Genomic DNA, 56,475 nt, shown 5'->3' on the forward strand with positions numbered 1-56,475 from the left:
CGGCCAGGGCGTCTACCTGGACTTCGCCGACGCCATCAAGCGGATGGGCCGGGCCCAGGTCGAGGAGAAGTACGGCAACCTCTTCGACATGTACGCCCGGATCACCGCCGAGGACCCGTACAGCGTGCCCATGCGGATCTACCCCGCCGTGCACTACACGATGGGCGGACTGTGGGTCGACTACGACCTCCGGACCACCGTCCCGGGTCTCTTCGCGATCGGCGAGGCCAACTTCTCCGACCACGGCGCCAACCGGCTCGGCGCCTCGGCCCTGATGCAGGGTCTCGCCGACGGCTACTTCGTCCTGCCCTCGACGATCAACGACTACCTCGCACGCAACCCCCACAGCGACGCGGTGACCGACGAACACCCCGCCGTCCAGGAGGTCCTGGCCGACACCGAGGACCGGCTGCGGCTCCTGCTCGCCGTCGACGGCGACCGCACCCCCGACTCCTTCCACCGCGAACTCGGCGAACTCATGTGGGAGTTCTGCGGCATGGCCCGCACCGAGACGGGACTGCGCAAGGCCCTGGAACGCATCCCGCAGATCCGCGAGGAGTTCTGGCGGCGCATCAAGGTCCCCGGTGTGGGTGAGGAGTTCAACCAGTCGCTGGAGAAGGCCAACCGGATCGTCGACTACCTGGAGCTCGCCGAGCTGATGTGCCTCGACGCGCTGCACCGCGCCGAGTCCTGCGGAGGCCACTTCCGCGAGGAGTCGCAGACCCCGGACGGCGAAGCGGCCCGCAGGGACGAGGAGTTCTCCTACGTCGCCGCCTGGGAGTTCACCGACACCGGCACCGCGCCCGTCCTGCACAAGGAAGACCTCGTCTTCGAGTACGTCCACCCCACCCAGCGGAGCTACGCATGAAGCTCACCCTGCGCGTCTGGCGACAGAAGAACGCCGACGCCGACGGAGCGATGTCCACGTACGAGGTGGACGGCATCTCGGCCGACATGTCCTTCCTGGAGATGCTCGACACCCTCAACGAGGAGCTCATCCTCACCGGCGACGACCCCGTCGCCTTCGACCACGACTGCCGCGAGGGCATCTGCGGCGCGTGCAGCCTCGTCATCAACGGCGACGCGCACGGACCCGAGCGCACCACCACCTGCCAGCTGCACATGCGGTCCTTCCGGGACGGCGACACCATCGACATCGAGCCCTGGCGGGCCGCCGCGTTCCCCGTCGTGAAGGACCTCGTCGTCGACCGGTCCGCCTTCGACCGCATCATCCAGGCCGGCGGCTACGTCACCGCCCCCACCGGTGCCGCACCGGAGGCGCACGCCACGGCGGTGCCCAAGCCCGACGCCGACTTCGCCTTCGAGCACGCCGAGTGCATCGGCTGCGGCGCCTGTGTCGCGGCCTGCCCGAACGGCGCCGCGATGCTGTTCACCTCCGCCAAGGTCAACCACCTCAACGTGCTGCCGCAGGGCGCCCCCGAACGGGAGACCCGGGTGCTCGACATGGTGGCGCAGATGGACGAGGAGGGCTTCGGCGGCTGCACCCTGGCCGGTGAGTGCGCCACCGCGTGCCCCAAGGGCATCCCGCTGTTCTCCATCACCGGAATGAACAAGGAGTGGCTGCGCGCCACCCGCAGATCGGGCAGGCGTTAGCCGAAAAATCGTTCGCCGTAGGGTGCGGACGGGCGGGACCGGGGGTGGTGCTCACACCCCGGTCCCGTCTCGCTCTCCCCGGACACCCGCGCCCCCACCGCGCGGCACCCCTGCCATTCAGCATCCTCACATCCGCCCTCCTGGCACAGGTCACGCGCACGCCAACCGGCATCGGAAGAACAGGAGCGCGCAGGCCGTACGGATCCGGTCTGCCCCCCTCGAACGCTCGGCTCCGTCCGAGCAGGGGACCCCTCCGCCGAACGGCCCGTGACCAGGAGAGTGCCATGACCGGCGTTTCCACCCTCGACAGCCCCGCCCAGCCCGTCACTCCCACCCGCTACACCGTCACCCTCGCCCGTGACGAGGCCGACGTCCGGGCCGCGCAGCGGCTGCGCCACGACGTCTTCGCCGGGGAGCTGGGCGCTCTCCTGAACACCCCGCAGCCCGGCCTCGACATCGACGCCTTCGACGCGTACTGCGACCACCTGCTGGTCCGTGACACCGTGACCGGGCAGGTCGTGGGCACCTACCGGCTGCTGCCGCCCGAGCGCGCGGCGATCGCCGGACGCCTCTACTCCGAGAGCGAGTTCGACCTCGGACCGCTGGCCGCGATCCGCTCCGGCCTGGTCGAGGTCGGCCGCTCCTGCGTCCACCCCGACCACCGCGACGGCGCCGTCATCGGCCTGATCTGGGCCGGCATAGCCCGCTACATGGTCGACGGCGGCCACGAGTGGCTCGCGGGCTGCTGCTCCGTGCCGCTCGCCGACGGCGGCACCCTCGCCGCGGGCACCTGGGACCGGGTGCGGCACAAGCACCTCGCCCCCGAGGAGTTCCGGATCCGCCCGCTGCGGCCCTGGAACCCCGAGGGCGTCGCCCGGCCCGCCCGCACCGAACTGCCCCCGCTGCTGCGCGGCTATCTGCGCCTCGGCGCGTGGGTGTGCGGCGAGCCCGCCCTCGACGCGGACTTCGGGGTCGCCGACCTGTACGTCCTGCTGTCGATGCGCCGGGTCAACCCGCGCTACCTCCGCCACTTCCTCTCCCTCGTCCCCGCGTGATGGCCACACCCCGCACGACCGCGACGCCCGCCGTGGTGGCTCCGCGCACGACCTCCCCGGCCGCCACCACGGTGCCCCAGGCCGTCGCACCGGTCCCGGTGACGCTCCGCACCGCCGCACCGGACACGGCCCCCGTGCGCCCGGCCGCGCCCGGCGGCCCCTGCGTCGAGGGGTCCCGAGTGGCGGCCGCGGACGCCTCGACGTCCCCCGCCGCGACACCCGGCGGCGAGCTGTCGCGCACGATGGCGTCGGGTGGGGCGGTGGTGGGCACGGCGGCGGCGCCCCGAACCGCCGCACCGGTCGCGGTGACGCTCCGCACCGCCCTGCCTGACACGGCCGCCGTCCGCTCCGCCGCACCCCGTCCCGTGGCGCACGGTGGCCCCGGCGTCGCCTCCCGAGCGGTGGCTCCGGGCACCCCGGTGTCCCGTCCTCCCGCACCGGGAGGACGGGCATCCCGCAGCGCCACGCTCCACGTCTCGTCGCCGCGCCTGCCGGGGGTCCGCCGGCCCCGGCCCGTCGGGGGCCCGGGAGGGGCCGTGCTGCCCGACGGGCTCGACGGCGTTCCGGCGCCCCGGCGGCCGGTCGACGTCCGGTCCGCGCCGGCCGGCGCCTGGCTGCCCACCGCGCCCTGCTCCCCGCGCGGCTGCGTGGAGTCCGCGCGGCCCTGGGCGGGCGTGCCGCGGTCCGCGATGCGGCTCGGCGCGCTCCTCGTAGTGGTCCTCGGAGGAGTGCTCGTGACTCCGCTCGTCGGCCGCCTGCGCCCGGCCCGGCGCGACCGGTGGATCCGCCGCTGGTGCCTCGTCGTGGTGCGCGCGGCCGGAGTCCGTACGCGGATCACCGGGGCCGCGCCGCCCACCGGTGGGCTGCTGATCGTGGCCAACCACGTCTCGTGGCTCGACATCCCGCTGCTCGCCGCCGTCCGGCCGGCCCGGATGCTGGCCAAGACCGAGGTGCGCCGCTGGCCCGGCGTGGGCGCGATCGCGGCACGGGGCGGCACCCTCTTCATCGACCGCGACCGGCTGCGCGCGCTGCCCGGCACCGTGGGGCGGATCGCGGAGGCCCTGCGGGGCGGCGCCGCGGTCGTCGCGTTCCCCGAGGGCAGCACGTGGTGCGGCCGCGCCCAGGGCCGCTACCGCCGGGCGGTCTTCCAGGCCGCGCTGGACGCCGGAACGCCGGTCCAGCCGGTGCGCGTGCGCTACCGGTCCGCCGACGGGACGGCGAGCACCGCGCCCGCGTTCGTCGGCGAGGACGCGCTGCTCACCTCGCTGTGGCGGGTGGTGTCGGCCCGCGGACTGGTGGCCGAGGTCGACCTGCGCCCCACACTCGCCCCCGACGGTCACGCGGACCGGCGCACCCTGGCCGCCGCGGCCCAGGGAAGCCCATCACCTTCGGGGGCCCATCCCTGAGGGAGGCGCCGACGCCCCGCCTGGCGGCGGGGGTTGGTGAGCCGAGCCGCAACGCACCGGCTCACCGGCCGGTCCCGTCCCCGACGGCGGGCCAGGCGACCGTCCTCGGTCCGGGTGTCCAGCGCGGGCCGGTGCTCGCTCCGCAACACCGCCCCGCCGGACGGGTGTTGGTGTCCTGCCGGTCCGTCCGGAGTGGGAGTCGGCGGTCGTCGTGGAGGCGGGTTGTGACTCGTCGGTTCAGCGGTCGGTCCGGTGGCCGACGGCGGTCCGGGCGGCCGTCCCCGGTCCCGGGTGTCCAGCGCGGGCCGGGGTTCGGGTGCTCACTCCGCAACTCGGCCCGGTTGGGCGGGTGTTGGTGTCCTGTCGGTCCGCTTGTCGGTCCGCTCGGGGCGGGAGGCGGCGGCCGTCGTGTCCTGGTCGTCCTGGCCGAGCGCTCGGGTGAGGTACGGCGCCGTTCTGCTGTCCGCGGTGTGGGCCACCTGGGCGGGTGGGCCGGCGGACACGATCCGACCGCCTTCCTCGCCTCCGCCCGGGCCCAGGTCGATCACCCAGTCCGCGCCCGCCACGACGGCCATGTCGTGTTCGACGACCACCACGGTGTGCCCCGCGTCCACCAGTCCGTGCAACTGCCGCATCAGCAACTCGACATCGGCGGGGTGCAGCCCTGTCGTCGGCTCGTCGAGGAGGTAGAAGGTGTGCCCGCGACGCATCCGCTGCAACTCGCTCGCCAGCTTGATGCGTTGTGCCTCGCCGCCCGACAACTCCGTCGCGGGCTGTCCGAGTCGCAGATACCCGAGTCCCACGTCGAGCAGGGTTTCGAGGCTGCGCCCCACGGCCGGGGTGTCGGTGTCGGCGAAGAACGCGGCCGCGGCCTCGACGGTGAGGTCGAGGATCTGCGCGATGTTCCGTCCCCGGTACGTCACTTCGAGGGTCTCGGGGTTGTAGCGGGCGCCGCCGCAGTCCGGACAGGGGGTGTAGGTGCTGGGCAGGAAGAGCAGCTCCACGCTGACGAAGCCCTCGCCCTGGCAGGTCTCGCAGCGGCCGCCGGCCACGTTGAAGGAGAAGCGCCCCACGCCGTAGCCGCGCGCCCGCGCGTCCTCCGTCGCGGCGAACACCTTGCGGACGACGTCGAACAGCCCCGTATAGGTGGCCAGGTTGGAGCGGGGCGTACGGCCGATGGGCCTCTGGTCGACGCTGACCAGGCGGCCGACACCCGCCAGTTCCTCCGTCACCTCGCCGATCAGCGTGGACTTCCCCGAGCCGGAGACGCCGGTGACGGCGGTGAGCACCCCGAGCGGGAACTCGGCGGTGACGTCCCGCAGGTTGTGCCGGGTGACGGGGCCCACCTTCACCTGGCCACGGGGTGCCCGCACCGGACGGGCCGGGGTGGGGGAGCGGTCGAAGAGGAAGCGTCCGGTCGCCGACTCCGCCACGGACTCCAGCCCGGCCACCGGACCGCTGTGCAGGACGCGCCCGCCGTGCTCACCCGCCTGCGGTCCCACGTCGACCAGCCAGTCCGCGCCCCGCACCACGTCGAGGTTGTGCTCCACGACGAACACCGAGTTGCCCGCCGCCTTCAGCCGGTCCAGCACGGTGAGCAGCGCCTCCGTGTCCGCCGGGTGCAGACCGGCGGACGGCTCGTCGAGCACGTACACCACACCGAACAGCCCGGACCGCAACTGCGTCGCCAGGCGCAGTCGTTGGAGTTCACCGGCCGAGAGGGTCGGGGTGGAGCGGTCCAGGCTGAGGTAGCCGAGGCCGAGTTCGACCACCGGGTCGATCCGGGAGACGAGGTCCTCGGTGAGGACACGGGCGGTCTCCGAGTCGGCCGTGAGGGACTGTGCGAGTTCGGTCAGCGGCAGCGCCGCCAGCTCGGCGATGGTCCGCCCCGCGACCGTCACCGCCAGCGACTCGGCGCGCAGCCTCCTGCCCCCGCACACGGGACAGGGCGCGGCGGACAGGAAGCGCTCGGCCTTGGCCCGGAGCGTGGGGCTCTTCGTGTCGGAGAAGGTCTTCAGGACATAGCGCCGGGCGCTCATGTACGTGCCCTGGTAGGGCCGTTGGATGCGCTCCGCGTCGCGTACCGGGTGCACGGTGACGACCGGCTGCTCGTCCGTGAAGAGGATCCACTGCCGCTCCGCGGCGGGCAGCTCGCGCCAGGGCCGGTCCACGTCGTACCCGAGGGCGTCGAGGACGTCCCGCAGGTTCTTGCCCTGCCAGGCGCCCGGCCAGGCGGCGATGGCGCCCTCGCGGATCGACAGCGCCGGATCCGGGACCAGCAACTCCTCGCTCGTCCGGTGGACTTGACCCAGACCGTGACACTCGGGGCAGGCGCCGGCCGCCGTGTTCGGTGAGAACGCGTCCGAGTCGAGCCGTTCGGCGCCCGCCGGATAGTCGCCGGCCCGGGAGAAGAGCATCCGCAGCGAGTTCGAGAGGTTGGTGACCGTGCCCACCGAAGAACGCGAGGTCGGCGCCGACCTGCGCTGCTGGAGCGACACCGCGGGCGGCAGCCCCGTGATCTCCCCGACCTTCGGCGCCCCCACCTGGTGGATCAGCCGCCGCGCGTACGGGGCCACCGACTCGAAGTAGCGGCGCTGCGCCTCCGCGTACACCGTCCCGAACGCCAGCGACGACTTCCCGGACCCGGACACACCGGTGAACACCGCGAGCACGTCCCGCGGGATGTCGACGTCCACGCCCCGGAGGTTGTGCTCCCGGGCGCCGCGGACGCGGACGTAGGGGTCGTGCGGGCTGCCGTCGGGAAGGGGCATCGGCGGGACTCCTGGAGCTGCCCGGTACCGGGGACCTGAGGACCTTCGATACGGGCGTCGATCGGGGCGGGCGGGCAAACCCCACGATTCTAGGCGGGGGCGAGTCCTGCGACCCGGGCCAGCCGGCGGTAGGAGTCCAGGAGCGCCTCCCGGTCGTACGTGCTCGTGGTGACCAGCACCTCCTGGGCGCCGGTCTCCTTCAGGACCGTACGGAGCTCGTCGGCCACCTGGTCCTCGGTGCCGGCGATGTGGCCGGTCAGGCCGGACTCGTAGAAGCCGCGTTCCCTCGCCGTCATGGTGAGCGCCTCGACCCGCTCGGCGGGCGGCAGCGGCGGGAACGTGCCGTGGGTCCGGGCGTGTGCCATCGACCAGGCCTCCGGCAGCAGCAGCCGCCGGGCCTCCTCGGGGCTCGCGGCCACGGCGACCGTGCCGGAGATCACGACGTAGGGCCGCTCCGCCCACGCCGAGGGGCGGAAGGTCTCGCGGTACTCGTCGATACCGCGCCGCATCCTGTCCCGGTTCCGCAGGTCCCCGATGACCAGGGGGAGGCCGGCCCGGGCGGCGATCGCGGCGCCCTCGCCGAGGGCCAGCACGAACGCCGGTACGGTCAGTCCCTCCGTGGGGCGGGCGTGCACCCCCGTCGGTGAGGTGCCGCGGAACCAGCCGAGGAGTTCGTCGAGCTGGGCCGCGTAGTCCTCGGACCCGGCGGCGTCCTTGTCGCGGCCGAGCGCCCTGCGCACCCCGTCGGTGAAGCCGACGGAACGGCCGACGCCCATGTCGATCCGCCCCGGGAACAGCGACTCCAGAACTCCGAACTGTTCCGCGACGACCAGCGGCCGGTGGTTGGGGAGCATCACGCCCCCGGTGCCGACCCGCAGGGTGCGGGTGGCGGCGGCGACCGCGGCGGCGAGTACGGTCGGCGCGGACCCGGCGACACCGGGCACGCCGTGATGCTCGGCGACCCAGAACCGGTGGTATCCGAGCCGCTCCAGCTCACGCGCCAGCTCCACGCTGTCCCGCAGGGCTTCGGCCGGTTCGTGCCCCTCGCGGACGCGTGAGCGGTCGAGCACGGAGAAGCGCACGTCGTCGCCGCGCGGCTCCGCCGCCGAGAGGGAGGCGTGGTGTGGCTCGCTCCGCATGGCCGCTCCGGTCGCTCGTCACCCGTCGTCCCGGCGTGGCTCCGCCGGTTCCCAGCGCCGTCCATGATCCGCCCGGGCTCCCGGGCCGGGCAAGGCGGTACCGGGAGCCGCGCGTCACACCGGCACGTTCTCCAGGTCCAGCAGCTGCCGCTTGCGCTCCAGGCCCGCCGCGTATCCGGTGAGCGCCCCGTTCGCGCCGATCACCCGGTGGCAGGGGCGGACGACCAGCAGCGGGTTCGCACCGATCGCCGTACCGACGGCCCGGACGGCGGCCCTGGACGCGCCGATCCGCGCGGTGATCTCCCCGTAGCTGAGCGTCGTGCCGTACGGGATGTCCTCCAGGGCCTTCCAGACGCGCTGCCGGAAGTCGGTGCCGCCGGGCACGTACTCGATGTCGAAGGCGGTCAGCCGGCCCTCGAAGTACGAACGGAGCTGTGAGCCGATCTCCCGGAAGGCGTCCGGGTCCTCGCGCCAGCCGTCCTGGACGACCGCGCCGTTCTTCTGGTCGGGCAACGACAGCGCGGCGAGCGCGGTCCCGCCCTTGGCGGTGGGGGACTCCCGGCCCACCAGCAGCAGCCGGCCGAGCGGGCTGTCCATCGTCGTGTAGACCGTCATCGGTCCGGTTCCTTTCCGAGGTGCCAAGCTGTGTTCACCCTCAACAGTGCGCCTTGTCCGGCGCCGCGTCCGGCGGGATTCGGACATCGCCCTGCGCCCGGCGAGGGCCCGTGCCCGCGGGCACACCCCGGGCACGCCACCGGTTCCACGCGCTGAGGTCGCGCCCCGGCCCGTACGGGACCACGATCGAAGACGACCGCCCCGCGATCGAGGACGACCGCGGGGATCACCGCACGACCACTCGGCACCGCCCAGGAGTCCCCATGGTCTGGATCCCGCAGATCGCCGATCTCGTCGACCGGATCGGCGCCGCCGACCTCGCCGACGCGCTGCGCGACCCCGCGTCGGCCACCGTACCCGTCGCCCTGGACGACCCGGAGGCGGGCCGGATCAGCGGTGTGGGCGTCCTGGCCGCCTGGCTGGAGGTGCAGGACACCTGGCGGTCCGAGCACAAGGTGGACATCGAGGAGGTCGCCACCACGATCGGCGCGCGGCGGGCCGTCGGCGAGTGGATCGTGCACCTGGAAGGGCCCGACGGCGAGCGCGCCGGAGTGCCCGTGGCGGTCGCCGTCGATCCCGCCTCCAAACTCCCGGTGCGCATCCACCACTCCCGTCGGCCGCTGCTCGGCCGGCACGTCGTGCGCCGCCCGATGCTGAAGCCGGACCCAGCCGTACACGCCTCCGACGTGGTGGGCGCCTACACGGCGGCCCTGGACGCGGGCGACACCGCCGCCGTCGTCGCCGCGTTCGCGCAGGACGGCACCTTTCGCGGGCCTTCCGAGGAGACGTACCGGCACGCCGGGCCCGAGGAACTGACCGAGCTGTACGACGCCCTCTTCGCCGCCGGCGGCGGGATCCCGCTCAAGCTGTGCACCGTGACCGAGGACGGCACCCGGAGCGCCTTCGAGTACATCTGCGACCGCTGGGGCGACGCCGACCTGCCACCGCAGCCCGGGCTCGCGGTCTGCGCGCGGGGCGGCGACGGCCTCATCGTGTCGGCCCGGATGTACGACGACGTGGAAGGCCCGGTCGAGTAGGCCTGCGATGCGCCTTCGGCGGGCAGGGAACAGTCCTCCGCTCTCCCCACCCCACCGCCAGTGAAAGCAGGAATGAGCATGCAGTACGTGAAGCTCGGTTCGACGGGTCTGGACGTGTCCCGGATCTGCCTGGGCTGCATGAGTTTCGGTCTCCCCGACCGCGGCACGCACGCGTGGACCCTCGACGAGGAGGCCTCGCGTCCGTTGATCCGACGGGCGCTGGAGGCCGGGGTCACGTTCTTCGACACCGCGAACGTCTACTCGGACGGCACCAGCGAGGAGATCGTCGGCCGGGCGCTCGCCGAGTACGCGCGCCGCGACGAGATCGTCCTCGCCAGCAAGGTGAACGGCGCGATGCACGAAGGGCCCAACGGTCGCGGCCTGTCCCGCAAGGCGATCATGACCGAGATCGACAACAGCCTGCGCCGCCTCGGCACCGACCACGTCGACCTCTACCAGATCCACCGCTTCGACCACGCGACCCCCGTCGAGGAGACGATGGAGGCCCTGCACGACGTGGTGAAGGCGGGCAAGGCCCGTTACATCGGGGCGAGTTCGATGTACGCCTGGGAGTTCTCCAAGATGCAGTACACCGCCGCCCTGCACGGCTGGACGAAGTTCGCCTCCATGCAGAACCACTACAACCTCCTGTACCGCGAGGAGGAGCGCGAGATGCTGCCGCTCTGCGCCGACCAGGGCGTCGGCGTCCTGCCGTGGAGCCCGCTGGCCCGCGGCCGCCTCACCCGCGACTGGGACACCGCCACCGAACGCAGCCGCAACGACGACTTCGGCAGGAAGCTGTACAGGGAAGGCGACCGCGAGATCGTGGACGCCGTCGCACGCATCGCCGCGGACCGCGGGGTGCCGCGCGCCCGGATCGCACTCGCCTGGCTGCTCGGCCGGAGCACCGTCACCGCGCCCATCGTCGGAGCCACCAAACCGTCGCACATCGACGACGCGGTCGCCGCGCTCGACGTGGAACTCACCGACAAGGAGACCGAGGAGCTCGAACGGCCCTACGCGCCCCGGGCGATCAGCGGCCACTGATCCGCCGCCCGCCGCGGACATCTTCGGGAATGACATGCGCTCGAACGAGCGCGTGAGAGCGCTCCCATTGTGGTGAGACCGGGGCGATTCGCGGGGCCGTGGGAATCCGAATTGCATTTCGCGCGGGCCGGGCTGACATTTGGTCAATATCCCGGCCGCGTGCGCCATTAGGAGAATTCCGGGTTGACTTGTTCCGGGTCCCCGGCCTGTGCAAAGGTGGGGCTTGTCGGCGTGCGGACAATATTCGCCTGCCTCGGTGCGCGTACGGCGCGCCCGTTCCCCCTCGCCCCAGGGCCGCCCGAGGTGGTCGTTCGCGGCGCGGTCCCTCTCCAGGGCGGATCGTCCGGCCTCGCCGGAGGGTCCGCATTTGTTTGAGCGGGAACTTGGTGACGCGTTGTCTCGGAAGGAAAAGCGGACGTGAATGACGGAGTGCCGTCCTCTTCCCTCGACCACGGCCAACTGCCCGAGGTCGTCCCGGACGCCCGGCTCGCCGCGGAGTTGAGGAAGAGCCCGGGAGGGACGCCCGCGAGCCAACCCGTCGGAGAACTGCTCGACCGCCACTGGGAATCGGTCTTCGCCTACGCGCGCCTGTGCACCGACGGGGTGGGCCCGGCCGGAATGCTCACCACGGCCTCCTTCACGCGACTGTTCGGCGATTCCCTGCACCAGGGCGGCCCCACCGCCGCATGGCGGCCCCAACTGCTCGTCACCGTACGGCGGATGGCCGGCGAGTGGCTCATGGACGAGCGGCGCGAACTGCTCTCGCCCGACCTCCTCGCCGACGTGGACCGCACCGACCCGCAGACCGATCCGCTCCTTCCGCCGGAGGGCAGACGACTGCTGGCCCGGGCCTTCCAGCGGCTGCCCGAAGCGGCCCGCTGCCTGCTGTGGCACGGCGAGACCGAGGGCGAGCGACTCGCCATCCCGGCGGCCCTGTTGGGGTTGCCCGTGGCGGACGCCCCCGCCGAGCTCCGGCGCGCCCGCGAACGCCTGCGCGAGAGCTGTCTGGAGATCCACCGCGAACTCGCCCCCGAGGGGGAGTGCCGCGGCTACCACCGCATGCTGGACGTGTCCCTGCGGCGCGGCGGCGCCGACCTCGACCCCGACCTGCGCCTCCACATGACCCGGTGCGGCCACTGCCGTTACGCGGCCGACCAGTTGAACCAGTTCAACGGCTCGCTCGCCGTCCCGCTCGCCGAAGCGGTCCTCGGCTGGGGCGCCCGCCCGTACGCGGCCTCACGCCGGACGCGGGCCACCGCCGCCCCCGCGGCGGACGCACCGGGGACCGGCGGCGGCGACGAGGACCGAGCGGGCCGGTACGGGCCCACGCCCGGCACGACGGGCACCGGGCCCGGCTGGGACACGGGGTCCCACGGAGCGGACCCCATCGTCGAGTTCCACCCCGTGGCCGACGCCGCAGCCACGCCCGGAGCGCCCCCGCGCCCACCCTTCCCGCCGCAGGCCGCGCCGACGCCGCCCGCCCGCCCCGCGCCCGTCCGCCCCGAGCCCGACAGGTCACCGTCGCGCGCCGCCGGTGCCCGGTCCCGTCGACGCGCACCCGCGCGGACCGGCAGGGAACGCGCGTCCCGCCGGGGCACGTCACCGTCCGGCACCCGTGCGAAGCCGTCCCGCGGAGCCACGCCGCACAAGGGGGCCCGACGCGCTCCGAGTCGCCGGAACGTCACGCTCGCCGTGCTGACCGTGGGCGCGCTGATCCTGGTCCCGCTGGTGCTGTGGGCCGCCGGTGCGGGCTCCGACGGACCGAGCGGAAAGGCCGACGGCAGTGGTTCCTCGGGAGCGCCGCGTCCGCACACCGGCTCGACACCGTCCTGGACGGGGGCCGGCGGCCGGGCGGACGGTGCCACGGGCGCCCTCCTGCGCAACACCACGACCGGGCTGTGCGTCGGCATCGCCGGCACGGAGGCCGTGGACGGTGTGGAGACCCGGCTCACCTCGTGCGACGCGGAGTCGGCACGCACCTGGTCGTACGGCCGGGACGGACTGCTGCGCGACGCCGCCGAACCCGGTCTCTGCCTCGACTCGCACCTGAGCTACTCGGTCCAGCTGGCCCCCTGCGCGGGCGCGTCGGAACCGGGCGCGAAGAACGTCCGCTACGACCTCACCCCGCAGGGCAGGCTGGTCGCGCGCTGGAACAAGGACCTGGTCCTCGTGCCCGCGGCCGTCGAAGGGGAGTCGGCACTCGTCCTCAAGACACGCGACGACGACGAGCCGGCCCAGCGCTGGACGCTGGACACCGCCTCGCCCTCTCCCCGGACACAACTCGTCAACTGGGGCTCCTCCGCGGAGGCGGCGCCCACCCCGGGCCCGGGGAACTGAGGGGACCCGGGGGCGCCGTCGCCCGAGGCGGGCGCGGGACCGGGCGACGGTCAGGCGCCGCTGCCGACGCGGACCACCGTGAGACGGACCGACGAGGAGTTGCCGGACACCGGCACCTTGCCCTGGGTCCACTTCACCGTGAGGGAGTCCTTCTCGTCCGGAGGCGTGACGACCAGCGAGGCGGGCGTCGCCGTGTGGGCGCCGCTGATCTCCGGGTTGGAGAAGGACAGACCCGCCCACGCGCTCTGCCCCGGGGCCAGCTTCACGGTCGTCACCGAGTCCGTGGACCGCCGCGGGTCCGGGCCGAGCTGCTTGCCGGACGCGTCGACGAACGCCGCCCCCGGATAGCCGCGCACGGTGCAGGTGCGCCCGGACCGGTTGGTCAGCACGATCGGGAAGTTCTCCTGCCCGGCCCCCGGGTCGTTGCCGCCTACCGAGGCGCGCAGCTCGGAGGTGTGGCACCGGCTGCTCGCGGTGGAGGCGTTGCCCGAGGAGGCGGTGGCGGAGGCCGAGGCGGCATCGGTCGGGGTACCCGCCGTGCCGGTGTCCGGGGTGGAGCTCGCGGTGTGGTCGGACGAGCCCGCGGAGCCCGTGTTCGTGCCGGTGTCGCCGGACGCCGGTTCTGCCGTACCGGACAGGCTCTTCGGGGAACCGCTCGGGGTGTCGGTGCCGCAGGCGGTGAGCACGCTCACGCTCAGCAGCGCCACCCCCGCGAGCAGCGCGGCCCGCCGGGCGGCGGAGGAAAGGCGGCGTGCGGACACCGCGTCGGGCCGGTCCGTGTCCGCCACCGCGCGCCGGAAGGTCGACATGTCACCACTCCTTGGTCTCTCTTCGTACGGGCCTCTCGCCCGTACGCACGGCGCGTTGTGCCCCGTCACCCCTCTCCGATGCACCTACGGAGCGAAAAGTTCGCGGGATCGGCCGACGAATTTCCCGAGGCCGGCCGAACGGCGCCGTCCGACGGGCGTCAGGCCGTCACCCGTACGGAGCCGAGCACGCCGTCGACCGCGTCCCGGTCGCCGCTCTCCTGGCGGATCTGCACGTACACCTGGGGCTCGGCGGCACCGCCCGCCGGAGTGAGCGCCGCCTCGGTGAGGGACCCGGCGTCGCCCCGGCAGTCGTCCCAGGTCCGTATCAACCCGTGCCACCGGGCGCCGGAGTACGGGCGGCTGCCGGCGTAGTGGCATCCGGTGTGCGCGAGCGCGCGGACCTCCGCGGTCACGTCGCCGTGCTCGCTGAGGCCGACGAAGGCGCCGTCGACACCGCCCGCGGCGAGGTCCTGCCAGCGGGTGAGACGGTTCGCGACGGCGAGGCCGGGCTCCGTGCCGTCCCGGAGCCCCAGCGTCCGCGGATTCCAGCCGGAGTCGCGCAGCTGGCCGCCCCAGGACGCCGGCACCTGTGCGGAGACCCGGCCGGTACGGTCCTCCACCCGGACCGTCGTCGGCCCGGGATCCCGCGTCAGCAGTACGGCGGTGACAGCGACCGCGCCGGCCACGACGACGCCCGTCAGCGCCACGAGCGCGGTGCGCCGACGGGGCCGGGGCCGTCGGGTGGTGTCCGTGGCCGACACCTCGCCGGCCAGCCGGTCGAGTTCCGCCGCGAACGCCGCCGCGGTGGGCCAACGCCGCTCCCGGTGGGGTTCCATGGCACGCAGCAGCGCCCGTCGTACGTCCGCCGGGAGGTCCGTGCGGAGCCGGTCCGGCCGCTCCACCTCCCCCGGCGGGCCCGGCACCGAACCGGTGACCAGGTGGTAGCCGAGGGCGCCCAGGCTGTACACGTCGGCCCGCGCGTCGATCCCGGAACCGGGCCGGGCCTGCTCGGGCGGAGTGTACCCCGCGGAGCCCGCCGCCATCGTGAGCCCGGAGGCCTGGGCCAGGCTCTTCGCCAGCCCGAGGTCGGCCAGCAGCACCCGGTCGGAGCCGCCGGGACCGGAGCGCAGCAGGACGTTGGACGGCTTGATGTCGCGGTGCACGATGCCGGCCTCGTGCAGGGCCGCCGCGCCGCGCGCCGCCAGCGCCGTCAGCCGCAGGGCCTGGGCGACGGGCAGGGGTCCGTCCGCGATCCGGTCCGCGAGGGTACCCCCGTCCGCGTACTCCATGACGAAGTAGGGCCGCCCGTCCGGGAGTTCACCGATGTCGTAGACCTGTACGACCCGGTTGGAGTCGGCCTTGCGCAGCAGTCGTGCCTCGGCGAGGAATCTCTCCCGGACGTCCAGCCGGTCGACCCAGTTGTCGGACAGCACTTTCAGGGCCACGGTGGCGTCGAGGTCGTCGTCGTGGGCGAGCCAGACCACGCCGAAACCGCCGGCGCCCAGGCGCCGGTCCAGACGGTAGCGGCCGATCCGTTCCAGGGAGTGCATGCGACTATCATGCCTGGCCTCTGATCGACTCCGAGGGGAGCATCCAGTGCAGGACGCGGCGGGGACCGAGGAACTCGCGCTGCGGGCGGCCGCCGGTGACCGGGCGGCCCTCGACGTGCTGCTCCAGCAGGTCCGGCCCGAGGTCGTGCGGCGCTGCGGACGCTTTCTGCCCTGCCGTGAGGACGCCGAGGAGGCGGCCCAGGACGTGCTCCTCCAGGTGGCCCGGAAGATCACCACGTTCGAGGGCCGCAGCCGCTTCAGCACCTGGCTCCACACCGTCGTCTCGAACTGTGCCCGGCAGAAGTACCGCGAGCTGAAGCGCCGGGCCGCCGAACGGCCCGAGGAGATCGACGCGGCCCAGCACGTCGACCCCCGGACCACGAGCGTCATCGCCGGCTCGCGGATCGACCTGCTGGAGGCGCTGGATCGGCTGGAGCGCGAACATCCGCACCTGGTCGCGCCGTTGGTGTACCGCGACATCTGCCAGCTGGAGTACGCGGAGGTCGCCGAGCGCGTCGGGATTCCGCTCGGCACGCTCAAGTCCCGCCTCCACGAGGCGCGCAAGCAGGTCCGGCCGTGGCTGGCCGACGCCTCCTGAGGCCGGCTCCGTCCCGGGGGCGCGGTCGTCGCGCCGGGCGCGTGGCGTGCCGGGACAGTCCCTAGGCTGGTCCGTGTGAAGGAGCAGAGCAGCAGACCGCCACTCGCCGTGTTCGACCTGGACGGCACCCTCGCGGACACCGCGCACCGCCGGCGGTTCCTGGAGCGCTCCCCGCGGGACTGGGACGCGTTCTTCGCGGCGGCGGCCCAGGACCCACCGCTCGCCGAGGGGGTCGCGCTGGCGCTGAGCAGCGCGCGGGAGTGCGAGGTCGTCTATCTGACCGGCCGTCCGGAGCGGTGCCGCCGGGACACGGTGGCCTGGCTGGCCGCCCAGGGCCTCCCCGAGGGGCGTATCTGGATGCGGCGCAACGACGACCGCAGGCCCGCCCGCCGTACCAAGCTGGAGATCCTGCGCAAACTCGCGAGGGACCGGGAGGTCCGCGTCCTCGTCGACGACGACGAACTCGTCTGCGAGGACGCGGAACGGGCCGGCTTCAGGGTCGTACGGGCACGCTGGGCCGACGCGTCACCGGCACTGCGGGACGCGCAGGAGGGGGAGGGGCGCACCTGACCCGGGTGGGCCGTGCGGGCCCCGGCGACGCGTCAGTCCGCGTCCTCCAGCCGGAACCCGAGCTTCAGGCCGACCTGGTAGTGCTCGACCCGCCCGTTCTCGATCTGGCCCCTGACCTGCGTGACCTCGAACCAGTCGAGGTTGCGCAGGGTCTGCGAGGCACGGGTGACCCCGTTGCGGATCGCCTGGTCGATGCCTTCGTGCGAGGTCCCGACGATCTCGGTGACCCGGTAGGTGTGGTCGGACATGCGGGTGCTCCTCTCCGCCGTGGCGGGAGTGCCACGCGTCATTCCACGGTGCCCCACCCGGTGACGCTGCGCGAGACGGCGGGCCGCCCCGGGTGACGGTGGGCCCTTGACGGACCTCATTGGTCCATACCAAAATCCACACACCCGTACGAGCACCCCAAGCTCGTCCCCCCACGCCGGGCCCCTCCCCCCTGTCCGCAAGACAGAACTGGACCCCTCGTGAAACGTCGCCTGCTCGCCGTCGCCTGCGTCAGCGCCTCCCTGCTCACCGCGTGCGGCTCCCTGCCGGGAAGCGGCACGTCACGACACACCGTCACGGTGTGGCTGATGAAGGACAGCGCCTCCAAGGAGTTCCTCAAGCGCTTCACCGAGGACTTCGAGAGCAAGCACAGTGACATCCGGCTCGACATCCGTATCCAGGAGTGGACCGGGATCGGCGACAAGGTCCAGGCGGCCCTGAAACAGGGCGACGCGGACGCGCCCGACGTCATCGAGGTCGGCAACACCCAGGTGGCGCAGTACGTCGACGGCGGCGGGCTCAGTGACCTGACCCTGGAATCGATGCGCGACTGGGGCATGAACGACTGGCTGCCCGGCCTCGCCGAGCCCGGCCGGTTCGGCACCCGCCAGTTCGGCGTCCCCTGGTACGCCGCCAACCGTGTCGTCATCTACCGCAAGGACCTGTTCCGGGCCGCCGGCGTGGACCAGCCCCCCAAGACCCGCGAGCAGTGGCTCACCGACACCGAACACCTCAACACCGCCGGGAACCAGGGCATTTACCTCGCGGGCCAGGACTGGTACACCCTCTCCGGGTTCATCTGGGACGAGGGCGGCGACCTCGCCCGGGAGTCGCGCTCCGGCAGCTGGACGGGCACTCTCGCGACGCCGGCCGCGCTGCGCGGCATCGAGTTCTACCGGCGCCTCCAGGCGCTCGGTGACGGACCGGTGGACGCCGACGAGGAACACCCGCCGCAGTCCGGGGTGTTCGCGAAGGGGCGGGTCGCGCAGATCGTGGCGGTTCCCGGACTCGTGCAGGCCATCGAGCGCACGAACCCCGACCTGAAGGGCAAGTTGGGCTTCTTCCCCGTTCCCGGCAAGACCGCCGAGAAGCCCGGCGCGGTCTTCACCGGTGGCTCCGACCTCGTCGTGCCCGAGAACACCGACGACCGCACCGGTGCCACCGCCGTCATCGCGGCACTCGCGGGCGCCAAGTGGCAGACGGAACTGGCCAGGACGATGAACTACGTGCCCAACAAGTCGAAGCTCGCGGGCGCCGTGTCCGGCGAGCCGGGTGTGGCCGCCATGGCGGCGGGCGCCGCGCAGGGCCGGGCGACCCCGTCCTCGCCCCAGTGGGCCGCCGTCGAGGCGGACAACCCGATCAAGAAGTCCATGACGAAGATCCTCGGCGGAGCCGACCCGGCGACGGAGGCGCGCAAGGCCTCCGAGAGCATCACGCGCGTCCTGTCCGTCGACGACGAGTGAGCTGACGCCCGCCCCGCGGAAGGGGAGCGACCGGGACGGAGCGCGGACGCGGCGGGGCCTCCCGGCCTGACGGTCCGGGAGGCCCCGCGCGCCGGCCCGCGGCCCGTGCGGGTCTCTGCCGACCCGCGCGGCCGCACGCCGTCGTTGCCGTCCGGAGGGCTACACCGCCGAGCTCAGCGACAGCGCGAAGCGGCCCTCCGTGTCCGTCCACCAGTGCGTCAGATCGAGACTCGCCTCCGCGAGTTCCGCACGGACGCCCTCCGCGCGGAACTTGGCCGAGATCTCGGTCCGTACCTCCTCGCCCTCCGCGAAGTCGACCGCCAGACCGAGGGCGGGGATCTTCACGGTCTGCGCGACCCGGGACCGCAGCCGCATCTCGATCCACTCGTGCCCGGCGTCCCAGAGGGCGACGTGCTCGAACGCGTCGAGGTCGAAGTCCGCGCCGAGTTCACGGTCGACGACGCTCAGCACGTTCTTGTTGAACGCCGCCGTCACCCCGGCCGCGTCGTCGTAGGCCGCGACGAGCACCGACGGGTCCTTCACCAGGTCCGTGCCGAGCAACAGGGTGTCCCCGGGCGACAGCAGGGACCGTACGGACGACAGGAACGAGGCGCGCTCGGCCGGCAGCAGATTGCCGATGGTGCCTCCCAGGAACGCCACCAGCCGCGGTCCCGGTGTGTCCGGGAGCGCGAGACCGCCGGTGAAGTCGGCGATCAGAGCGTGGACGTTCAGCTCGGGACGCTCCGCGATCAACGCGTGCCCGGCCTGCGTGAGCGCGCTCTCGCTCACGTCCACGGGGACGTAGGTGTGCAGGTCCGGCAGGGCGTCGAGCAGATGGCGCGTCTTCTCCGACGAGCCGGAACCCAGCTCGACGAGGGTGCGCGCACCGCTCGCCGCGGCGATCGCCCCCGCCCGCGCGAGCAGGATCTCCCGCTCGGCGCGCGTCGGGTAGTACTCCGGCAGTTCGGTGATCTTCTCGAAGAGCTCGCTGCCGTGCGCGTCGTAGAACCACTTCGGCGGCAGCGTCTTCGGCGTGTGCCCGAGGCCGTGCAGGACGTCGGCACGCAGGGCCGCCTCGGTGGCGTCCTCGGGAAGGGTGCGGGTCAGCAGGAACGGGCTCACGTACGGGGCTCCTTGCGCTGTGCGGATGCCATGTCGTCGCTCATGTCCTTGAGCGGGGTGAGCAGCACCTCGGTGCGGCTCGCCGTGAGGAGGGTGCGGTCGGGGACCTCCCGCCATCGCGGGTCGTCGTCGTGCGGCTCGGAGGCCACGACGACGCGACGGTCCGGCTCGGCGAGGTACCAGAGGGTGTCGCCCCAGGCGGTCGCGGCGATGGTCGTGCCGTCGGTGAGCAGCAGGTTGAGCCGTGATCCCGGGGCCGCCTCCGCGACCTCCACGACCGTGTCGGCCAGCGCCTGCCCCTCCGTGTCCCCGGAGCGCAGCCGGTGCAGCACCAGCGCCCACACGAACGCGGAGTCGCAGCGGGCCTCCAGCGACAGCAGCTCGGCCGCGGACAGGCCCGACACGAGCGGGGCGAGGGAGCCGGGCCACCCGAGGACGGCGCCGTTGTGGCTGAACAGCCAGGTGTCCGCGGCGAACGGCGCCGCGGCGGCCTCCCCGTCCGACCCGGCCAGGGTCGCGTCCCGCACCGCGGCGAGCACCGCCCGCGACCGGACCACGCGGGCCAGGTCGGCGAACGACGCGTCGCCCCAGACGGGCCCGGTGCGCCGGTACCGGGCGGGCACCGGATCGCCCTCGGCGTACCAACCCACGCCGAAACCATCGGCGTTGACCGTCCCGTGCCGCTGACGGCGGGGCGCCCAGGACTGCCGGAACAGGCTGTGCTCCGGCTGGACGAGGAGCGCCCCGAGCTGTTCCCCGTCGCCGAGGAACGCCAGATGACGGCACATCAGGAGGATCCGTCGCGGGCCGTGCGGAACCCGGCGAAGATCTGCCGCCTGATCGGATAGTCCCAGTTGCGGAACGTGCCCCGGCAGGCCACCTGGTCCACCGCGAACGAACCACCGCGCAGCACCTTGTGGTCGGGCCCGAAGAAGACCTCCGAGTACTCCCGGTACGGGAAGGCGACGAACCCCGGATACGGTTCCAGGTCGCTCGACGTCCACTCCCACACGTCACCGATCAACTGCCGTACACCGAGCGGTGAGGCCCCCGCCGGATAGCTGCCCACCGGTGCCGGGCGCAGATGACGCTGACCCAGGTTGGCGTGTTCCGGGGTGGGGTCGCAGTCGCCCCACGGGTAGCGGGTGGAACGGTCGGACACCGGGTCGTGCCGGGCGGCCTTCTCCCACTCCGCCTCGGTGGGCAGCCGCCGGCCCGCCCAGCGGGCGTACGCGTCGGCCTCGTACCAGCACACATGCAGAACGGGCTCGTCGGGCGGCACGACCTCGGTGACGCCGAAGCGCCGCCGCAGCCACTGGCCGCCCTCGCGCCGCCAGAACAGCGGCGCCCCGATGTCGTGCGTCCGGATGTGGTCCCAGCCCTCCGGGGTCCACCAGCGCGGGTCGCCGTAGCCGCCGTCCGCGATGAACGCCTGGTAGGCGCCGTTCGTGACCGGTGTCGTGTCGATGTGGAACGACGGGACCGTACGCCGGTGCGCGGGACGCTCGTTGTCGAGCGCCCAGGGTTCGGTGGAGGTGCCCATCACGAACGGGCCGCCGGGCACCAGGACTTCGGCCGGGCCGGTGAACGGCGCGACCGGAGCGGGGTCGGGAGCGGTCAGGGCCGCGGGGCCCCTGCGGAGCTGATGGGTGATCAGCATGGTCTCGTCGTGCTGCTGTTCGTGCTGCGCGACCATGCCGAAGGCGAATCCGGCCTCGGTGAGCCGACTGCCCCGGAACGCGGAACTCTCCAGGACGTCGAGCGCCCGGCCGCGCACCTCCGCCGCGTACGTGCGGGCCTCGGCGGGCGGCAGCAGCGGCAGTTTGGGCCGCTCGGAGCGCGCGTGCTCGAACGCGTCGTAGAGCCCGTCGATCTCGGGCCGCAGCGCCTCACGTCCCGCGACCGCCCGCAGCAGCCACAGCTCCTCCTGGTTGCCGATGTGCGCGAGGTCCCACACCAGCGGAGACATCAACGGCGAGTGCTGCGCGGTCAGGTCGGGGTCCTCCACGCACGAGGTGAGGAGGGCGGTGCGGTCCCGGGCGGTGACGAGCGCGTCCAGGGCGCGCTCCCTGAGCGACTCCGGATCCGTCAGCGAATCGGGGGCGGGGGCGGTCATGAGCTGATGTCCTTCCCATCGAACCGGCCGGACGAGCGGCCGTCGGACCGGGCCTCGGACCGGCCGTCGGAACGGGTGCCGGACCGGTTGTCGGACCGGCCCTCGTGCTGGGCCCGGTCCGCGCCGAGCAGGTCGTCGGCGGGGCAGCGGCCTCGCGCCACATAGCGGTCGGCGAACTCCGCCACCGCGTCCAGGACCTCCGTGGAGGCCCCGAGCCGGGGCAGCGCCTCGTACGCGGCGGCGAAACAGATGGCCGCGGCCTCGCGCAGTTCCGGATCGGCGAGGCCGAGCCGGGCCGCGTCCCGCCACAGCGGGTTGCGGGGCGCCCGGTCCGTGCCCGCCCGCTCCGCGAGCGGCTTCACGGTCCGGTAGGCGATCTCGGCCGCGTTCGGATCGTCGAAGAGGGCCGCCGTCACCGCGAGGGGCACGATCCAGCCGTCCTCACCCGGCTGCGCGTCGATCATGCGGAGTTCGAGATGACCGCGCGGCCGCACCGGCGGGAACAGCGTCGTCATGTGGTAGTCGAGGTCCTCCCGGGCCGGCGGACTGCCGGACCGGGTCCAGTCACGGAAGGTCATGCCCTCCGGAACGTCCCAGGGGCCCTCGGGCGCCCGGACGCACATCACCGGTGCGTCCAGCACGTGCCGGGCCCAGGCGGCCCGGGGATCGCCGTCCAGGGGCGGCGCGTCGGTGCGCCCGGGATCCATCGCGGTCCACAGCGACTGCCGCGTGGAGCGCCAGCCGGTGCGCCGTCCCCGGGCCATCGGGGAGTGGGCGAACGCGGCCACCAGGACCGGACCGAGCTGGTGGGCGAGCCACCAGCGCCGCCCGTGCCCGAGCGGGCCCGGCTCCTCGTACCCGGCGTCCACGCACACCTGCACGGACGCCGACGTGCACATCATGGCGCGGCCCTCGGGCCCCGCGCGGTCGAGGTAACTCTCCATGGCGTCGTACCGGGGCTCATGGAGATAGCGGCTCGGGGGGTTCCAGGGGTCCTGGCCGTAGCCACTGAGGCCGAGGCCCGTCTCGCGCAGTGTCGCGCGGACGGCGTCCAGGTCGGCCGACACGGACCGTACGCACTCCATCAGGGAGGCGGCGGGAGCGGAACTCAGCTCCAGCTGCCCACCGGGTTCGACGGTCAGCGCCGAACTCAGCGGTACGGCCCGCAGAGCGGCATACGCCGCTTCGAGACGTTCAGGCGGTACGGGGAGCCACGGCGCGCGCAGCTCGTGGACGAGCCATTCGACTTCCACACCGAGGAGGCGGGGCGGACCGGTCTTGAAGCAGATGCCATGGACCAACGCCTCCACCTCGGCCTCGGTGACAGTGGAGCGGCGTGGCTCCGTACAGTCACTCACCGAATCGGACATGTGGGGATCCTCCTGAGATTCCACCATGCCGCCGGCCCGGGGTCTGGTGGGCCGGACCGGCATTCACCCGTCCACCCAAGACCCTCTCGGCGGTTCGCACAAGGGTACAAATTTGTCGCTTCCGAGACCGGAGTACACCGTTTGCGGGGCGTCGAAACTCTGTTGCGCCGCAGGACCAGCATCGCTCACGATGCGTTCATGGGCACGACGGGGGAGTACACACGGGCCGCGCTCGTGGCGCGTACGGGGGTCACGCCATGAGCGCGCGCCTGCGTGCGATCGCCCGGGAGACGGAGGAGATCGTGGCGGCCGGCGGCTACCGCGGCCCCTCCGGCGTCCGGGTGACCCTCGCCGCCGCCGTCGAGGCGGCCAGGTCCGGCACGCAGCTGCACGGGCCCGAGCCGGTGGAGACGCCCGCGGTGACCCCCGGCAGCACGTCGTTCGAGGTCACCGGCGAGAGCAGCCTGGAGGCGGCCCGTCGGCTGACGGCCCGGGGCGGCGACCCGGTCGCGGTGCTGAACTTCTCCTCGGCGCGCAATCCTGGCGGCGGCTATCTGAACGGCGCCCAGGCCCAGGAGGAAGCGCTGTGCCGCGCCTCCGCGCTGTACGGCTGCCTGCTGCGGGCCCGCGGGTTCTACGACCATCACCGCGCCCACCGCGACCCGTTCTACACGGACCGTGTCATCCACTCACCCGGCGTACCCGTCTTCCGCGACGATCGGGGCCGGCTCCTCGACGAGCCGTTTCCGGCGGGGTTCCTGACCGCGGCGGCTCCGAACGCGGGCGTCGTGCTGCGGACCTCCCCGGAGCGCGCCGGCGAGCTGCCCCGCGCGCTCGTCGTCCGCGCCGAACGCGTCCTCGAGACCGCCGCCGCCCACGGATACCGCCGTCTGGTGCTCGGCGCCTGGGGCTGCGGGGTCTTCCGGAACGACCCGGCCCAGGTGGCGGGCGCCTTTCGCGAGCTGCTGGTCCAGGGCCGCTTCGAGGGGTACTTCGACCACGTGGTGTTCGGCATCCTGGACCGCACGCAGGACCGCACGACCCACCGCGCTTTCGAGCAGGCGTTCGCTTACGAACTCCGGGGTGCGTGACGGGGCCGTCCGGCGGTCACCCATCACCCGTCACCCCGCGGTTCAGCGCCAGCCGTACCGCTCGCGCAGCCGGTGCACGACGGAGTTGAACCGCATCCGGTCCAGCGCGCACGCCTCGCGGCGCATCCCGTCCTCGTGCAGCCGGAGAACCCGGTCGACGGCGATCCAGGAGTCCCGTCCGGTCCGGTCCCACGGACCGCTCCCGATCGCCACCCACTCGCGCTCGCCGTCGTGCCGCTTGCTGGAGAGCTGCACCGCCAGCAGGGTGCCCGCGGGTTCGCGGGCCACGACCAGTACCGGGCGGTCCTTGCCCCGGCCGTCGTTCTCCTCGAAGGGCACCCACGTCCAGACGATCTCGCCCGGGTCGGGGTCGCCGTCGTGGGCGGGGGAGTACTCGGTCTTCACGGGGCCGACGTCGCGGGGTTCGGCCTCGGTGGTCGCGGTGGGACCGTAGCGGCCGGGGACGTCATCATCGGTAGAGGCAGTCACGCGGGCCACGGTAGAGCGTGGCCGGGGGAGTTCGGCGGGCGGGTCCGTCACCACCGCGCCCCGGTGACGCACCGGACGGTACCGCGCGGGCGCACCGGAGTCGTCGCTCAACTCCCGTACGCCCGCGCCTCACCCGAGTGACCCTCGCGTCCCGCGCGGCTCAGCGCGTCCGCGTCACCCCTCGTCCTTCTCCACGGGGACCTTCTCGGTGAGCGGCGGCGCGAAGCCGTTGAGGCCCGCCGTCCCGGTCTTTGCCGGTGCGCCCTCCGGACTCGTCGAGGCGAGCAACTGGCGGGCCAGGCCGAGGCCCGTACCGCCCATGGTGAGCGCCTTCGCGAACAGCTCCGACATGCCGTCGGCCCCGTTGAGCAGCACCATGTGGTCCACGTTGCCGAACGCGCTCGCACCCGCCTGGACGATCTCCGGCCAATTCTCGGCGAGTTGCTGGGCGACCACCGCCTCCTGGTTCTCGGCGAGCGCGGCGGCCCGGGCCTGGATGGCCGCCGCCTCCGCGAGCCCCTGGGCGCGGGTGGCCTCGGCGGCGGCGAGCCCCTTGGCCTGGGAAGCCGCCGCCTCCGCCTCACCGGTGGCCTTGGTCGCCAGCGCGGCGGCCGCACCCCGGGCCTTCGTGGCCTCGGCCTCCGCGTTGGCGGCCGTCTTGACCCGGTTCGCCTCGGCCGCGGCGGCCAGTTCGGTCTCCTGGGCCTTGGCCTGTGCGGCCGAGATACGCGCGTCACGCTCGGCCTCGGCCCGGGCCCGCGTCTCGTACGCCTGGGCGTCCGCCGGCTTGCGGACGTCCGCCTGGAGCTGCTGTTCGCGGCGGAGGGCGTCGAGTTCCGCGATCCGGGTCTCCTGCACGACGACGTCCTGCCGGGCCGCGGCGTCCGCGAGCGGTCCGGCCTGCCGGGCCTTCGCCGCCGCCTTGTCGCGCTCGGCCTGGTAGCCCGCCTGGAGGATCTCGCTGTCCCGGGTCGCCTCCGACATCCGGGCCGCGGCCTTCTGCTCGGCCTCGGTGGCGAGACGGTTCGCCTCGGCCTGCGCGATGCGCGCGTCCCGCTGGACGGCGGCGGCGTGCGGCATCGCGAGGTTCTTGATGTACCCGGTCGGGTCCTCGATCTCGTGGATCTGCAGCGAGTCGACGATCAGACCGAGTTTCTCCATCTCCGTCCCGCACGCGGCCCGGGTCTGGCCGGTCAGCTTCTCCCGGTCGCGGATCATGTCCTCGACGGTCAACCCGCCGACGATGGACCGCAGATGACCGGCGAACACGTTGTGCACCCGCTCGGCCATCATCTTCTGCTGGTCGAGGAAGCGGCGGCCCGCGTTGGCGATCGACACGAAGTCGTCGCCCACCTTGAAGATGACCACGCCCCGCACCTTGAGCGGAATGCCCTGGGTGGTCACGCAGTCCACGTGCAGCTCGGTCTCGTTGAGGTCGAGCGAGATCTTCCGCACCGCCTGCACGCCGGGCATCACCAGCGTGCCGCGTCCCGTCACGATGCGGAAACCCATGCCCTCCTCGAGGCCTTCGGTCCGATGCTTCGAACCGGAGATGATGAGTGCTTCGTTGGGCTCCGCGACCCGCCACATGAGCTTGAAGACCACGACGATGAAGATCACTGCGAGGACAACCGCCCCCGCCACGACGCCGACAACCATCGGCATACGCCCCCTTTGAATGGTGCCCTTTCGGCACCGAACGAACGGAGTGTGCTCCTCGCCGACGCCGGGGTACAGACGCCGGCGAATCCTTGTCGCGTTCTTGACGCCCCGGCCTCTCACCTGGGACGGGGCGGGCTCAACTGTCGTATGGGCGGCGCCAGAAGGCCGACCGTGTCACACGTCGTAGGCGGGCGACACGTACACGGTGCGGGGCGGCAGGTACTCCACGACCATCACCACCGTGCCCCGCTCGATACGGTCCTTCGCGACGGCCGGGTAGGCGAGGAAGTGCTCGGCGCCGCCGCGCACCCGGACGATCACCTCACCGACGAGCCCGGGTCCGACCGTGCCGGTCACCCGTCCCATCAAACCGACCATCGGTGCGTCGTTCATGACGCCAGGGTAAGGCCGCAACTCCCTCATGCCGCCGGGGAGTCGGCGACGGCCCGGTGCGGGGGCCAGTGGTCGTGCCAGCGCAGGTCGTCCTCCAACTGCGCCGCCAGCGACACGAGCAGTGGCTCGCTGTCCGCCGGGCCGAGCAGTTGCGCGCCGACCGGGAGCCCGTCGCCGACGAAACCCGCGGGCACGTTCACCCCCGGCCAGCCGAGGACGTTCCACGGCCAGGCGTAGGGGCAGGCGGCGATCATCGCCCGGTCGGTGCCGAAACCGCTCAGGCCGAGCATGGCCCCGATGCGCGGCGGGGGAGCGGCGGTCGTGGGCGCGAGCAGGACGTCGTACCCCTCGAACAGCGCGCCGACGCGCCGGTGCAGCAGCGCCTCGGCACGCCGGGCCGCCCGCAGCGGCGCCCCGCCCAGCAGCCGGCCGAGCCGCGCGGCGTCGCGGGTGCGCCGGTCGAGGAGTTCGGGGAACGGCGCCTCGCGCACGTGCTCGGCGATGCCCGCCGTGGCGCGCGGGACGAACGTGAGCCCGATCCGTCCGTAGCGCGGCTCGGCCTCCTCGACCGTGTGCCCGAGGCGGGCCAGCCGCTCCGCGAGCGCCAGGACCTTCGCCCGTACGGCGGGATCGAGCCGCGCGGGCACGGCCGTGAACGGCGGCTTCAGCGACAGCGCGATGCGCAGCCGGCCCGGGTCGCGGCCCACCGCGTCGTGGACGCGCAGAGCCGCCGGGCGGTGCAGATCGCCGTGGTGGCTGCCGCTCGCCGCGTCCAGCAGCAGGGCCGCGTCCGCGACGGTGCGGGCGAGCGTGCCGTTGACGGTGATGCCCTGGAAGGACTCCGGGCGCGGCCAGGTCGAGATCCGGCCGCGCTGCGGTTTGATGCCGACCAGGTGGGTCCAGGCGGCCGGGATGCGGACGGAGCCCGCGCCGTCCGAACCGAGCGCCGCCGGGACCAGACCCGCGGCGACCGCGGCCGCGGAGCCTCCCGACGAACCCCCGGGCGTATGGCCGGTGTGCCAGGGATTGCGGGTCGCGCCGAAGGCCGGGCCCTCGGTGAAGGGCCACTGCCCCAACTCGCAGGTGTTCGTCTTGCCGATCACGACCGCCCCCGCCGCGCGGAGCCGCCGTACCGCCTCGCCGTCCTCGGCCGCCCGGGGGTGGGCGCCGGGGCAGCCGAACGCGGTCGGCTCGCCCGCCACGTCCATGTCGTCCTTGACCGCCACCGGCACGCCGAGCAGCGGGCGCCGCCCGCCCGCCGCCCGCTCCCGGTCCGCCGCGTCGGCCTCGGCGAGCGCCGCCTCGGCGCGCACCAGCCGGAACGCGTTGAGCGTGGAACGGCTCGCCTCGACGCGGTCGAGCGCCCGCTCGACCAGCTCACGCGAGGTCACCTCGCCGGCGGCGAGGGCGCGCGCGCTCTCCGTCAGGCCTGGGGTGCGGTCGGGAGCCATGCGGACACCTCCGGAGGACGTTGTCTACCGAACGGTAACCTCTGGGTGGGCGGAGCGGTACGCGGCGGGCAACCCCCCTTGCGGAAGCGGGAGTTCCGCGTTTCGGGCGGTGCCGGGACGCCCCGGCCCGAGGCGGCGTACCGGGCTTCTGGAAGGATGCCGTACGTCATGGTGCACATACCGAAGCAGCCCGCCCAGCCGACGCCCGCGCAGCGACCCGTGCCGACGAGCGCCGACGTGGCGCGCCTCGCGGGAGTCTCGCGCGCGACCGTCTCGTACGTCCTGAACAACACCAGCGCCGTCCGCATCAGCGAACCCACCCGCCGCCGGGTCCGCGAGGCCGCCGAGGAGCTCGGATACGTCCCGCACGCGGCCGCCCGCAGCCTGCGCGCCGGACACAGCCGCATGGTCCTGATGCCCGCTCCGGCCGTCCCCGTGGGCCCCCTCTACAACCAGTTCTTCAGCGAGCTCCAGTGGGCGCTCGGCCGGCTCGACTACACCGTCGTGCAGTACGGCAGCGTCGGCCTGCGCGGCGACGAGGCCGCCCGCGCCTGGGCCGAGCTGCGGCCCGTCGCCGTGCTGGTCCCCGGCAGCGGGCTCGGCCCGCAGGGCGTGGCCGTCCTCAAGCGGGCCGGGGCGCGGGCCGTCGTCACGCTGGGCCCCGAGCGCGTCGAGGGCGCCCACGCGCTCCTCATGGACCACGACCGGGTCGGACACGCGGCGGGGGAGCACCTGCTGGCCCGCGGTCGGCGCCGCGTCGGCGTGGTGATACCCGGCGAGGCCGGCCTGGAGATCTTCTCCACGCCGCGCCTCGACGGCGTCCGCCGGGCACTGCGCGGCACCGACGCGACGGTGACCGAGCTGCCCCTGCCCTACGAGGAGGAGGCCGCCGCCGGGCTCGCGGCCCGCTGGCGCTCGCTCGGCCTCGACGCCGTCTTCGCCTACAACGACGAGTACGCGATGCTCCTGATGCGCGCCCTCCAGGACGAGGGCATCACGATCCCGGACGAGACCGCCGTCGTCGGCGCCGACGACCTCATGCTCGGCCGGCTGCTCCGGCCCCGGCTGAGCACCGTCCACATCGAGCTGCCGTCCGGCCGTGACCTCGCCGAACTGGTCGACCGGGCCGTCCGTGAACCCGGCGGTGAGCCCGAGACGCACGAGGTGCTGGGCGCACGGGTCGTGCACCGCGCGTCGAGCTGAGAGAGGCTGGGCCTGTTCGCCCGGCCCCGCGCCGGGACCGGTCCCCTCGAAACCCGCCGGGCCCCGCCCCGGCGGCACCGGACAGCGGAGGCGTCATGCGGACCTCGGTCGGCATCATCGGCGGCGGCCCGGCCGGGCTCCTGCTGGCCCGCCTGCTGCACCGGACGGGGATCGACTGTGTCGTCCTGGAGAGCAGGACACGGGCCTACGTGGAGGAGCGTCAGCGGGCCGGCATGCTGGAGCAGGGCACCGTCGACGCACTGCGCGCCTGCGGAGCGGGTGACCGGCTGAACGCCGAAGGTCTGGTGCACCGCGGCATCGAGCTGCGCTTCGACGGGGAGCGCCACCACATCGACTTCCCCGGCCTCACCGGGGGCCGCACCGTGACCATCTACGCCCAGACGGAGATCGTGAAGGATCTCGTCGCCCTCCAACTCGACGGCGGACCACCCCTGTTGTTCGAGGCGCAGGCGCTCGCCGTCGACGGGGCGGCGAGCGACGAGCCGGTCGTGCGATTCCTGCACGAGGGGCGCGAGCAGACCCTGAGCTGCGACTACGTGGTGGGCTGCGACGGTTCCCACGGCATCGCGAGCGCCGCGCTTCCGGCCGGTACGAGCCGCAGTTACGCGCACGACTACCCGTACTCCTGGCTGGGGATCCTCGCCGACGTGCCGCCGTCCTGCGAGGAGTTGATCTACGCCCGGGGCGAAGGCGGTTTCGCCCTGCACAGCATGCGCTCCCCGTCCGTGTCGCGCCTCTACCTCCAGGTCCCGAACGGCACCGACCCCGCCGACTGGCCCGACGAGCGGGTCTGGGACGAACTGGCCGCGCGTTTCGCCGTCGACGGGGACTGGCGCCTGGAGCGCGGACCCGTCACCGCCAAGTCGGTCACGCCGATGCGCAGTCTGGTCCGTGAACCGATGCGCCACGGACGGCTGTTCCTCGCCGGGGACGCCGCCCACATCGTGCCGCCGACCGGCGCCAAGGGGCTCAACCTCGCGGTGTCCGACGTACGGGTCCTCGCGCAGGGCTTCGCCGAGCTGCACCGCTCGGGGTCCTCCCGGCTGCTCGACCGGTACTCCGGGGTGGCCCTCACCCGGGTGTGGCAGGCCACCCGTTTCTCGTACGACATGACTAAGATGTTGCACGCTCAACCGGATAGCGACGCCTTCGAAGCCCGGATGCAGCTCGCGCGGCTGCGCCGGATCACGGCGTCCCGCACCGCGGCCGCCGAACTGGCCGCGCACTACACGGGACTTCCGCTCGCCTTATGAGCCGCGTCCGAAGTCCCCGCGCCGCGCCCCGTGCCCGGACGCCGACCCGGCGGGCCGGGACCGGACGCCCGGCGGACCCCACGAGCCGTATCACCGCCGAACCGCCCGCAGCATCCCGTGCGATCAGGGAACGATCGGAGAGCCGACATGCCGCTGCTCGACCCCACGACCTGGCAGACCCGCCCGCTCTCGGGCGGTGAGCACACCGTCACCGAGCCCGCCACCGGCGAGCGTCTCGGCGCCGTCACGCTCGCCGCGGCCGACGACGTCGCCACGGCGGCCCGGGCCGCCCACGCGGCCCGGAACGACTGGGCCGGGGCCCCGCACTTCGCGCGGGCCGCCGTGCTGCGCAAGGCGGGGGACCTCTTCGCCGCGCACGCCGACGAACTGCGCGACTGGATCGTGCGCGAGTCCGGCTCCATCCCCGGCAAGGCGGACTTCGAACTGCACGTCGCCGCCCAGGAGTGCTACGAGGCGGCCGCCCTCGCCTCCCGCCCGACGGGCCAGGTGCTGCCCTCGGAGGCCCCGCGGCTGTCGTACACCCGCCGTGTTCCGGTCGGAGTGGTGGGCGTGATCGCGCCCTTCAACGCGCCGTTGATCCTCTCGATCCGCTCGGTCGCCCCGGCGCTCGCGCTCGGCAACGGCGTGGTCCTCAAGCCGGATCCACGGACCGCGGTGTGCGGCGGCCTCGCGCTCGCCGCCGTCTTCGCCGAGGCCGGGCTTCCCGACGGACTGCTGCACGTCCTGCCCGGCGGCGCCGAGGTCGGTCAGGCGCTGGTCGCCGACCCGCTCGTCCCGGTCATCTCCTTCACCGGCTCGACCGGAGCCGGGCGCGCGGTCGGCGAGGCGGCGGGCCGGCATCTCAAGCGCGCCCACCTCGAACTGGGCGGCAACTCCGCCCTGGTCGTCCTCGCGGACGCCGACCTCGACGCCGTCATCTCCACGGCCGCCTGGGGCTCGTTCTTCCATCAGGGCCAGATCTGCATGACGACCGGCCGCCACCTCGTCCACGCCTCGCTGTACGAGGAGTACGTCGAACGGCTCGCGGCGAAGGCCGACTCCCTGGCCGTCGGCGACCCCTACCGCGAGCAGGTGCACCTCGGGCCCATCATCGACGACACCCAACTCGCCAAGATCCGGGGCCTGGTGGAGGCCAGCACGGCACGCGGCGCGAAGCTGGCGGCGGGCGGGGAGCACGACCGGCTCTTCTACCGGCCGACCGTGCTGGCGGGGGTCGACGACACGACCCCGGCGTACGCGGAGGAGGTCTTCGGACCGGTCGCGCCGGTCCGCTCCTTCGACACCCTCGACGAGGCCGCGGCCCTCGCCTCCGCGGGACCGTACGGTCTCTCGCTGGGCATCGTCACCCGCGACACCGCGCGCGGGCTCGAACTCGCCGACCGCATCCCGACCGGGATCGTCCACATCAACGACCAGACCGTCAACGACGAGGCCGTCGCGCCCTTCGGCGGGACCGCCGCCTCCGGAACCGGCGCCCGTTTCGGCGGCGACGCCAACCTGGACGCGTTCACGGACATCCGCTGGACGACCGTGCGGGGCGACGTGGCCGGGTATCCGTTCTAGACGCAGCCGGTTCCCGGGCCGCTGCCGGGCGCCCCGTGCTCACCGGGAGCGTCCGGACGCCACGCGGGACACGGCTCGTCGCCGGAACTCTCCGCGGACACGACTCGTCACCCGGGGCCGCCGCCCGCGCGGCGGGCCACCGGGTGACGCCGTGCCCGCTTCAGGTCACTCGCCGCCCTGGGCCTGCTGACCCTCGGCCGCCGCGGCCTGCTGGGCCGCGACCGACTTGCGGACCTCGTCCATGTCGAGCTTCCGGGCCTGCCCGATCACGTCCTCCAGGGCCTCCGCGGGGAGCGCCCCGGGCTGCGCGAAGATCGCGACCTGGTCGCGCACGATCATCAGGGTCGGGATGGACTGGATGTCGAAGGCGGCCGCGAGCTCCGGCTGCGCCTCGGTGTCGACCTTGGCGAAGACCAGGTCCGGGTTCGCGTCGGCGGCCTTCTCGTAGACCGGCGCGAACTGACGGCACGGCCCGCACCAGGACGCCCAGAAGTCGATCAGGACGAACTCGTTGTCCGTGACCGTCTGGTCGAAGTTCTCCTTGGTGAGCTCCACGGTGCTGCTCATGCGATATTCCCTCTTCCTGACGTCCGGCTCATGCCGGTTTGCACAACGCCACCCACCGGGGGCGTATTCCGCGCCCGTACCCGTGTGGCCACGACGCACACCAGCAACCAGACTGGCCCCATGACGGAAACGGAATCCATCGCCTACGACGTCGTGGTGCTCGGTGCCGGGCCCGTGGGGGAGAACGTGGCCGACCGCGCTCGCGCGGCCGGCCTCTCCACCGCGGTCGTGGAGAGCGAACTGGTCGGCGGCGAGTGCTCGTACTGGGCGTGCATGCCCAGCAAGGCCCTGCTGCGCCCTGCCATCGCCCGCGCCGACGCCCGCCGCGTACCCGGCCTCGCCCAGGCCGTACAAGGTCCTCTCGACGCGGCCGCGGTGCTCGCCCACCGCGACTGGTTCACCTCGGACTGGAAGGACGACGGTCAGATCGGCTGGCTGGACGGCATCGGAGCCGTCCTGTACCGCGGCCACGGCCGCCTGGCCGGATCCCGCACGGTGACGGTCGACGGCCCCGACGGCACCCGGACGACGCTCACGGCCCGGCACGCGGTCGCCGTGTGCACCGGCACCCGCGCCCTCCTGCCCGACCTGCCCGGACTCGACCAGGTCAAGCCGTGGACGAGCCGGGAGGCGACGAGCGCGCACGCCGTGCCCGGACGGCTGATCGTGGTCGGCGGTGGCGTGGTCGCCGCGGAGATGGCGACGGCCTGGCAGGCCCTCGGCTCCCAGGTCACCCTGCTCGTCCGCGGCAAGGGCCTGCTGCCCCGCATGGAGCCCTTCGCCGGTGAACTGGTCGCCGAGGCGCTGACCGAGGCCGGGGCGGACGTGCGCACCGGCGTCTCCGTGACCGCCGTGTCCCGCGAGGGTTCGACGGTGGTCGCACTCACGGACACCGGCGACCGCATCGAGGCCGACGAGATCCTCTTCGCCACCGGCCGGGCGCCCCGCACCGACGACCTGGGCCTCGGCACCGTGGGCCTGGAGGACGGCGACTGGCTGGAGGTCGACGACAGCCTCCGCGTCGTCGGCAGCGAGTGGCTGTACGCCGTCGGGGACGTCAACCACCGCGCCCTGCTCACCCACCAGGGCAAGTACCAGGCCCGGATCGCGGGCGCCGCCATCGCCGCCCGCGCCGCCGGGGTGCCGCTGCTGGAGACCGACCCGTGGGGCGCGCACGCCGCGACCGCCGACCACGCCGGCGTCCCGCAGGTCGTCTTCACCGACCCGGAGGCGGCGGCCGTCGGGCTCTCCCTCGCGGAGGCGGAACAGGCGGGCCACCGCGTCCGGGCCGTCGACGTCGACATGTCCTCGGTCGCCGGCGCGGGCCTCTACGCCGACGGCTACCGCGGCAAGGCCCGCATGATCGTCGACATCAACCGCGAGGTCGTCCTCGGCCTCACCCTGGTCGGCCCCGGCGTCGGCGAACTGATCCACTCCGCGACCGTCGCCGTCGTCGGCGAGGTCCCCATCAGCCGCCTCTGGCACGCCGTCCCGTCCTACCCGACGGTCAGCGAGGTGTGGCTGCGCCTGCTGGAGGCCTACCGGGACGCGTGAGCCGGCCGGCCGGGGGACGCCCCGGCGCCGGCCACGAACCGACAGGCCGGGCGGCACACGCTGCGCCGCCCGGCCCGCGGCTGTCCCGACGGCCCCCACATCAGGCGAGGGCGACCAACTCCCGGTACTCCTCGCTCCACAGGTCCTCGTCCGCGTCCGGGAGCAGCAGCACCCGGTCCGGGCGCAGCGCGTCGAGGGCGCCCTCGTCGTGGGTGACCATCACGAGGGCGCCGGGGTACGTGCCCACCGCGGCCAGGACCTCCGCACGGGAGGCCGGGTCGAGGTTGTTGGTGGGCTCGTCGAGCAGCAGCACGTTCGCTCCGGAGTGGACGAGGCCGGCCAGCGCGAGGCGGGTCTTCTCGCCGCCGGAGAGGACCGCGACGGGCTTGTCGGCGTCGTCGCCCGTGAACAGGAACGATCCGAGCGCCCGGCGCACCTCGCCATCGGTCAGCTGCGGGGCGGCCGCCGCCAGGTGGGCGCGGACCGTACTCGCCGGGTCGAGTGTGTCGTGCTCCTGCGCGAAGTAGCCGAGGCGCAGCCCCGGCCCGCACACCACCCGCCCGCTGTCCGGGCGGTCGTGCCCGGCGAGCAGACGCAACAGCGTGGTCTTGCCCGAACCGTTCGGGCCGAGGACCACCAGCCGGCTGCCCCGGTCCACAGCCAGGTCGACCCCGCCGAGGACGCGCAGTTCGCCGTACGACCTCGTCAGCGCCACGGCGCCGAGCGGCATCCGTCCGCAGGGCGCGGGCTCGGGCAGCCGGATCCGGGCGACCTTCTCCGTCCTGCGGACCGGTTCGAGCCCGGAGAGCAGACGGTCGGCGCGGCGGGCCATGTTCTTCGCCGCCACGGCTGTCGAGACGCGGGCACGCATCCTGTCGGCCTGCGCGTGCAGGGACGCGGCCTTGCGCTCGGCGTTCGCCCGCTCCCGGGTGCGGCGGCGCTCGTCGGCCTCCCGCTGCGCGAGGTACGCCGCCCATCCGGTGTTGTGCGCGTCGAGCGTGGCGCGGCGCGGGTCCAGGTGGAAGACGCGGTTGACCACGTCGGCCAGCAGCGAGGTGTCGTGACTGATGAGGACGAGTCCGCCCTGATGGCCGCTCAGGAACCCGCGCAGCCAGGCGACCGAGTCGGCGTCCAGATGGTTCGTCGGCTCGTCGAGGAGCAGGATCCCGTCGTCGGCGAAGAGGATGCGGGCCAGTTCGACGCGGCGCCGCTGCCCGCCGGACAGAGTGCCGATCGGCCGGCCCGTCACCCCGGCCGGCAGGCCGAGGCCCGCGGCGACCCGGGCCGCCTCGGCCTCGGCCGCGTAGCCGCCGCGCGCCTGGAACTCGGCCTCGGCGCGCACGTAGGTGTTCATCGCGCGCTCGGACCCGTCGGCCATGGCGGTCTCGGCCGACCGCAGCGCGTGTACGGCACGGTCGAGTCCCCGCGCCGACAGGATCCGGTCGGTGACCGTGACCGAGGGATCCGCGGCGCGCGGGTCCTGGGGAAGATAGCCGACCGCGCCGGTACGGGAGACGGTTCCGGCGGCGGGCCTCGCCTGCCCGGCGAGGGTGTTCAGCAGGGTGGTCTTGCCCGCGCCGTTTCGGCCGACCAGGCCGATGCGGTCGCCGGGGGAGACGTGGAAGGACAGGTCGGACAGCAGCAGACGGGCGCCGACGCGCACGTCGACACCGCGAACGGTGATCATGGGGGAACGCTCCAGAGATCAATCAGCACGAGGACACACGGGTGGCGTGGAAGCGGGTCCTGTAGCTAAGAGATGCGGGGCGTGGACATGCGGTCAGGGTAGCCGGAGCTCTGTTCGGAGCGCCTCCGAATTAGGGGGCGAGACCTCCGCCCCAGGGGCGCTCGTGCCGTCGTACCGCGGTCGCCGGGGCCGCGGCAGCCAGGGGGTTGAGACTTCGGATCACGAGGGCCGGGGAACCGGCGGCGGGCCCCTGTCGCTCACGGAGGACCGGAAGCAGCACCGCGGATCGGAGGGCCGCCGCTCCGCTCGCGCGCAGTCCCGACCGCACCCGGCCCGAGCGGAAGCTCCCCGCCGGAGCAGGTCCCGGCGGCCGGCACCGGCCCTCGCCCCCGCGGGTCTCCGCCGGGCTGGCACCCCAGTCCGCCCGCTCTATCCCGGGAGTGTGAAACCCAGTTCCCGAGCGGCCCGTTCCGGGGTCGGCTGGGCCCAGAGTTCTGCGGCTGCCCAGTTCGAGGACAGGCTGCGCGGTTCCGCGCGGTCGAGGTAGAGCGTCCCGTCCAGGTGGTCCGTCTCGTGCTGGAGGATGCGGGCCGGCCAGCCGCGGAACACCTCGTCGATCGGCAGCCCCTGTTCGTCCCACGCGGTCAGCCGCACCTCCGCGGGACGGGCGACCACCGCCTGGTAGCCGGGAACGCTCAGGCAGCCCTCGAAGAACGCGGCCCGGGCCTCGCCGACGCCCTCGTACGAAGGGTTCACCAGCACCCGGAACGGCTGTGGGACCCGTCCGCGGGCGAGGCGGATCTCCTCGGGGACCGGCGCCGGGTCCTCGATGACGGCGAGCCGCAGCGGCACCCCCACCTGCGGTGCCGCGAGGCCGACGCCCGGTGCCGCGTGCATGGTGGCGCGCAGGGCGGCCACGAACCGGGCCAGCAGACCTGGGTCCAGCTGCCCGTCGAACGGCTCGGACGCCATCCGCAGTACGGGGTCACCGGCTCCGAAGATCGGCAACGGACCTTCGTGTTCGAGGAGTTCCTCGACCAGGTCGCTGAGGGTGCGGGAGGCGCTGGAGTCACGTTCGGATGCCATCGCGCCAGGATGCCAAGCCGGCTCGCTCCGATCGAGGCGGCGCCGGGCGAGTCCCGCAACTTCTCGGGACACCCGGCGCTTTCGAGGTGAGCGCGGCCCTTTCGGGACGCGCGCGGCCGCAGACAGCGGAGGGCCGGTCACCGAAGTGACCGGCCCTCCCGCCGAGGCTCCGCGACGGGACGGGCACCCGGCGGATTCCGCGGCGGAACGATCAGACCTGCTGGAAGTCGCCCGCGAGCGCCGACGCGATCCGCAGATGCGACGCCGCCTCCGCGTGCCGCCCCTGACGCTCCAGCGTGCGCCCCAGCATGAGCCGGGCGTAGTGCTCGACCGGGTCGATCTCCACCAGCGCACGCAACTCGGTCTCGGCGCGCCCCAGTTGGGCCGAGTGGTAGTACGAACGGGCCAGCAGCAGCCGGGGCCCCACCTGCTCCGGGGTCTCCTCGACCAGCCCGTCCAGCACCCGCGCCGCCGCGGCGTAGTCCTTGGCGTCGAAGAACAGCTGCGCCCGCTCCCAGCGCTCCGCGGCCGTTCCGTGGTCGTAGTACGTCATGTCCACTGCTGACCTCCTTCGACGCTCCACAACCGCACGGAGTGGTTGAATATTCCACGACCTGGTGGTGGTCGGTGGTCCCTCACGCCTCGGCGAGCTCCGCGTCGGCCCGCTCGGTGACCAGGGTCAGGACCCGCCCGGCCGCCGCGAGGTCCTCGGCCGGGATGCCCGCGTACAGCCGGGCCGCGATCGCGTTGCCCGCGGTGCGGATCGAGTCGAAGAGCTCGCGCCCGGCGTCGGTGAGCGACACCCGCTCGGCGCTCGGCTCCGCCAGGAGCTCGCCCGCCGTCATCTCCTCGACGGTCGCGCGGGCCACCGACTCCTCGATCTTCAGCGCGCCGGTCAGCCGGCCCACCAGCCACGCGCGCTCGACGGTCCCGCCGTTGTCGGAGACGGCCCGAAGGGCCACGGACTGGTTGAAGCTGGTGCCGCTGTGCGCCAGTACCCGCTCCAGGGCGGCACGGCTCGCGTAGTGGGCCAGGCCGATGACCTGGCCGTTGACGGGGAGGACGGCGGGCGTGGACGGAACGGAGGTGCTCATGGCTGCTCCTTGGAAGAGGTCGCGTCCGGAACCGCTTCGGCTCCGGCGTGCGGATCGAGCGGGACGTCGAGCAGGGTGGCCAGCTCACGGCTGAACGCCCGCGTGCGGTCCCCCGAGAGGCCGCCCAGGGGGGCGAGGAGCTGTTCCAGCAGGCCCTGGACCACGGTGATGGCGCGGCGGGTGATCTCGCGTCCCTCCTCGGTGAGGGACAACTGCACCGCGCGGGGGTCCGCCGGGTCGCGGGTGCGGTCGACGATGCCGGCGGCCTCCAGGGACCGGGCCAGCTTCGAGACGTAGAGCGGTTCGAGTCCGGTGTGGTCGGCGAGCCGGCGCTGGCTGGGGCGCACACCGTCCCGGTGCATGCCGTACAGCGACGCGACCAGCGAGTACTGCGCGTGCGTCAGGCCCAGGGGGCCCACCGCCCGGTCGACCGCGACCCGCCATTTCATGGACAGGCGCCAGACGAGAAAACCGGGCGTCGCGTTCTCGGAAACCGACTTCGCTGAACTCATGGACGAAACAGTACATGGCTACTATGTACATGGCTACTATATTCTCGGGCTCGGCCGGCACCGGGAATCACGGGCGGTGGTCGCCTGGCCCACCCGCAGGGAGTGGGGTGGGGAAGGACGGCGGGGACAGGCCGGGTCCGTCCCATGGCGTACGGACCGGGGCGGGGGTCCTGACCCGTCGTGCCTGTTCTGAGCCAAGTGCCCCTGGATGGGCGGTTCGACGACCTGACGTGGGGTCCCCGACGGGTCTAGGTTGTGGGTCATGAGCAATCTTGATCAGGAGGCGGTTCCCGCTCTCTGCGGTGGCCGCGGGTTCGTGGTGGCCGAGCCGGTGCGCGAACTCCTCAGCCCTCGCCGGGTCAAGCTCGGCGAGTCCACCGAAGTCCGCCGCCTGCTCCCCAACCTGGGCCGGCGCATGGTCGGCGCCTGGTGCTTCGTCGACCACTACGGGCCCGACGACATCGCCGACGAACCCGGCATGCAGGTCCCGCCGCACCCGCACATGGGCCTGCAGACCGTGAGCTGGCTGCACGAGGGCGAGGTGCTGCACCGCGACTCCACGGGCAGCCTCCAGACGATCCGCCCGCGCGAACTGGGCCTGATGACCTCCGGCCGCGCGATCAGCCACTCCGAGGAGAGTCCCCGGCCGCACGCCCGCCTGCTGCACGGCGCGCAGCTCTGGGTCGCGCTGCCGGACAGCCACCGGCACACCGACCCGCACTTCGAGCACCACGGCGAACTGCCCGTCGTCACCGCGCCCGGCCTGCGCGCCACGCTCCTGCTGGGCACGGTCGACGGCACCACCTCGCCCGGCACGACGTACACCCCGATCGTCGGAGCCGACCTGGCCCTCGCGAGCGGCGCGGACCTGCGCCTGCCCCTGGAGCCCGACTTCGAGTACGCCGTCCTCGCCATGTCGGGCGAGGCCCATGTCGACGGGGTGCCGATGCTCCCCGGCTCCATGCTGTACCTCGGCTGCGGCCGGACCGAACTCCCGCTGCGCGCCGCGACGGACGCGGGCCTCATGCTCCTGGGCGGTGAACCGTTCGAGGAGGAGCTGATCATGTGGTGGAACTTCATCGGGCGCACCCAGGCCGAGATCGAACAGGCCCGCCAGGACTGGGCGAAGGGCTCACGCTTCGGTGAGGTGAAGGGCTACGACGGCGCGCCGCTGCACGCCCCGGACCTGCCCCCGGTGCCCCTGAAGCCGCGCGGCCGGGTGCGCTGACCGGAGCGCCCCGCCCTCACGTCCGAGGATTCGCAAGGCCCACGCCCGGGACATGCGAGAGGGGCAGCCGCTCGCCGGCCGCCCCTCCTCGTCGGGATCCCGTGCCACGACGCTCACTCGCCCGGCGCCACCGCCTCGACCGCCGGAGTGCGCAGCGCCGCCCGTGCCGTCAGCAGGCCGGTCCCCAGCGTCACCGCCGTCGCGACCGCCACGACAGCGAGCCAGATGCCCGGACCCCGGCCCGGCCACGCGGCGTCCGTGCGGACCAGTGTGAACGGGACGATCCCGGCGAGCGCCGCCACGGTGCCGAGGAGGACGCCCGTCACCGTGAGGATCACGCCCTCCGTGCCGACCGTGCCGAGCACCTGGCCCGGGGTCGCGCCGGCCAGCCGCTGACCGCCGAACTCCCTGGTCCGGTACGTGGTCGCCGCGTACAGGGAGTTCACGAGCATGACGCAGGAGAACACCACGATGATGCCGACGACGACCAGGTTCAGGGTCTCCAGGTTCTTCGAGTCGACGGACTTCACCAGCCCCGAGGCGTCGATCGCGTCGTTCTCGACGGCCTGCATGTACAGCGTCGCCGTCGCCATGCAGGTGAACAGGATCAGCGGCATCAGGACCCCGGACAGCTCGTCCGCGCGCCGCCGCAGATTGCGTACCGCGAGATAGCCGCTCGGACCCGACAGGGGCAGCCGGTCGAGCAGGGCTGTCAGGAGCCGCGGCGAGAGCAGCGCGCAGCCCACCGACAGCAGGATCGCTCCGTAGGCCGGCGGTGCCATCAGCGCCGCGTCGTCCGCCGAGAAGGCGAACGTCGAGCACACGGCGGCGGCACCGGCGGCCGTCGCCGCGTACGCGAGGACCTTCCGCGACCGGCCGGGCGGCCGGTGCCCGTGGGTCGCGCGCCGCACGGCGAGGAACGCGGCGCCCGCCGACGCGAGCAGGGTGACGCCGACGCCCGCCACGAGGGCGACGGGTCCGAAGACGTAGTCCACGGACCGCCGCACCTGGCCGCTGTCCTCGAACACTGTCAGCAGGGCCCGCCCGCCGAGCATCGCCGGCCCGATCGCCAGCAGCGTCCCCACCAGCGCGACCGCCATCGCCTCACCGACCACCATCCGCCGGATCTGCCCCGGCGTGGCGCCCGAGCGGCGCAGCAGCTCGGTCTCGGCGGCGCGTTGCCGCACGTTCACCGTGAGCGTCGAGGCGACCGCGAAGAACACCAGCAGGGTGCCGTATCCGCCCACCACGCCCGCCGCCGTGGACAGTGACTCGGCGCTCACCGCATCCACGCCGGGCTGCCCGGCCGTGTCGTGCAGCGAGTTGAACGTCATGACGACCACGGCGCCCAGGAACGCCGACAACAGGGTCGCGGCGAAGCGGCCGGGACGCTTGCGCACGGACCGCAGGGCCAAGGAGAGGGTGACCATGACTCACGCCCCCAGCGGTGCGTCGTCGCCGAGGTGCGCCAGACGCTCGGCGACGGCGTCCACCGTCGGCGCGCGCAGCTCACCCGCGAGCCGTCCGTCCGCCAGGAACACGACCGCGTCCGCGTGGGACGCCGCGAGCGGATCGTGCGTCACCATCACCACCGTGCTGCCGTGTTCGGTCACCGCCCGACGCAGCAGCGCCAGCACCTCCCGGGCGCTGCGGGTGTCCAGGGCGCCGGTCGGCTCGTCCGCGAAGATCACCCGCGGCTCGGTGACCAGCGCCCGGGCGATCGCCGCCCGCTGCCGCTGCCCTCCCGAGAGCTGCTCGGGCAGATGCCCGAGCCGGTCGCCGAGGCCGAGCGACGTGAGGACCCGCCGGGCGTGCGCGCGGTCCACCGGACGCCCGGCCAGCCGGAGCGGCAGCACGGTGTTCTGCGCGACCGTCAGCGTCGGCAGCAGGTTGTACTGCTGGAACACGAAGCCGATCCGGTCGCGCCGGAACCGTGTCCGTTCCGCCTCGCCGCCCCCCGTCATCTCCGTGCCGTCGACCATCACGATGCCGCTGTCGGGCCGGTCGAGACCGGCCGCGCACTGCAGCAACGTGGACTTCCCCGACCCCGACGGGCCCATGACCGCGGTGAACGTACCCCGCGCCAGACCGAGCGTCACCCCGTCCAGGGCGGTCACGGCGCTCTCCGCCTCCCCGTACGTCCTGGTGACCTTGACCAGCCGCAGAGCCTCCGGGGCAGGGCCCGTCTCGTGGGTGCGGCGTGCTGTGCGGAACATCGTCATCGCCCTCCGTCCGACACGTCCTGTGCCTCGTCCACTACGCTACGGAGACGGCACCGCGACCACACGGGGCGCAGAACCCGTATCGCGCGGTGTACTCAGCGCCACCCCGGCCCACCGGCCCACCCCCGTACGGGTCACCACAACGCGCGGACCAGGTCGAACACCCGATGCAATGGACGCGTGACCGCGCCCCCGGACGACTGCCTCGCGCGCAACGAGTGGATCTGCGGCGAGTACCTGAGCACGCGCCGCCACATCCTCGTCGACGCGACGGTCCAGCACCTCCAGCTCACGGCGGTCGCCGTCGCCATCGCGCTCGTCCTCGCCGTGCCGCTCGCCGTCCTCGCCCGCCGCTGGCGCTGGGCGGCCGGACCGGTCCTCGCGGTGACGACGATCCTCTACACGGTCCCGTCGCTCGCGATGTTCTCGCTCCTGCTGCCCGTGTACGGACTGTCGGCCTCGCTGGTCGCCGCCGGCCTGGTCCTGTACTCCCTGACCCTCCTGGTGCGGAACATCCTCGCGGGGCTGCGCGCCGTCCCGGAGGAGACCCGGCAGGCCGCACGCGGCATGGGATACGGGCCGATCCGGCTGCTGCTCACCGTGGAACTCCCGCTCGCCGTCCCCGCCGCGATGGCCGGCCTGCGGATCGCCACGGTGTCGGCCGTCTCGCTCGTCACCGTCGGCGCGATCGTCGGCTTCGGGGGACTCGGCAACCTCATCTACGCGGGCATGAACACCTACTTCAAGGCCCAGGTGCTCACCGCGTCCGTGCTGTGCGTCGTCATCGCCGTCGCGGCCGACCTGCTGCTGCTCGGCGTGCAGTGGCTCATCACCCCCTGGACGCGGGCGGCCCGCCGATGAACACCGTGACCGGGGCCTGGGACTGGCTCACCGACCCCGCGCACTGGTCGGGCGACGACGGCGTCTGGCACCGCCTCGCCCAGCATCTCGTCCTGACGGTCGTCTGCCTCGTCATCAGCTGCCTGATCGCGCTGCCCGTCGCGCTCGTCCTCGGTCACCTCGGCAAGGGCGGCGCGCTCGCCGTGAACATCTCCAACGTGGGCCGCGCGATCCCCACGTTCGCCGTGCTGGTGATCCTGCTGCTCACCCCGATCGGCCAGTGGGGCGAGGGCCCCACCGTCGTCGCGCTGGTCCTCTTCGCCGTACCGCCGCTGCTCACCAACGCCTACGTCGGGATGCGCGAGGTCGACCGCGACGTCGTGCGGGCCGCCCGCGGGATGGGCATGACCGGACGCCAGATGCTCTTCGGCGTGGAGCTGCCGCTCGCCCTCCCGATGGTCATGAACGGGGTGCGGATCGCCGCCGTACAGCTCGTCGCCACCGCCACCATCGCGGCCCTCGCGGGCGGTGGCGGCCTCGGCCGGATCATCACCGCGGGCTTCAACCTGGCGAGCACGCCGCAGGTCGTCGCGGGCGCCGTCCTGGTGGCCGTGTTCGCCCTGATCGTCGAAGTCGTCTTCGAGATCGCCGAGCGGCTCTCCCCGCGGTGGGCGCGGGGCACCCGGTGAGGCGCGCCGCCGCCACTCTCGCGGTGCCGGCCCTGGCGATCGCGCTCCTGGCCGGCGGCTGCGGCACGGGGCCCTCGCTGGAGACACAGGGCGACGTCACCGCCCCGCCGGGCGACAGCAGGAACCTGACCGTGGGCTCGGCCGGTTTCACCGAGAGCGACCTGCTCGCCCAGATGTACTCCCTGCTTCTGAAACAGGCCGGCTACAAGACCTCCATGCTCACCGTCGCCAACCGCGAACTGTACGAACCCGCACTCGAATCGGGCCAGATCGACGTGGTCGCGGAGTACGCCGCGACCTTCGCCGACTGGCTGAACGCCAAGACCAACGGCGCCGACGCGCCGCCGGTCGGCTCACCCGACCTCGACACCACCATGACCGCCTTGCGCAAGCTCGCGACACCGCGCGGCCTCACCGTCCTCGACCCCGGCAGGGCCGTCGACCAGAACGCCTTCGCCGTGACCAAGGAGTACGCCCGCGAGCACCACCTCAAGACCCTCAGCGACCTCGGCAGATCCGGCCTCAGGGTCCGCCTCGCCGCGGGCGACGAATGCGTCAAGCGGCCGTACTGCGAGCCCGGTCTGAAGAAGACGTACGGGATCGACATCACCGGCGTCGACCCCAAGGGCGTCGGCACCACCCAGGCCAAGAAGGCCGTGCAGAACGGCCAGGACCAGCTGGTGCTGACCACCACCACCGACGCCACCCTGGACGAGTTCGGCCTCGTCCTGCTCGCCGACGACAAGCACCTCCAGAACGCCGACGACCTCGTCCCCGTCGTCAACCGCGCCCGCGCCGGCGGCGCGGGCGCCACCAAGGCGCTCGACCAGCTCAACAAGGTCCTCACCACCGCCGACCTGGCCACCATGAACGAACAGGTCGACAGCTGGCGCCGCCTCCCGGAGGACGTGGCCCGCACCTACCTGAAGGACAAGGGCCTGCTGAAGTGAGCGGCGGGGGCGGACGCCCCTGCCGGGATTGTCGGTGGTGCCCCGTACCTTCCGGGCATGGGGATCTATCTGGTCAGCGTGGGTGCGAGCGAGTGGTTCAGCGAGGGGGAGGCCGACGACGAGGACGGTGACGTCGAGGACGGATTCGGCACCGTCGCCGCCACGTTGAACGACGCGTTGCGCGAGCGCGGTCGGCCGCCGTTCACCTCGCTGCCCGAGGCGGCACCCCTCGTCCGGGGTTCCGGGCTCGGCTTCGAGGAGAAACTCGTCCCGTCGATGGACGGGTTCGTCGCGCTGTGCGAGGCCCACCTGTCCCCGGCGGAGACCGACCTTCTCTGCGGCTGGACGGTGCTGGTCCCCGTGTCGCTGGACGAGGAGATAACCCTGCCCGTCGCGTCCGGCTACACGGACCAGACGACGGTCGCCGGCGCCCCCCAGGTGCTGGCGCTCGCGGAGCGCCTCGCCGAGGCGGTCGAGCTGCCGTCCGCCGTCCCGGCGACGTCCGACAACCTGGACCTGACGACGTGGTTCCGGGACGGCCCGGCGAAGGACCTGGCGGCCACCCGTCCGGGACCCTGGGCCGAGGACCTGGACACTGCCTTCTACGTCGCGGTGTACCTGCGCGCGGCCCAGTTCGTGCTGCGCCGTGGGAGTCCGGTGCTGTACTCCTGACGGGGCCGGGGACGCCCCTCAGGCGTCCGACACCGAGTCGAAGTCGACCTGGCCGCGCGGGACTCCCCGCGCGTCGGCGTCGACCGAGCGGCGCAGGGCCTCGTGGAGTTTGGCCGGGGTGAGAACGCCGAGGAAGCGGGCGCCGTCCAGGACGGCGACCCAGCCGGCGTCGTGCTGGAGCATCACGCCGAACGCCTGCTTCAGCGGGGCCCCCACCGGGACCCAGGAGTTCATCCGGTGGGCGTACGCACCGACCAGGCCGCCCGCGCCGAGTTCGTCGACGCCGACCCAGCCGTGCAGGTCGCCGTCCGTGTCGAGGACCACGGCCCAGCGGGAGCCGTCCCCGCGCAGCCGCGCCGCGGCCTCGGCGGCGCTCTCGTCGAGCCGCGCGACCGGCGGCTCCTCCAGGTCGTCGGGCTCGATCTCGGTGACCGAAAGACGCTTCAGCCCGCGGTCCGCGCCCACGAACTCGGCGACGTACGGCGTGGCCGGCGTCCCCAGCACCGCCCCCGGGGTGTCGAACTGCTCGATGCGCCCCTGCCCGTACACCGCGATGCGGTCCCCGAGCCGGACGGCCTCCTCGATGTCGTGGGTGACGAGCAGGACCGTCTTGCGGACCGACCGCTGCATGCTCAGGAACTCGTCCTGCAACTGCTCCCGCACCACCGGGTCGACGGCGCCGAACGGCTCGTCCATCAGCAGCACCGGCGGATCGGCGGCCAGCGCCCGCGCCACCCCGACCCGCTGGCGCTGACCACCCGACAACTGCTCGGGATAGCGCGACCCGTAGGTGGACGGATCGAGGCCGACCAGGTCGAGGAGTTCGGCGGCCCGCGCCCGTGCCTTCGCCTTCTTCCAGCCGACCAGGGTCGGGACGGTCGCCGTGTTGTCGAGGATCGTCCGGTGCGGGAACAGACCGACCTGCTGGATGACGTACCCGATCCTGCGCCGCAGCCGCACCGGATCGACCTTGGCGATGTCCTCGCCGTTCACGAGGATCCGGCCCGACGTCGGTTCGATGAGCCGGTTCACCATCATCATGGTCGTCGTCTTGCCGCAGCCCGACGGGCCGACGAGCGTGACGAGTTCGCCCTCCTCCACCTCGAAGGAGAGGTCGTCCACCGCCTTCGTACCGTCCGGGTAGACCTTGCTGACCTGCTCGAACCGGATCATGCCCTCACGCTAGCCGCGCCGCGTGCTGCCCGCTTCCCGGCCGCGTCCCCCTGCGCGGTGCCGGGCCGGGTGGACGGCGCCCCGCTCAGAGGGGGTCGCTCAGCAGCACCACTTCGAGGGTGCGCGGGCCGTGCACCCCCTCGACCCGGTCCAGTTCGATGTCGCTGGTGGCGGAGGGCCCGGAGATCCAGGTCAGCGGGCGCGCCGGGTCCAGCCGTTCCAGGGCCTGCGGAACGGAGGAGACGACCTGGTCCGGGACCCGGACGACGCAGATGTGGTGGTCGGGCACGAGGGTGATGCGGCGGCGGCCCTGGTCGGGGGAGGCGTCGAGGACGATGGTGCCCGTCTCGGCGACGGCCACCGCGCACGCGGTGACCACGCTGTCGACCGAGTCCAGCTCGTGCGCGGTACCCGTGGCCCGGTCCGCGACGAGCGTCACCCGGCTCTCCGCGAGCCAGGACCCGTCGAGGCCCTCCGGTACGACGACCGTGCCGGAGCCCCGGGCGGCCAGCAGAGCGGCGATGGTCGCCGGCAGCGCGTCGGCCGCGCAGCGGTGCACGACCGCCCGGTAGTCCGCCAGGTTCTCCGCCAGCAGTTCCACCGCCTGGGCCGTGGTCCGCGCTCCGTGCTCGCGCAGATAACTCCGGTCCACGGCCTGCTCGTACGGGGTGTCGTCGTCGCGGACGTCGGCGGTCGCCCGCCGCACCCGGCCGAGGATCAGATCCCTGCTGCTCACTTCGTCACGTCCTTTCCGCCCCGCGTCCGCTGCCACCAGTCGCGGAACGACTCCGCCGGGACCTCGGGCAGATCACGGGTGGCACTCCACGCCCGGCCCGGTCCCGGCAGGGTGCGCGGGTGGAAGCGCCGGGTCCGCGACGCCAGCCGCTGGCCGCCGCGCAGCGCGCCGGGATGGCTGAACGCCCATCGCGCCGCCCGCATCGCCGCCCGCTCCGCCGCGTGTCCCTTGGCGGGCTTGAGGACCACCCGGTTGCCGTCGCGTGTGGCGGGTCCCCCCTCGGCGATCCGCTCGCGCAGATGCACGAGGACCTCCGGGATGTCGATGGCGACCGGGCACACCTCGTAGCAGGCGCCGCACAGCGAGGAGGCGTACGGGAGGGAGGCGTCGATCTCGCTGCCGGTGCCGCGCAGCTGCGGGCTCAGGATGGCGCCGATCGGCCCCGGGTAGACCGAGCCGTACGCGTGCCCGCCCGCCCGCTCGTACACCGGGCAGACGTTGAGGCAGGCCGAGCAGCGGATGCAGCGCAGGGCCTGCCGGCCGACCTCGTCGGCGAGCGTGTCGGTGCGGCCGTTGTCCAGCAGCACCAGATGGAAGGTTCCCGGGCCGTCCCCTTCCCCGGCGCGCCCGTCCCGGGTTCCGGTCCACATCGAGGTGTACGGGTTCATGCGCTCGGCGGTCGAGGAGCGCGGCAGGGTCTGCAGGAACACCTCCAGGTCCCGCCAGCTCGGCACGATCTTCTCGATGCCGACGACCGAGATCAGGGTCTCGGGGAGTGTGAGGCACATCCGGCCGTTGCCCTCGGACTCGACGACGACGAGAGTGCCGGTCTCGGCGACCATGAAGTTGGCGCCGGAGATGCCGACCTTGGCGCGCAGGAACTTCTCGCGCAGATGCAGGCGTGCGGCCTCGGCCAGTTCGGCGGGGGTGTCGGTGAGTCCCTCGGGCGCGGGCCGGCCCCACTCGCCCATCTCACGGGCGAAGATGTCGCGGATTTCGCCGCGGTTGCGGTGGATCGCGGGGACGAGGATGTGCGACGGCCGGTCCTTGCCCAACTGGACGATCAGTTCGGCGAGATCGGTCTCGTAGGCGTGGATGCCCGCGGCCTCCAGCGCCTCGTTGAGCCCGATCTCCTGGGTGGCCATCGACTTGACCTTGACGACCTCGGTCTCGCCGGTCGCCTTCACCAGCGCGGTGACGATCCGGTTGGCCTCGTCGGCGTCGGCGGCCCAGTGCACGACGCCGCCCGCCGCGGTGACCGACTCCTCCAACTGGACCAGATAGCGGTCGAGATGACGGAGCGTGTGGTCCTTGATCCGCTTCCCCGCCTCGCGCAGCGCCGCCCAGTCGGAGAGCTCCGCGACGGCCTTCTCACGTTTGGCGCGGATGGTGTGGGTGGCGTGGCGCAGATTGCCCCGCAGGGTGCTGTTGTGCACGGCCTCGTGCGCGGCCACGGGAAAGGCCGGCATTCCGACGAACGTTCCGCTCACGCGCTGGGCTCCTCTTCCGTGCTCGCCAGGATCTCCGCGATGTGCACGGGCCGCATGCCCGTCCTGAGGCGGCCCATCGTCCCGCCGACGTGCATCAGACACGAGTTGTCGGCCGCGCACAGCACGTCGGCGCCGGTCGACTCCGCGTTGCGCACCTTGTCGGCGCCCATCGCCGCGGACACGTCGGGGTTCTTCACGGCGAAGGTCCCGCCGAAGCCGCAGCACTCGTCCGCGCCGGGCAGCTCCCGCAGTTCGAGCCCCTTGACCGCCTGGAGCAGCCGGTGCGGCCGGTCCCCGAGGCCCAGGCTGCGCAGGCCGTGACAGGTCGGGTGATAGGTCACCGTGTGCGGGTAGTACGCGCCGACGTCCGTCACCCCGAGGACATCGACGAGGAACTCCGTCAGCTCGTACGTCTTCGGCACGACCGGCGCCAGCGTCCGGGCCAGGGTGTCGCCCCGTCCCTCGGCGCGGGCCCGCTCACCCATCCGCGGATACAGCTCCCGCACCATCGCCCCGCACGACCCCGACGGCGTCACGATCGCGTCGTACGCGCCGAAGACATCGGAGAAGTGACGGGCCAACGGCTCGGCCTCGTGGCGGTAGCCGGTGTTGTAGTGGGCCTGTCCGCAGCAGGTCTGCCCCATCGGGAAATCGACGTCGACACCCAGTCTGGTCAGCAGTTTCACCACGGCGCGGCCGGTGTCCGGATACAGCGTGTCGTTGACACAGGTCAGGAACAGGGCGACTCGCATCGCAGCTCCTTGGTCTCGATCATCGGATGGGTGCAGCGTACGCGGCGGGCGCGCGGTGCGGGGGGCAGCGCGCGCCCGCCGGACGGACCGGACGTCTCGGGGAGTGCCGAGCCGGGCGCCGCCGGGCGGACGGGGCGTGTCACGGCGTGCCGAGCCGGGCCTCGGCCGCGCGCCAGGCGGCCGTGTCACCCCGCGGCTCGTAGCGGCGCAGCGACTGGGTGCGGGCCACCAGCCGGCGCATCCCGGCGCGGTCGCCGACCAGTCCGTGCGCCCGGGCCTGGACGAGGACGTTGCCGAGCGCCGCCGCTTCCGCCGGGCCCGCGACGACGGGCAACCCACAGGCATCGGCGGTGAGTTGGCAGAGCAGTTCGTTGCGGGTGCCGCCACCCACGATGTGCACGACGTCGACGGGACGGTCGGCGAGGGCCTGCGCCTCCCGTATCGCCCGGCGGTGGGCGAGCGCGAGGGAGTCGAGGATGCACCGGGTGATCTCGGCGCGGGAGGCGGGCACCGGCTGTCCGGAGTCGCGGCACGCGTCCGCGATCCGCGCCGGCATCCGGCCGGGCGCGAGGAACGCCGCGTCGCCCGCGTCCACCACCGACCGCAGCGGCGCCACCTCGGCGGCGGCCGAAAGGAGTTCGCCGAGGTCGGGACCGCCCCACTCCCGCACGCACTCCTGGAGCAGCCACAGTCCCATGATGTTGCGCAGGTAGCGGACCGTGCCGTCCAGGCCCAGTTCGTTGGTGAAGTTGGCGGCCCGGCTCGCCTCGGTGAGCACCGGCGCGTCGAGTTCCAGACCCGCGAGCGACCATGTGCCGGTGCAGATGTACGCGAACCGCTCCCCGTCGGCGGGGACGGCGGCCACCGCCGACGCGGTGTCGTGGGAAGCGACCGTCGTCACCGGCACCGGCCCTGTCAGCCCGGTCTCCTCCAGGACGTGCGGCAGCAGGGTCCCGGCCGGATCGCCGGGCCGGCGCAGCGGCGCGAACAGGGTGAGGTCGATGCCGAGTCGCTCCGCGAGACCGTACGCCCACTCGCGTGTGCCCGGATCGATCAGCTGGGTGGTGGAGGCGTTGGTGAGTTCCGTGCCCGCCTCGCCCGTGAGCCAGTACGCCAGCAGATCGGGGACGAGCAACAGACTTTTCGCGAGGCGGAGTTGAGCCGTGGAGCGGGCCGCCGTCAGCTGGTACAGGGTGTTGAACGGCGCGTACTGCAGACCGGTCGCCGCGTACAGCTCGGCGGCGGGCACGGTCGCCCAGACCTTCTCCGCGACGCCCTCCGTGCGCGCGTCGCGGTAGTGCACCGGGTTGCCGAGCAGCGCCCCGTCCGCGTCCAGCAGGCCGTAGTCCACGGCCCAGCTGTCGATGCCGACGGAGTCGACCTGACCGGCCGCGCGGAGCCCGTCGAGGACACCCGCGTACAGCGCGAGGATGTCCCAGCGCAGCCCCTCGGGGACCCGGACCGGACGGTTCGGGAAGCGGTGCGCCTCCGTCAGCTCCAGCGTGTCCGGCCCGACGCGGCCGACCATGACGCGTCCGCTGGACGCGCCGAGGTCGACCGCGGCATAGCTGTGCGAGGCGTTCATCGACGTCATCGCAGGAACGCGGCAGCGACGCCGGCGTCGACCGGGACGTGCAGCCCCGTGGTGTGCGTCAGGTCCCCGCCGGTCAGCGCGAACACGGCGTTCGCGACGTGCTCCGGCAGCACCTCCCGCTTGAGGATGGTCCGTTGGGCGTAGAACTCACCGAGCTTCTCCTCCTCGATGCCGTACGTCGCCGCCCGCTGGGCGCCCCAACCACCCGCGAAGATGCCCGACCCGCGCACGACCCCGTCGGGGTTGACGCCGTTGACGCGGATGCCGTGTGCTCCCAACTCGGCTGCCAGCAGGCGGACCTGGTGCGCCTGGTCGGCCTTGGTCGCGGAGTAGGCGATGTTGTTGGGCCCGGCGAACACCGCGTTCTTGGAGGCGATGTAGACGATGTCCCCGCCCAGTTCCTGCGCGATCATCACCCGGGCCGCCTCGCGCGAGACGAGGAAGGAGCCGCGCGCCATGATGTCGTGCTGGAGGTCCCAGTCCTTCGCGGTGGTCTCCAGCAGCGGCTTGGAGATGGATATGCCCGCGTTGTTGACCACCAGGTCGACCCCGCCGAACGCCAGCACCGCCGCCTTGAACGCCTCGGCGATCTGCTCCTCGGAGGTGACGTCCACCCGGACCGCGACGGCCTTGTCGGGACCGCCGAGACCGGCGGCGACCTCCTCGGCGCCCTCGGCGTTGAGGTCCGCGACCACCACGCACGCGCCCTCGGCAGCCAGCCGCTCCGCGATGGCCCTGCCGATGCCGCTGCCCGCACCCGTCACCAGCGCCACCCGGGTGGCGAGCGGCTTGGGCTGCGGCATCCGCTGGAGCTTGGCCTCCTCCAGGGCCCAGTACTCGATGCGGAACTTCTCCGACTCCTCGATCGGCGCGTACGTCGAGACGGCCTCGGCGCCGCGCATGACGTTGACGGCGTTCACGTAGAACTCGCCCGCCACCCGCGCCGTCTGCTTGTCCTTGCCGAAGGAGAACATGCCGACGCCGGGGACCAGCACGATCGCCGGGTCGGCGCCGCGCATCGCGGGGGAGTCGGGCCCCGCGTGCCGCTCGTAGTAGGCGGCGTACTCCACGCGGTACGCGGCGTGCAGTTCCTTCAGGCGGGCGACCGCGTCGTCGAGGGAGGAGGCCGGCGGCAGGTCGAGGACGAGCGGCCTGACCTTGGTGCGCAGGAAGTGGTCGGGGCACGAGGTGCCGAGGGCCGCGAGCCGGGGGTGCTCGGCGCGGGCGAGGAAGTCGAGCACTTCGTCGGAGTCGGTGAAGTGTCCGACCTGCGGCCGGTCCTGCGAGGCCAGGGCCCGTACGTGCGGGGCGAGCGCCGCGGCGCGCTCGCGGCGGTCGGCCGGGGCGAGCGGCTCGAATCCGTCGACGACGGGCCCGAACGGCTCCGCCCTGCCGCGGTCGGCGAGGAAGGCCTCGGCGGTACGGATGATGTGCAGCGAGTTGCGCTCGCACTCCTCGGCGGTGGCGCCCCACGCGGTGATGCCGTGGCCGCCCAGGACACAGCCGATCGCCTCCGGGTTGGCCTCCTTCACCGCCGCGATGTCGAGGCCGAGCTGGAAGCCGGGCCGGCGCCACGGCACCCACACCACGCTGTCGCCGAAGCACTCGGCGGTCAGCTTCTCCCCGTCGGCCGCGCAGGCCAGCGCGATCCCGGAGTCGGGGTGCAGGTGGTCGACGTGCGGAGCGTCGACGAGCCCGTGCATCGCGGTGTCGATGGAGGGCGCGGCACCGCCCTTGCCGTGCAGGCAGTAGTCGAACGCTGCGACCATCTCGTCCTCGCGCTCGACGCCGGGGTACACCGCGGTCATCGCCCGCAGCCGGTCCAGACGCAGCACCGCGAGCCCGCCCTCGGTGAGCGTGCCGAGGTCGCCGCCCGACCCCTTCACCCACATCAGCTCGACGTCCCCACCGGTCACGGGGTCGGTGTCGGTGCCCTTGGCGGAGGTGTTGCCGCCCGCGTAGTTGGTGTTGCGGGGATCGGCGCCGAGCCGGCGCGACCGGGCCAGCAGGGCGACGGCTTCGGGATGGGGTGCCATGTTCCGGATCCTTTGGAAGAGAGGAGAGGGAGGAAGAGGGGAAGGAGGAGGTGCACCAGGGAGGAACCCGAGCAGGAGCGCCCCGTCAGGGGCGCGGGGAACAGCGCGATCAGCCACAAAGGTCCGGCGCCCCGGCGACCGGCCCGCGGGGCGGACGCAACCCGGCGACCCGGGCCCGCACCCCGCCCGGCCACGGACCTCCGCAGCGGAGAGTTGAGCCCTCAGAGAGAGCGAGCCCTCAAAGAGAACGGATCCTCGGAGAGAGCGGACCCTCGGAGAGAGCGGGCGCCGATACGGAACCGGCGCCTCCCTACGCTCCCCACCCCGCCTGCTGCCCCCCGACCCGCTCGGCGGCGATCCGCTCGGCCCACCCGGAGCGGTGGTACGCGGCCACGGGGTCGGGGTCGAGCCCCAGCTCGGTGCGCACCTCGGCGAGCAGCGGCCGCACGTCCGTGTTGTAGGCGTCCATGACGACCGCGTTGGCGGCGAGGACGTCCCCGGAGCGCTGGGCCGCGGCGAGCGCGTCCCGGTCGACGAGCAGTGCCTTGGCGGTGGCCTCCTGGACGTTCATCACCGACCGGATGATCGCCGGGATCTTCGCCTCGATGTTGTGGCACTGGTCGAGCATGAAGGCGACGTCCGAGGTGAAGCCGCCGCCGCGGATCACCTCGTACATGATCCGGAACAGCTGGAAGGGATCGGCCGCGCCGACCATGAGGTCGTCGTCGGCGTAGAAGCGGGAGTTGAAGTCGAAGGCGCCGAGCTTCCCCTCGCGCAGCAGGGTGGCGACGATGAACTCGATGTTGGTGCCGGGCGCGTGGTGCCCGGTGTCGACGACGACCTGCGCCTTGGGGCCGAGCTTGAGGCAGTGGGCGTAGGCCGTGCCCCAGTCGGGGACGTCGGTGGCGTAGAAGGCGGGCTCGAAGAACTTGTACTCCAGCAGCATGCGCTGGTCGTCGCCGAGCCGGTCGTAGACCTGGGAGAGGGCCTCGGACAGCCGGTCCTGGCGCTCGTGCAGGTCGTCCTGGCCGGGGTAGTTGGTGCCGTCCGCGAACCACAGCTTGAGGTCCCGGGAGCCCGTCGCGTCCATGATGTCGACGCATTCGAGCAGGTGGCCCACGGCCTTGCGGCGCACCGCGGCGTCCGGGTGGCACACGGACCCGAGCCGGTAGTCGTCGTCCTGGAAGGTGTTGGAGTTGATCGCGCCCAGCTTGAGGCCGCGCTCCTCGGCGTGCTTGGCGAGCGCCGCGAAGTCGTCGACCCGGTCCCAGGGGATGTGCAGGGCGACGGTCGGGGCGGCGCCGGTGAACTCGTGGACCTTGGCGGCGTCGTCGATCTTCTCCTCGGGGGTCCGGGGCACGCCCGGTTGGGCGAAGACCTTGAACCGGGTTCCCGAGTTCCCGTACGCCCACGACGGCGTCTCGACGGCCTGGGTCTTGAGCGCGGCCTTCACCGCGGCGAACTCGGTCACTTCGGGGCTCCTACGACTTCGAGTGGGAACGGCTTTCCGACGGCTTCCTGAACCGCCTCGGAGCCGGCTTCCCGGACGCTTCCCGGGGCTCCGCCACGCGGGTTTTCCCCGAGGCTGCTCACCGGCTTGCTGAACACAACGGCTGAAACGATTCAGGAGCGAAGCTATGAGCACCCCGAAGGGCTGTCAACCCCTCCGGCGCCAGGCTTTGTTCGTGACTCCGCTGTGACCTTCGGCCCCGGAAGAATTTCGCCACGAACCCATTGACGTGACCTGGGTGACCTGCCTAACGTCCCGGCAACCCAATTGAAACCTTTCACGACGTCGTGGGGGCCGTCCCGCAGGCGTCGTCGAGGAGCCCCTCATGACCCACCCGTCCGACACGGGACCGACCCCGGTGCTGGCGCTGAAGGACCTGTCGAAGTCCTTCGGCGCCGTGCGCGCCCTGCGGGACGTGTCCCTGGAACTGTTCCCCGGCGAGGTGCACGCGCTCGCCGGAGAGAACGGCGCGGGCAAGTCGACCCTCATCAAGGCGCTCGCCGGCGTGCACCGACCGGACGCCGGCCAGGTGATCCTGGACGGCGAACCCACCGTCTTCCACGGCCCCGCCGACGCCCGTGACGCGGGCATCGCGGTGATCTACCAGGAGCCCACGCTCTTCCCCGACCTCTCGATCGCCGAGAACATCTTCATGGGCCGCCAGCCGCGGCGGGCCCTCGGCCGCATCGACCACAAGGCGACCCACGCGGCGACCGCCGCCCTGATGAAGCGCCTCGGCGTCGAACTCGACCCCGAGCGCCCGGCGCGCGGACTGTCCATCGCCGACCAGCAGATCGTCGAGATCGCCAAGGCGCTCTCCTTCGACGCCCGCGTCCTGATCATGGACGAGCCCACCGCCGCCCTCACCGGCAGCGAGGTGGCGCGCCTGTTCGGCGTGGTGCGCACCCTGCGCGAGCAGGGCTCCGCGGTGCTGTTCATCTCGCACCGGCTGGAGGAGATCTTCCAGATCTGCCGGCGGGTCACCACGTTGCGCGACGGGGCCCTCATCTCCAGCGAGCCGCTGGAGGGCATGACCGAGGACGACCTGGTCCGCCGGATGGTCGGCCGCGACCTCGACGAGCTCTACCCCAAGCAGGACGTCGAGGCCGGCGAAGTCGCCCTGAGCGTGCGCCGGCTGACCCGGGAAGGCGTGTTCACCGACGTCTCCTTCGACGTCCGGCGCGGCGAGATCGTCGGCCTCGCCGGCCTCGTCGGCGCCGGCCGCACCGAGGTGGCCCGGGCCGTGTTCGGAGTGGACCGCTGGGACGCCGGCGAGGTGGAGATCGACGGGAAGGCGCTGACGAACGGCGCCCCGTCCACCGCCATGGCCGCCGGACTCGCGCTCGTCCCCGAGGACCGCCGTGCCCAGGGACTGGTGATGGACATGTCCATCGAGCGCAACATCGGCCTGACCGGCCTGCGGACGACGGTCCGGGCGGGACTGATGGACCGCGGGGCCGAGCGCAGCCGCTCCCTCGACTGGGCCGTCAGGCTCCAGGTGAAGTACGCCCGGATCGCCGACACCGTCGCCACGCTCTCCGGCGGCAACCAGCAGAAGGTCGTCCTCGCCAAGTGGCTGGCCACCGGCCCCAAGGTGCTCATCGTCGACGAGCCGACGCGCGGCATCGACGTCGGTACGAAGGCCGAGGTCCACCGGCTGCTCAGCGAACTGGCCGCCGACGGGGTGGCCGTCCTGATGATCTCCTCCGATCTGCCCGAGATCCTCGGCATGGCCGACCGGGTGCTCGTGATGCACGAGGGCCGGCTCACGGCCGAGATCCCACGTTCCGAAGCCACCGAGGAAACCGTGATGGCCGCAGCCACCGGGAGGGCCGCCGCATGACGGTGACCGCGCCTACCCCCGCCCCCGCCACCGAGGTGCCCAAGTCCAGCGGCACCCGGCTGGTGGACCGTGTCTTCAAGATGCGTGAACTCGCCATCCTGGCCGTCTTCCTGGTGATGATCGCCGTCACCCAGATGGGCAACAGCGAGTTCCTGTCCGAGCAGGGCATCAAGGACCTCCTGCTGAACGCGACGATCCTGGTGCTGG

Annotated in this window: 51 protein-coding genes (2 of these 51 running past the window's edge); 22 read left to right on the forward strand and 29 right to left on the reverse strand. The window is 73.1% G+C overall.

Features of this window, described 5'->3' with window-relative positions; translation table 11 throughout:
* From AB0C62_RS23455 to AB0C62_RS23470, 4 genes are all read left to right on the forward strand, one after another.
* Positions 1-868, forward strand: partial view of a fumarate reductase/succinate dehydrogenase flavoprotein subunit gene (locus AB0C62_RS23455; RefSeq protein WP_362976063.1) — the end only. It extends 1,082 nt beyond the left edge of the window; 868 of the gene's 1,950 nt are visible here — the last part of the coding sequence; its start codon lies off the left edge, out of view; the stop codon is at positions 866-868.
* Positions 865-1,614, forward strand: coding sequence for a succinate dehydrogenase/fumarate reductase iron-sulfur subunit (locus AB0C62_RS23460; protein ID WP_362976065.1), 750 nt, complete (start codon positions 865-867; stop codon positions 1,612-1,614). Before AB0C62_RS23455 ends, AB0C62_RS23460 begins: the two co-directional genes overlap by 4 nt.
* Before the next feature lie 284 nt (positions 1,615-1,898).
* On the forward strand, positions 1,899-2,669 hold the full coding sequence (locus tag AB0C62_RS23465; protein WP_362976067.1) for a GNAT family N-acyltransferase: 771 nt from the start codon (positions 1,899-1,901) through the stop codon (positions 2,667-2,669).
* Positions 2,670-3,283: 614 nt separating this feature from the next.
* Positions 3,284-4,075, forward strand: a complete 792-nt coding sequence (locus AB0C62_RS23470; protein WP_362976177.1) for a lysophospholipid acyltransferase family protein — start codon at positions 3,284-3,286, stop codon at positions 4,073-4,075.
* A 320-nt stretch (positions 4,076-4,395) separates the two neighbouring features.
* On the opposite strand, the gene AB0C62_RS23475 is transcribed toward AB0C62_RS23470, so the two are convergent.
* The 3 genes from AB0C62_RS23475 to AB0C62_RS23485 all read right to left on the reverse strand — a co-directional run bounded on the left by AB0C62_RS23475 (position 4,396) and on the right by AB0C62_RS23485 (position 8,600).
* Entirely contained in the window at positions 4,396-6,846 is a 2,451-nt protein-coding gene (locus tag AB0C62_RS23475) for an excinuclease ABC subunit UvrA (protein ID WP_362976069.1), read from the reverse strand.
* Positions 6,847-6,935: 89 nt separating this feature from the next.
* A complete protein-coding gene (locus AB0C62_RS23480) occupies positions 6,936-7,985 on the reverse strand; it encodes an LLM class flavin-dependent oxidoreductase (RefSeq protein ID WP_362976071.1) in 1,050 nt (349 codons plus the stop codon).
* Positions 7,986-8,099: 114 nt separating this feature from the next.
* The gene (locus tag AB0C62_RS23485; protein WP_362976073.1) at positions 8,100-8,600 is read right to left on the reverse strand and encodes a methylated-DNA--[protein]-cysteine S-methyltransferase; all 501 of its coding nucleotides are present in this window, start codon (positions 8,598-8,600) and stop codon (positions 8,100-8,102) included.
* Positions 8,601-8,863: 263 nt separating this feature from the next.
* Here AB0C62_RS23485 and AB0C62_RS23490 point away from each other — a divergent pair, with 263 nt between their 5' ends.
* The 3 genes from AB0C62_RS23490 (at position 8,864) to AB0C62_RS23500 (ending at position 13,021) form a co-directional block, all read left to right on the forward strand.
* Positions 8,864-9,637 (forward strand): nuclear transport factor 2 family protein, encoded by a 774-nt coding sequence (locus AB0C62_RS23490; RefSeq protein ID WP_362976075.1) that lies wholly within the window; start codon positions 8,864-8,866, stop codon positions 9,635-9,637.
* Positions 9,638-9,715: 78 nt separating this feature from the next.
* Positions 9,716-10,684: an aldo/keto reductase gene (locus tag AB0C62_RS23495; protein WP_362976077.1), complete on the forward strand. Its 969-nt coding sequence runs from the start codon at positions 9,716-9,718 to the stop codon at positions 10,682-10,684.
* Between the two features lie 417 nt (positions 10,685-11,101).
* A complete protein-coding gene (locus AB0C62_RS23500; protein WP_362976079.1) occupies positions 11,102-13,021 on the forward strand; it encodes an RICIN domain-containing protein in 1,920 nt (639 codons plus the stop codon).
* Between the two features lie 50 nt (positions 13,022-13,071).
* On the opposite strand, the gene AB0C62_RS23505 is transcribed toward AB0C62_RS23500, so the two are convergent.
* Positions 13,072-13,830 carry a DUF4232 domain-containing protein gene (locus AB0C62_RS23505; protein WP_362976081.1) on the reverse strand — a complete coding sequence of 253 codons (759 nt, stop codon included), beginning with the start codon at positions 13,828-13,830 and terminating at the stop codon, positions 13,072-13,074.
* A gap of 158 nt (positions 13,831-13,988) precedes the next feature.
* Entirely contained in the window at positions 13,989-15,380 is a 1,392-nt protein-coding gene (locus tag AB0C62_RS23510) for a serine/threonine-protein kinase (protein ID WP_362976083.1), read from the reverse strand.
* 46 nt (positions 15,381-15,426) lie between these two features.
* Between AB0C62_RS23510 and AB0C62_RS23515 the strand changes: the two genes are divergently transcribed.
* Both AB0C62_RS23515 and AB0C62_RS23520 read left to right on the forward strand, forming a co-directional pair.
* Positions 15,427-15,978, forward strand: coding sequence for an RNA polymerase sigma factor (locus AB0C62_RS23515; RefSeq protein ID WP_362976085.1), 552 nt, complete (start codon positions 15,427-15,429; stop codon positions 15,976-15,978).
* A gap of 66 nt (positions 15,979-16,044) precedes the next feature.
* Positions 16,045-16,548, forward strand: a complete 504-nt coding sequence (locus tag AB0C62_RS23520) for an HAD family acid phosphatase (RefSeq protein WP_362976179.1) — start codon at positions 16,045-16,047, stop codon at positions 16,546-16,548.
* A 32-nt stretch (positions 16,549-16,580) separates the two neighbouring features.
* On the opposite strand, the gene AB0C62_RS23525 is transcribed toward AB0C62_RS23520, so the two are convergent.
* The gene (locus AB0C62_RS23525; RefSeq protein ID WP_081220578.1) at positions 16,581-16,796 is read right to left on the reverse strand and encodes a dodecin; all 216 of its coding nucleotides are present in this window, start codon (positions 16,794-16,796) and stop codon (positions 16,581-16,583) included.
* A gap of 219 nt (positions 16,797-17,015) precedes the next feature.
* On the opposite strand from AB0C62_RS23525, the gene AB0C62_RS23530 reads away from it, so the two are divergent.
* Complete coding sequence (locus AB0C62_RS23530; protein WP_362976087.1) at positions 17,016-18,278, forward strand: extracellular solute-binding protein; 1,263 nt, start codon at positions 17,016-17,018, stop codon at positions 18,276-18,278.
* A gap of 159 nt (positions 18,279-18,437) precedes the next feature.
* Here the strand turns inward: AB0C62_RS23530 and egtD are convergent, their stop codons facing one another.
* From egtD to egtA, 4 genes are read right to left on the reverse strand one after another with little or no spacing between them, the layout of a single operon-like run.
* Positions 18,438-19,400 (reverse strand): L-histidine N(alpha)-methyltransferase, encoded by a 963-nt coding sequence (gene egtD, locus AB0C62_RS23535; RefSeq protein WP_362976089.1) that lies wholly within the window; start codon positions 19,398-19,400, stop codon positions 18,438-18,440.
* A complete protein-coding gene (egtC, locus tag AB0C62_RS23540; RefSeq protein ID WP_362976091.1) occupies positions 19,397-20,188 on the reverse strand; it encodes an ergothioneine biosynthesis protein EgtC in 792 nt (263 codons plus the stop codon). The genes egtD and egtC overlap by 4 nt, the downstream gene beginning before the upstream one ends.
* Positions 20,188-21,516 carry an ergothioneine biosynthesis protein EgtB gene (gene egtB / locus AB0C62_RS23545; protein WP_362976093.1) on the reverse strand — a complete coding sequence of 443 codons (1,329 nt, stop codon included), beginning with the start codon at positions 21,514-21,516 and terminating at the stop codon, positions 20,188-20,190. The genes egtC and egtB overlap by 1 nt, the downstream gene beginning before the upstream one ends.
* Positions 21,513-22,886: an ergothioneine biosynthesis glutamate--cysteine ligase EgtA gene (gene egtA / locus AB0C62_RS23550; protein WP_362976095.1), complete on the reverse strand. Its 1,374-nt coding sequence runs from the start codon at positions 22,884-22,886 to the stop codon at positions 21,513-21,515. The genes egtB and egtA overlap by 4 nt, the downstream gene beginning before the upstream one ends.
* Before the next feature lie 257 nt (positions 22,887-23,143).
* Between egtA and AB0C62_RS23555 the strand changes: the two genes are divergently transcribed.
* Positions 23,144-23,977: a TIGR02452 family protein gene (locus AB0C62_RS23555; protein ID WP_362976097.1), complete on the forward strand. Its 834-nt coding sequence runs from the start codon at positions 23,144-23,146 to the stop codon at positions 23,975-23,977.
* Between the two features lie 42 nt (positions 23,978-24,019).
* Here the strand turns inward: AB0C62_RS23555 and AB0C62_RS23560 are convergent, their stop codons facing one another.
* From AB0C62_RS23560 to AB0C62_RS23575, 4 genes are all read right to left on the reverse strand, one after another.
* On the reverse strand, positions 24,020-24,466 hold the full coding sequence (locus tag AB0C62_RS23560; RefSeq protein WP_362976099.1) for a type II toxin-antitoxin system PemK/MazF family toxin: 447 nt from the start codon (positions 24,464-24,466) through the stop codon (positions 24,020-24,022).
* Between the two features lie 174 nt (positions 24,467-24,640).
* On the reverse strand, positions 24,641-26,131 hold the full coding sequence (locus AB0C62_RS23565) for an SPFH domain-containing protein (protein WP_362976101.1): 1,491 nt from the start codon (positions 26,129-26,131) through the stop codon (positions 24,641-24,643).
* A 171-nt stretch (positions 26,132-26,302) separates the two neighbouring features.
* On the reverse strand, positions 26,303-26,521 hold the full coding sequence (locus tag AB0C62_RS23570; RefSeq protein ID WP_362976103.1) for a hypothetical protein: 219 nt from the start codon (positions 26,519-26,521) through the stop codon (positions 26,303-26,305).
* A gap of 26 nt (positions 26,522-26,547) precedes the next feature.
* Complete coding sequence (locus tag AB0C62_RS23575) at positions 26,548-27,972, reverse strand: amidase (RefSeq protein ID WP_362976105.1); 1,425 nt, start codon at positions 27,970-27,972, stop codon at positions 26,548-26,550.
* A gap of 168 nt (positions 27,973-28,140) precedes the next feature.
* Here AB0C62_RS23575 and AB0C62_RS23580 point away from each other — a divergent pair, with 168 nt between their 5' ends.
* The 3 genes from AB0C62_RS23580 to AB0C62_RS23590 all read left to right on the forward strand — a co-directional run bounded on the left by AB0C62_RS23580 (position 28,141) and on the right by AB0C62_RS23590 (position 32,033).
* Positions 28,141-29,175 carry a LacI family DNA-binding transcriptional regulator gene (locus tag AB0C62_RS23580; RefSeq protein ID WP_362976107.1) on the forward strand — a complete coding sequence of 345 codons (1,035 nt, stop codon included), beginning with the start codon at positions 28,141-28,143 and terminating at the stop codon, positions 29,173-29,175.
* A 95-nt stretch (positions 29,176-29,270) separates the two neighbouring features.
* The gene (locus tag AB0C62_RS23585) at positions 29,271-30,449 is read left to right on the forward strand and encodes a 4-hydroxybenzoate 3-monooxygenase (protein ID WP_362976109.1); all 1,179 of its coding nucleotides are present in this window, start codon (positions 29,271-29,273) and stop codon (positions 30,447-30,449) included.
* 147 nt (positions 30,450-30,596) lie between these two features.
* Positions 30,597-32,033, forward strand: a complete 1,437-nt coding sequence (locus AB0C62_RS23590; RefSeq protein ID WP_362976111.1) for a benzaldehyde dehydrogenase — start codon at positions 30,597-30,599, stop codon at positions 32,031-32,033.
* Positions 32,034-32,198: 165 nt separating this feature from the next.
* Here AB0C62_RS23590 and trxA read toward each other — a convergent pair whose 3' ends face one another.
* Positions 32,199-32,600 (reverse strand): thioredoxin, encoded by a 402-nt coding sequence (gene trxA / locus AB0C62_RS23595; RefSeq protein WP_355864044.1) that lies wholly within the window; start codon positions 32,598-32,600, stop codon positions 32,199-32,201.
* A 120-nt stretch (positions 32,601-32,720) separates the two neighbouring features.
* On the opposite strand from trxA, the gene AB0C62_RS23600 reads away from it, so the two are divergent.
* Positions 32,721-34,154, forward strand: coding sequence for an NAD(P)/FAD-dependent oxidoreductase (locus AB0C62_RS23600; RefSeq protein ID WP_362976113.1), 1,434 nt, complete (start codon positions 32,721-32,723; stop codon positions 34,152-34,154).
* A 100-nt stretch (positions 34,155-34,254) separates the two neighbouring features.
* Here the strand turns inward: AB0C62_RS23600 and AB0C62_RS23605 are convergent, their stop codons facing one another.
* The 5 genes from AB0C62_RS23605 to AB0C62_RS23625 all read right to left on the reverse strand — a co-directional run bounded on the left by AB0C62_RS23605 (position 34,255) and on the right by AB0C62_RS23625 (position 38,533).
* Positions 34,255-35,841: an ABC-F family ATP-binding cassette domain-containing protein gene (locus AB0C62_RS23605; RefSeq protein ID WP_362976115.1), complete on the reverse strand. Its 1,587-nt coding sequence runs from the start codon at positions 35,839-35,841 to the stop codon at positions 34,255-34,257.
* A gap of 429 nt (positions 35,842-36,270) precedes the next feature.
* On the reverse strand, positions 36,271-36,927 hold the full coding sequence (locus AB0C62_RS23610) for a peptide deformylase (RefSeq protein ID WP_362976117.1): 657 nt from the start codon (positions 36,925-36,927) through the stop codon (positions 36,271-36,273).
* Positions 36,928-37,138: 211 nt separating this feature from the next.
* Positions 37,139-37,486 (reverse strand): tetratricopeptide repeat protein, encoded by a 348-nt coding sequence (locus AB0C62_RS23615; RefSeq protein ID WP_362976119.1) that lies wholly within the window; start codon positions 37,484-37,486, stop codon positions 37,139-37,141.
* 76 nt (positions 37,487-37,562) lie between these two features.
* On the reverse strand, positions 37,563-38,021 hold the full coding sequence (locus tag AB0C62_RS23620; protein WP_362976121.1) for a MarR family transcriptional regulator: 459 nt from the start codon (positions 38,019-38,021) through the stop codon (positions 37,563-37,565).
* A complete protein-coding gene (locus AB0C62_RS23625; RefSeq protein ID WP_362976123.1) occupies positions 38,018-38,533 on the reverse strand; it encodes a MarR family transcriptional regulator in 516 nt (171 codons plus the stop codon). Before AB0C62_RS23625 ends, AB0C62_RS23620 begins: the two co-directional genes overlap by 4 nt.
* Before the next feature lie 262 nt (positions 38,534-38,795).
* Between AB0C62_RS23625 and AB0C62_RS23630 the strand changes: the two genes are divergently transcribed.
* Positions 38,796-39,761, forward strand: a complete 966-nt coding sequence (locus AB0C62_RS23630; protein ID WP_164371207.1) for a pirin family protein — start codon at positions 38,796-38,798, stop codon at positions 39,759-39,761.
* 113 nt (positions 39,762-39,874) lie between these two features.
* Here AB0C62_RS23630 and AB0C62_RS23635 read toward each other — a convergent pair whose 3' ends face one another.
* Both AB0C62_RS23635 and AB0C62_RS23640 read right to left on the reverse strand, forming a co-directional pair.
* Positions 39,875-41,191 carry an ABC transporter permease gene (locus AB0C62_RS23635; RefSeq protein ID WP_362976125.1) on the reverse strand — a complete coding sequence of 439 codons (1,317 nt, stop codon included), beginning with the start codon at positions 41,189-41,191 and terminating at the stop codon, positions 39,875-39,877.
* A gap of 3 nt (positions 41,192-41,194) precedes the next feature.
* On the reverse strand, positions 41,195-41,983 hold the full coding sequence (locus AB0C62_RS23640; RefSeq protein ID WP_362976127.1) for an ABC transporter ATP-binding protein: 789 nt from the start codon (positions 41,981-41,983) through the stop codon (positions 41,195-41,197).
* A 180-nt stretch (positions 41,984-42,163) separates the two neighbouring features.
* Between AB0C62_RS23640 and AB0C62_RS23645 the strand changes: the two genes are divergently transcribed.
* From AB0C62_RS23645 to AB0C62_RS23660, 4 genes are read left to right on the forward strand one after another with little or no spacing between them, the layout of a single operon-like run.
* A complete protein-coding gene (locus tag AB0C62_RS23645; protein WP_081220600.1) occupies positions 42,164-42,844 on the forward strand; it encodes an ABC transporter permease in 681 nt (226 codons plus the stop codon).
* Positions 42,841-43,512, forward strand: coding sequence for an ABC transporter permease (locus AB0C62_RS23650; RefSeq protein WP_362976129.1), 672 nt, complete (start codon positions 42,841-42,843; stop codon positions 43,510-43,512). The genes AB0C62_RS23645 and AB0C62_RS23650 overlap by 4 nt, the downstream gene beginning before the upstream one ends.
* 23 nt (positions 43,513-43,535) lie before the next feature.
* Complete coding sequence (locus tag AB0C62_RS23655; RefSeq protein WP_362976181.1) at positions 43,536-44,462, forward strand: ABC transporter substrate-binding protein; 927 nt, start codon at positions 43,536-43,538, stop codon at positions 44,460-44,462.
* A 57-nt stretch (positions 44,463-44,519) separates the two neighbouring features.
* The gene (locus tag AB0C62_RS23660; protein ID WP_362976131.1) at positions 44,520-45,134 is read left to right on the forward strand and encodes a hypothetical protein; all 615 of its coding nucleotides are present in this window, start codon (positions 44,520-44,522) and stop codon (positions 45,132-45,134) included.
* A gap of 18 nt (positions 45,135-45,152) precedes the next feature.
* Here AB0C62_RS23660 and AB0C62_RS23665 read toward each other — a convergent pair whose 3' ends face one another.
* The 7 genes from AB0C62_RS23665 to rhaI form a co-directional block, all read right to left on the reverse strand.
* Positions 45,153-46,307, reverse strand: coding sequence for a betaine/proline/choline family ABC transporter ATP-binding protein (locus tag AB0C62_RS23665; protein WP_362976133.1), 1,155 nt, complete (start codon positions 46,305-46,307; stop codon positions 45,153-45,155).
* Between the two features lie 85 nt (positions 46,308-46,392).
* On the reverse strand, positions 46,393-47,043 hold the full coding sequence (locus AB0C62_RS23670) for an LUD domain-containing protein (RefSeq protein ID WP_362976135.1): 651 nt from the start codon (positions 47,041-47,043) through the stop codon (positions 46,393-46,395).
* Positions 47,040-48,533, reverse strand: a complete 1,494-nt coding sequence (locus tag AB0C62_RS23675) for a LutB/LldF family L-lactate oxidation iron-sulfur protein (protein WP_362976137.1) — start codon at positions 48,531-48,533, stop codon at positions 47,040-47,042. The genes AB0C62_RS23670 and AB0C62_RS23675 overlap by 4 nt, the downstream gene beginning before the upstream one ends.
* Positions 48,530-49,285: a (Fe-S)-binding protein gene (locus AB0C62_RS23680; protein WP_362976139.1), complete on the reverse strand. Its 756-nt coding sequence runs from the start codon at positions 49,283-49,285 to the stop codon at positions 48,530-48,532. Before AB0C62_RS23680 ends, AB0C62_RS23675 begins: the two co-directional genes overlap by 4 nt.
* A 139-nt stretch (positions 49,286-49,424) precedes the next feature.
* Entirely contained in the window at positions 49,425-50,870 is a 1,446-nt protein-coding gene (locus AB0C62_RS23685) for a rhamnulokinase family protein (RefSeq protein WP_362976141.1), read from the reverse strand.
* 5 nt (positions 50,871-50,875) lie between these two features.
* Positions 50,876-52,915, reverse strand: a complete 2,040-nt coding sequence (locus AB0C62_RS23690) for a bifunctional aldolase/short-chain dehydrogenase (protein ID WP_362976143.1) — start codon at positions 52,913-52,915, stop codon at positions 50,876-50,878.
* Between the two features lie 310 nt (positions 52,916-53,225).
* On the reverse strand, positions 53,226-54,386 hold the full coding sequence (gene rhaI, locus AB0C62_RS23695; RefSeq protein WP_362976145.1) for an L-rhamnose isomerase: 1,161 nt from the start codon (positions 54,384-54,386) through the stop codon (positions 53,226-53,228).
* Between the two features lie 364 nt (positions 54,387-54,750).
* On the opposite strand from rhaI, the gene AB0C62_RS23700 reads away from it, so the two are divergent.
* Both AB0C62_RS23700 and AB0C62_RS23705 read left to right on the forward strand, forming a co-directional pair.
* On the forward strand, positions 54,751-56,268 hold the full coding sequence (locus AB0C62_RS23700; RefSeq protein ID WP_362976147.1) for a sugar ABC transporter ATP-binding protein: 1,518 nt from the start codon (positions 54,751-54,753) through the stop codon (positions 56,266-56,268).
* On the forward strand, positions 56,265-56,475 hold the 5' end (the start) of the coding sequence (locus tag AB0C62_RS23705) for an ABC transporter permease (RefSeq protein WP_362976149.1). 830 nt of this gene lie beyond the right edge of the window; 211 of the gene's 1,041 nt are visible here — the first part of the coding sequence; it begins with the start codon at positions 56,265-56,267; the stop codon falls past the right edge of the window. Before AB0C62_RS23700 ends, AB0C62_RS23705 begins: the two co-directional genes overlap by 4 nt.

The organism is Streptomyces sp. NPDC048643 (genome assembly GCF_040650615.1).
GTDB lineage: Bacteria > Actinomycetota > Actinomycetes > Streptomycetales > Streptomycetaceae > Streptomyces.

Coding starts and splice junctions, on each gene's coding strand:
- AB0C62_RS23620 (WP_362976121.1), bottom strand. CDS start 38,021: ATGAGCACCTCCGTTCCGTCCACGCCCGCCGTCCTCCCCGTCAACGGC.
- AB0C62_RS23635 (WP_362976125.1), bottom strand. CDS start 41,191: ATGGTCACCCTCTCCTTGGCCCTGCGGTCCGTGCGCAAGCGTCCCGGC.
- AB0C62_RS23565 (WP_362976101.1), bottom strand. CDS start 26,131: ATGCCGATGGTTGTCGGCGTCGTGGCGGGGGCGGTTGTCCTCGCAGTG.
- AB0C62_RS23665 (WP_362976133.1), bottom strand. CDS start 46,307: ATGATCCGGTTCGAGCAGGTCAGCAAGGTCTACCCGGACGGTACGAAG.
- AB0C62_RS23465 (WP_362976067.1), top strand. CDS start 1,899: ATGACCGGCGTTTCCACCCTCGACAGCCCCGCCCAGCCCGTCACTCCC.
- AB0C62_RS23460 (WP_362976065.1), top strand. CDS start 865: ATGAAGCTCACCCTGCGCGTCTGGCGACAGAAGAACGCCGACGCCGAC.
- AB0C62_RS23485 (WP_362976073.1), bottom strand. CDS start 8,600: ATGACGGTCTACACGACGATGGACAGCCCGCTCGGCCGGCTGCTGCTG.
- AB0C62_RS23475 (WP_362976069.1), bottom strand. CDS start 6,846: ATGCCCCTTCCCGACGGCAGCCCGCACGACCCCTACGTCCGCGTCCGC.
- AB0C62_RS23495 (WP_362976077.1), top strand. CDS start 9,716: ATGCAGTACGTGAAGCTCGGTTCGACGGGTCTGGACGTGTCCCGGATC.
- egtB (WP_362976093.1), bottom strand. CDS start 21,516: ATGACCGCCCCCGCCCCCGATTCGCTGACGGATCCGGAGTCGCTCAGG.
- AB0C62_RS23700 (WP_362976147.1), top strand. CDS start 54,751: ATGACCCACCCGTCCGACACGGGACCGACCCCGGTGCTGGCGCTGAAG.
- AB0C62_RS23590 (WP_362976111.1), top strand. CDS start 30,597: ATGCCGCTGCTCGACCCCACGACCTGGCAGACCCGCCCGCTCTCGGGC.
- AB0C62_RS23525 (WP_081220578.1), bottom strand. CDS start 16,796: ATGTCCGACCACACCTACCGGGTCACCGAGATCGTCGGGACCTCGCAC.
- AB0C62_RS23575 (WP_362976105.1), bottom strand. CDS start 27,972: ATGGCTCCCGACCGCACCCCAGGCCTGACGGAGAGCGCGCGCGCCCTC.
- AB0C62_RS23490 (WP_362976075.1), top strand. CDS start 8,864: ATGGTCTGGATCCCGCAGATCGCCGATCTCGTCGACCGGATCGGCGCC.
- AB0C62_RS23505 (WP_362976081.1), bottom strand. CDS start 13,830: ATGTCGACCTTCCGGCGCGCGGTGGCGGACACGGACCGGCCCGACGCG.
- AB0C62_RS23685 (WP_362976141.1), bottom strand. CDS start 50,870: ATGAACGCCTCGCACAGCTATGCCGCGGTCGACCTCGGCGCGTCCAGC.
- AB0C62_RS23510 (WP_362976083.1), bottom strand. CDS start 15,380: ATGCACTCCCTGGAACGGATCGGCCGCTACCGTCTGGACCGGCGCCTG.
- egtC (WP_362976091.1), bottom strand. CDS start 20,188: ATGTGCCGTCATCTGGCGTTCCTCGGCGACGGGGAACAGCTCGGGGCG.
- AB0C62_RS23605 (WP_362976115.1), bottom strand. CDS start 35,841: ATGATCACCGTTCGCGGTGTCGACGTGCGCGTCGGCGCCCGTCTGCTG.
- AB0C62_RS23480 (WP_362976071.1), bottom strand. CDS start 7,985: ATGCGGAGCGAGCCACACCACGCCTCCCTCTCGGCGGCGGAGCCGCGC.
- AB0C62_RS23585 (WP_362976109.1), top strand. CDS start 29,271: ATGCGGACCTCGGTCGGCATCATCGGCGGCGGCCCGGCCGGGCTCCTG.
- AB0C62_RS23555 (WP_362976097.1), top strand. CDS start 23,144: ATGAGCGCGCGCCTGCGTGCGATCGCCCGGGAGACGGAGGAGATCGTG.
- AB0C62_RS23600 (WP_362976113.1), top strand. CDS start 32,721: ATGACGGAAACGGAATCCATCGCCTACGACGTCGTGGTGCTCGGTGCC.
- AB0C62_RS23570 (WP_362976103.1), bottom strand. CDS start 26,521: ATGAACGACGCACCGATGGTCGGTTTGATGGGACGGGTGACCGGCACG.
- AB0C62_RS23625 (WP_362976123.1), bottom strand. CDS start 38,533: ATGAGTTCAGCGAAGTCGGTTTCCGAGAACGCGACGCCCGGTTTTCTC.
- AB0C62_RS23630 (WP_164371207.1), top strand. CDS start 38,796: ATGAGCAATCTTGATCAGGAGGCGGTTCCCGCTCTCTGCGGTGGCCGC.
- AB0C62_RS23680 (WP_362976139.1), bottom strand. CDS start 49,285: ATGCGAGTCGCCCTGTTCCTGACCTGTGTCAACGACACGCTGTATCCG.
- AB0C62_RS23650 (WP_362976129.1), top strand. CDS start 42,841: ATGAACACCGTGACCGGGGCCTGGGACTGGCTCACCGACCCCGCGCAC.
- AB0C62_RS23640 (WP_362976127.1), bottom strand. CDS start 41,983: ATGACGATGTTCCGCACAGCACGCCGCACCCACGAGACGGGCCCTGCC.
- AB0C62_RS23690 (WP_362976143.1), bottom strand. CDS start 52,915: ATGGCACCCCATCCCGAAGCCGTCGCCCTGCTGGCCCGGTCGCGCCGG.
- trxA (WP_355864044.1), bottom strand. CDS start 32,600: ATGAGCAGCACCGTGGAGCTCACCAAGGAGAACTTCGACCAGACGGTC.
- AB0C62_RS23580 (WP_362976107.1), top strand. CDS start 28,141: ATGGTGCACATACCGAAGCAGCCCGCCCAGCCGACGCCCGCGCAGCGA.
- egtA (WP_362976095.1), bottom strand. CDS start 22,886: ATGTCCGATTCGGTGAGTGACTGTACGGAGCCACGCCGCTCCACTGTC.
- AB0C62_RS23610 (WP_362976117.1), bottom strand. CDS start 36,927: ATGGCATCCGAACGTGACTCCAGCGCCTCCCGCACCCTCAGCGACCTG.
- AB0C62_RS23660 (WP_362976131.1), top strand. CDS start 44,520: ATGGGGATCTATCTGGTCAGCGTGGGTGCGAGCGAGTGGTTCAGCGAG.